53 protein-coding genes and 1 pseudogene are annotated in these 44,743 nt (G+C 61.8%); 47 read left to right on the top strand and 7 right to left on the bottom strand.

What is annotated here, in order from left to right:
- The 3 genes from rpoC to NKH90_RS28160 form a co-directional block, all read left to right on the top strand.
- Positions 1 to 3,553: DNA-directed RNA polymerase subunit beta' (gene rpoC / locus NKH90_RS28170; RefSeq protein WP_352822271.1), on the top strand; the 3,553-nt coding region annotated here is incomplete at its 5' end.
- A gap of 84 nt (positions 3,554 to 3,637) precedes the next feature.
- Positions 3,638 to 4,303 carry an O-methyltransferase gene (locus NKH90_RS28165; RefSeq protein WP_352474774.1) on the top strand — a complete coding sequence of 222 codons (666 nt, stop codon included), beginning with the start codon at positions 3,638 to 3,640 and terminating at the stop codon, positions 4,301 to 4,303.
- Between the two features lie 40 nt (positions 4,304 to 4,343).
- Complete coding sequence (locus NKH90_RS28160) at positions 4,344 to 4,715, top strand: hypothetical protein (protein WP_352822268.1); 372 nt, start codon at positions 4,344 to 4,346, stop codon at positions 4,713 to 4,715.
- Between the two features lie 36 nt (positions 4,716 to 4,751).
- Here the strand turns inward: NKH90_RS28160 and NKH90_RS28155 are convergent, their stop codons facing one another.
- Both NKH90_RS28155 and NKH90_RS28150 read right to left on the bottom strand, forming a co-directional pair.
- Positions 4,752 to 5,681 carry a Gfo/Idh/MocA family protein gene (locus tag NKH90_RS28155; RefSeq protein ID WP_352682668.1) on the bottom strand — a complete coding sequence of 310 codons (930 nt, stop codon included), beginning with the start codon at positions 5,679 to 5,681 and terminating at the stop codon, positions 4,752 to 4,754.
- 123 nt (positions 5,682 to 5,804) lie between these two features.
- Entirely contained in the window at positions 5,805 to 6,086 is a 282-nt protein-coding gene (locus NKH90_RS28150) for a transcriptional regulator (protein WP_023680447.1), read from the bottom strand.
- Between the two features lie 462 nt (positions 6,087 to 6,548).
- Between NKH90_RS28150 and rpsL the strand changes: the two genes are divergently transcribed.
- The 41 genes from rpsL (at position 6,549) to NKH90_RS27945 (ending at position 35,634) form a co-directional block, all read left to right on the top strand.
- The gene (gene rpsL / locus NKH90_RS28145) at positions 6,549 to 6,920 is read left to right on the top strand and encodes a 30S ribosomal protein S12 (protein ID WP_006333356.1); all 372 of its coding nucleotides are present in this window, start codon (positions 6,549 to 6,551) and stop codon (positions 6,918 to 6,920) included.
- 85 nt (positions 6,921 to 7,005) lie between these two features.
- The gene (gene rpsG / locus NKH90_RS28140) at positions 7,006 to 7,476 is read left to right on the top strand and encodes a 30S ribosomal protein S7 (RefSeq protein ID WP_008875664.1); all 471 of its coding nucleotides are present in this window, start codon (positions 7,006 to 7,008) and stop codon (positions 7,474 to 7,476) included.
- 30 nt (positions 7,477 to 7,506) lie between these two features.
- Positions 7,507 to 9,597, top strand: a complete 2,091-nt coding sequence (fusA, locus tag NKH90_RS28135) for an elongation factor G (RefSeq protein WP_023680448.1) — start codon at positions 7,507 to 7,509, stop codon at positions 9,595 to 9,597.
- Positions 9,598 to 9,664: 67 nt separating this feature from the next.
- Complete coding sequence (gene tuf / locus NKH90_RS28130) at positions 9,665 to 10,840, top strand: elongation factor Tu (RefSeq protein ID WP_352822265.1); 1,176 nt, start codon at positions 9,665 to 9,667, stop codon at positions 10,838 to 10,840.
- 63 nt (positions 10,841 to 10,903) lie between these two features.
- Positions 10,904 to 11,212: a 30S ribosomal protein S10 gene (gene rpsJ / locus NKH90_RS28125; protein ID WP_006205468.1), complete on the top strand. Its 309-nt coding sequence runs from the start codon at positions 10,904 to 10,906 to the stop codon at positions 11,210 to 11,212.
- Positions 11,213 to 11,308: 96 nt separating this feature from the next.
- Positions 11,309 to 12,037, top strand: a complete 729-nt coding sequence (rplC, locus tag NKH90_RS28120; RefSeq protein ID WP_352451050.1) for a 50S ribosomal protein L3 — start codon at positions 11,309 to 11,311, stop codon at positions 12,035 to 12,037.
- Positions 12,037 to 12,657, top strand: a complete 621-nt coding sequence (rplD, locus tag NKH90_RS28115; RefSeq protein ID WP_008875667.1) for a 50S ribosomal protein L4 — start codon at positions 12,037 to 12,039, stop codon at positions 12,655 to 12,657. Before rplC ends, rplD begins: the two co-directional genes overlap by 1 nt.
- Complete coding sequence (locus tag NKH90_RS28110) at positions 12,654 to 12,947, top strand: 50S ribosomal protein L23 (protein ID WP_023675139.1); 294 nt, start codon at positions 12,654 to 12,656, stop codon at positions 12,945 to 12,947. Before rplD ends, NKH90_RS28110 begins: the two co-directional genes overlap by 4 nt.
- A 22-nt stretch (positions 12,948 to 12,969) precedes the next feature.
- Positions 12,970 to 13,803 carry a 50S ribosomal protein L2 gene (rplB, locus tag NKH90_RS28105; protein WP_023675138.1) on the top strand — a complete coding sequence of 278 codons (834 nt, stop codon included), beginning with the start codon at positions 12,970 to 12,972 and terminating at the stop codon, positions 13,801 to 13,803.
- A gap of 16 nt (positions 13,804 to 13,819) precedes the next feature.
- Positions 13,820 to 14,098 carry a 30S ribosomal protein S19 gene (gene rpsS / locus NKH90_RS28100; protein ID WP_006205463.1) on the top strand — a complete coding sequence of 93 codons (279 nt, stop codon included), beginning with the start codon at positions 13,820 to 13,822 and terminating at the stop codon, positions 14,096 to 14,098.
- A 2-nt stretch (positions 14,099 to 14,100) separates the two neighbouring features.
- Positions 14,101 to 14,490 (top strand): 50S ribosomal protein L22, encoded by a 390-nt coding sequence (gene rplV / locus NKH90_RS28095; protein WP_006205462.1) that lies wholly within the window; start codon positions 14,101 to 14,103, stop codon positions 14,488 to 14,490.
- Positions 14,490 to 15,215 (top strand): 30S ribosomal protein S3, encoded by a 726-nt coding sequence (rpsC, locus tag NKH90_RS28090; RefSeq protein WP_023675137.1) that lies wholly within the window; start codon positions 14,490 to 14,492, stop codon positions 15,213 to 15,215. The genes rplV and rpsC overlap by 1 nt, the downstream gene beginning before the upstream one ends.
- 27 nt (positions 15,216 to 15,242) lie before the next feature.
- Complete coding sequence (rplP, locus tag NKH90_RS28085) at positions 15,243 to 15,656, top strand: 50S ribosomal protein L16 (protein WP_006205460.1); 414 nt, start codon at positions 15,243 to 15,245, stop codon at positions 15,654 to 15,656.
- Positions 15,657 to 15,669: 13 nt separating this feature from the next.
- The gene (rpmC, locus tag NKH90_RS28080) at positions 15,670 to 15,870 is read left to right on the top strand and encodes a 50S ribosomal protein L29 (RefSeq protein WP_352822260.1); all 201 of its coding nucleotides are present in this window, start codon (positions 15,670 to 15,672) and stop codon (positions 15,868 to 15,870) included.
- Positions 15,871 to 15,881: 11 nt separating this feature from the next.
- Entirely contained in the window at positions 15,882 to 16,121 is a 240-nt protein-coding gene (gene rpsQ / locus NKH90_RS28075) for a 30S ribosomal protein S17 (protein WP_023675136.1), read from the top strand.
- A gap of 82 nt (positions 16,122 to 16,203) precedes the next feature.
- Positions 16,204 to 16,572 (top strand): 50S ribosomal protein L14, encoded by a 369-nt coding sequence (gene rplN / locus NKH90_RS28070; protein WP_006205457.1) that lies wholly within the window; start codon positions 16,204 to 16,206, stop codon positions 16,570 to 16,572.
- A 12-nt stretch (positions 16,573 to 16,584) separates the two neighbouring features.
- Complete coding sequence (gene rplX, locus NKH90_RS28065; protein WP_352822257.1) at positions 16,585 to 16,899, top strand: 50S ribosomal protein L24; 315 nt, start codon at positions 16,585 to 16,587, stop codon at positions 16,897 to 16,899.
- Entirely contained in the window at positions 16,892 to 17,470 is a 579-nt protein-coding gene (gene rplE, locus NKH90_RS28060; protein WP_008875670.1) for a 50S ribosomal protein L5, read from the top strand. Before rplX ends, rplE begins: the two co-directional genes overlap by 8 nt.
- A gap of 27 nt (positions 17,471 to 17,497) precedes the next feature.
- On the top strand, positions 17,498 to 17,803 hold the full coding sequence (gene rpsN, locus NKH90_RS28055; protein WP_352451046.1) for a 30S ribosomal protein S14: 306 nt from the start codon (positions 17,498 to 17,500) through the stop codon (positions 17,801 to 17,803).
- 12 nt (positions 17,804 to 17,815) lie between these two features.
- The gene (rpsH, locus tag NKH90_RS28050; RefSeq protein ID WP_006205453.1) at positions 17,816 to 18,214 is read left to right on the top strand and encodes a 30S ribosomal protein S8; all 399 of its coding nucleotides are present in this window, start codon (positions 17,816 to 17,818) and stop codon (positions 18,212 to 18,214) included.
- Between the two features lie 89 nt (positions 18,215 to 18,303).
- On the top strand, positions 18,304 to 18,837 hold the full coding sequence (gene rplF, locus NKH90_RS28045) for a 50S ribosomal protein L6 (protein WP_023675133.1): 534 nt from the start codon (positions 18,304 to 18,306) through the stop codon (positions 18,835 to 18,837).
- An 86-nt stretch (positions 18,838 to 18,923) separates the two neighbouring features.
- Entirely contained in the window at positions 18,924 to 19,283 is a 360-nt protein-coding gene (rplR, locus tag NKH90_RS28040; RefSeq protein ID WP_352682670.1) for a 50S ribosomal protein L18, read from the top strand.
- Positions 19,284 to 19,366: 83 nt separating this feature from the next.
- Positions 19,367 to 19,930, top strand: coding sequence for a 30S ribosomal protein S5 (gene rpsE, locus NKH90_RS28035; RefSeq protein WP_006333394.1), 564 nt, complete (start codon positions 19,367 to 19,369; stop codon positions 19,928 to 19,930).
- Between the two features lie 24 nt (positions 19,931 to 19,954).
- Positions 19,955 to 20,152 (top strand): 50S ribosomal protein L30, encoded by a 198-nt coding sequence (rpmD, locus tag NKH90_RS28030; RefSeq protein ID WP_006205449.1) that lies wholly within the window; start codon positions 19,955 to 19,957, stop codon positions 20,150 to 20,152.
- A gap of 22 nt (positions 20,153 to 20,174) precedes the next feature.
- On the top strand, positions 20,175 to 20,648 hold the full coding sequence (gene rplO / locus NKH90_RS28025) for a 50S ribosomal protein L15 (protein WP_292660428.1): 474 nt from the start codon (positions 20,175 to 20,177) through the stop codon (positions 20,646 to 20,648).
- Positions 20,649 to 20,839: 191 nt separating this feature from the next.
- A complete protein-coding gene (gene secY, locus NKH90_RS28020) occupies positions 20,840 to 22,180 on the top strand; it encodes a preprotein translocase subunit SecY (RefSeq protein ID WP_352471807.1) in 1,341 nt (446 codons plus the stop codon).
- Entirely contained in the window at positions 22,177 to 22,788 is a 612-nt protein-coding gene (locus NKH90_RS28015; RefSeq protein ID WP_352471809.1) for an adenylate kinase, read from the top strand. The genes secY and NKH90_RS28015 overlap by 4 nt, the downstream gene beginning before the upstream one ends.
- A 198-nt stretch (positions 22,789 to 22,986) precedes the next feature.
- Positions 22,987 to 23,355, top strand: a complete 369-nt coding sequence (gene rpsM, locus NKH90_RS28010) for a 30S ribosomal protein S13 (RefSeq protein WP_006205445.1) — start codon at positions 22,987 to 22,989, stop codon at positions 23,353 to 23,355.
- Between the two features lie 139 nt (positions 23,356 to 23,494).
- The gene (gene rpsK, locus NKH90_RS28005) at positions 23,495 to 23,884 is read left to right on the top strand and encodes a 30S ribosomal protein S11 (protein ID WP_006205444.1); all 390 of its coding nucleotides are present in this window, start codon (positions 23,495 to 23,497) and stop codon (positions 23,882 to 23,884) included.
- A 104-nt stretch (positions 23,885 to 23,988) separates the two neighbouring features.
- Positions 23,989 to 24,999, top strand: coding sequence for a DNA-directed RNA polymerase subunit alpha (locus NKH90_RS28000; RefSeq protein WP_023675128.1), 1,011 nt, complete (start codon positions 23,989 to 23,991; stop codon positions 24,997 to 24,999).
- 116 nt (positions 25,000 to 25,115) lie between these two features.
- On the top strand, positions 25,116 to 25,547 hold the full coding sequence (gene rplQ, locus NKH90_RS27995; RefSeq protein ID WP_023675127.1) for a 50S ribosomal protein L17: 432 nt from the start codon (positions 25,116 to 25,118) through the stop codon (positions 25,545 to 25,547).
- 188 nt (positions 25,548 to 25,735) lie between these two features.
- Entirely contained in the window at positions 25,736 to 27,223 is a 1,488-nt protein-coding gene (locus NKH90_RS27990; RefSeq protein ID WP_352815506.1) for a DegQ family serine endoprotease, read from the top strand.
- Between the two features lie 43 nt (positions 27,224 to 27,266).
- A complete protein-coding gene (locus NKH90_RS27985) occupies positions 27,267 to 28,577 on the top strand; it encodes a replication-associated recombination protein A (RefSeq protein ID WP_352815508.1) in 1,311 nt (436 codons plus the stop codon).
- 136 nt (positions 28,578 to 28,713) lie between these two features.
- A complete protein-coding gene (locus NKH90_RS27980) occupies positions 28,714 to 29,544 on the top strand; it encodes an aspartyl/asparaginyl beta-hydroxylase domain-containing protein (RefSeq protein WP_352614176.1) in 831 nt (276 codons plus the stop codon).
- Between the two features lie 31 nt (positions 29,545 to 29,575).
- On the top strand, positions 29,576 to 29,962 hold the full coding sequence (gene crcB, locus NKH90_RS27975; RefSeq protein ID WP_352822252.1) for a fluoride efflux transporter CrcB: 387 nt from the start codon (positions 29,576 to 29,578) through the stop codon (positions 29,960 to 29,962).
- Between the two features lie 125 nt (positions 29,963 to 30,087).
- Positions 30,088 to 30,459: a CrcB family protein gene (locus NKH90_RS27970; RefSeq protein WP_352451039.1), complete on the top strand. Its 372-nt coding sequence runs from the start codon at positions 30,088 to 30,090 to the stop codon at positions 30,457 to 30,459.
- Entirely contained in the window at positions 30,456 to 30,794 is a 339-nt protein-coding gene (locus NKH90_RS27965; protein ID WP_352541989.1) for a DUF190 domain-containing protein, read from the top strand. The genes NKH90_RS27970 and NKH90_RS27965 overlap by 4 nt, the downstream gene beginning before the upstream one ends.
- 62 nt (positions 30,795 to 30,856) lie before the next feature.
- Positions 30,857 to 31,837 carry an RluA family pseudouridine synthase gene (locus NKH90_RS27960; protein WP_352451037.1) on the top strand — a complete coding sequence of 327 codons (981 nt, stop codon included), beginning with the start codon at positions 30,857 to 30,859 and terminating at the stop codon, positions 31,835 to 31,837.
- Between the two features lie 68 nt (positions 31,838 to 31,905).
- A complete protein-coding gene (locus tag NKH90_RS27955; RefSeq protein WP_502898883.1) occupies positions 31,906 to 32,763 on the top strand; it encodes a DMT family transporter in 858 nt (285 codons plus the stop codon).
- A 2-nt stretch (positions 32,764 to 32,765) separates the two neighbouring features.
- Complete coding sequence (locus NKH90_RS27950; RefSeq protein WP_352822247.1) at positions 32,766 to 33,557, top strand: ATP12 family chaperone protein; 792 nt, start codon at positions 32,766 to 32,768, stop codon at positions 33,555 to 33,557.
- Positions 33,558 to 33,744: 187 nt separating this feature from the next.
- Positions 33,745 to 35,634, top strand: coding sequence for an MFS transporter (locus tag NKH90_RS27945; RefSeq protein ID WP_352822244.1), 1,890 nt, complete (start codon positions 33,745 to 33,747; stop codon positions 35,632 to 35,634).
- 75 nt (positions 35,635 to 35,709) lie between these two features.
- Here NKH90_RS27945 and NKH90_RS27940 read toward each other — a convergent pair whose 3' ends face one another.
- A complete protein-coding gene (locus tag NKH90_RS27940) occupies positions 35,710 to 35,904 on the bottom strand; it encodes a DUF2735 domain-containing protein (RefSeq protein ID WP_352451032.1) in 195 nt (64 codons plus the stop codon).
- A 319-nt stretch (positions 35,905 to 36,223) separates the two neighbouring features.
- On the opposite strand from NKH90_RS27940, the gene NKH90_RS27935 reads away from it, so the two are divergent.
- Positions 36,224 to 37,264 (top strand): glutamine synthetase beta-grasp domain-containing protein, encoded by a 1,041-nt coding sequence (locus NKH90_RS27935; RefSeq protein ID WP_352822242.1) that lies wholly within the window; start codon positions 36,224 to 36,226, stop codon positions 37,262 to 37,264.
- Between the two features lie 117 nt (positions 37,265 to 37,381).
- Here NKH90_RS27935 and glnA read toward each other — a convergent pair whose 3' ends face one another.
- Together glnA and NKH90_RS27925 are read right to left on the bottom strand one after the other, a co-directional pair.
- Positions 37,382 to 38,791 (bottom strand): type I glutamate--ammonia ligase, encoded by a 1,410-nt coding sequence (gene glnA / locus NKH90_RS27930; protein ID WP_352457514.1) that lies wholly within the window; start codon positions 38,789 to 38,791, stop codon positions 37,382 to 37,384.
- Between the two features lie 54 nt (positions 38,792 to 38,845).
- Complete coding sequence (locus NKH90_RS27925) at positions 38,846 to 39,184, bottom strand: P-II family nitrogen regulator (protein ID WP_019857988.1); 339 nt, start codon at positions 39,182 to 39,184, stop codon at positions 38,846 to 38,848.
- Positions 39,185 to 39,542: 358 nt separating this feature from the next.
- On the opposite strand from NKH90_RS27925, the gene NKH90_RS27920 reads away from it, so the two are divergent.
- Together NKH90_RS27920 and NKH90_RS27915 are read left to right on the top strand one after the other, a co-directional pair.
- Positions 39,543 to 41,072: an NAD(P)H-hydrate dehydratase gene (locus tag NKH90_RS27920; RefSeq protein ID WP_352822239.1), complete on the top strand. Its 1,530-nt coding sequence runs from the start codon at positions 39,543 to 39,545 to the stop codon at positions 41,070 to 41,072.
- Positions 41,069 to 43,072: a hypothetical protein gene (locus tag NKH90_RS27915; protein WP_352822236.1), complete on the top strand. Its 2,004-nt coding sequence runs from the start codon at positions 41,069 to 41,071 to the stop codon at positions 43,070 to 43,072. The genes NKH90_RS27920 and NKH90_RS27915 overlap by 4 nt, the downstream gene beginning before the upstream one ends.
- 44 nt (positions 43,073 to 43,116) lie before the next feature.
- On the opposite strand, the gene NKH90_RS27910 is transcribed toward NKH90_RS27915, so the two are convergent.
- Both NKH90_RS27910 and NKH90_RS27905 read right to left on the bottom strand, forming a co-directional pair.
- Positions 43,117 to 44,187, bottom strand: coding sequence for a M48 family metallopeptidase (locus tag NKH90_RS27910; protein ID WP_352748814.1), 1,071 nt, complete (start codon positions 44,185 to 44,187; stop codon positions 43,117 to 43,119).
- Positions 44,188 to 44,193: 6 nt separating this feature from the next.
- Positions 44,194 to 44,668: pseudogene (locus NKH90_RS27905) on the bottom strand (carboxyl transferase domain-containing protein); the annotation flags it as partial.
- Between the last annotated feature and the right edge of the window lie 75 nt (positions 44,669 to 44,743).

Genomic DNA, 44,743 nt, shown 5'->3' with positions numbered 1-44,743 from the left:
GCAGAAGAAATACCTGAAGCGGCTCAAGGTCGTCGAGAACTTCATGGAATCCGGCAACCGTCCGGAATGGATGATCATGAAGGTGGTTCCGGTGATCCCGCCGGACCTGCGTCCGCTTGTCCCGCTGGACGGCGGCCGTTTCGCCACGTCGGATCTGAACGACCTCTATCGCCGCGTCATCAACCGCAACAACCGCTTGAAGCGGCTGATCGAGCTGCGCGCGCCCGGCATCATCGTGCGCAATGAAAAGCGCATGCTGCAGGAAGCCGTCGATGCGCTGTTCGACAACGGCCGCCGCGGCCGCGTCATCACCGGCGCCAACAAGCGTCCGCTGAAGTCGCTGTCCGACATGCTGAAGGGCAAGCAGGGCCGCTTCCGCCAGAACCTGCTCGGCAAGCGCGTCGACTATTCCGGCCGCTCGGTCATCGTTACCGGTCCGGAGCTCAAGCTCCACCAGTGCGGCCTGCCGAAGAAGATGGCGCTCGAACTGTTCAAGCCCTTCATCTACGCCCGTCTCGACGCCAAGGGCTACTCCTCGACCGTCAAGCAGGCGAAGAAGCTGGTCGAGAAGGAGCGTCCGGAGGTCTGGGATATCCTCGACGAGGTCATCCGCGAGCATCCGGTGCTGCTGAACCGCGCACCGACGCTGCACCGCCTCGGTATCCAGGCGTTCGAGCCGATCCTGATCGAAGGCAAGGCGATCCAGCTTCACCCGCTGGTCTGCACGGCCTTCAACGCCGATTTCGACGGCGACCAGATGGCGGTCCACGTGCCGCTGTCGCTGGAAGCGCAGCTCGAAGCCCGCGTGCTGATGATGTCGACCAACAACATCCTGCACCCGGCTTCCGGTGCGCCGATCATCGTGCCGTCGCAGGACATGGTTCTCGGTCTCTACTATCTCTCGATCGTCAATCAGAACGAGCCGGGCGAGGGCATGGTGTTTGCCGACATGGGCGAACTCCAGCACGCGCTCGAGACCAAGGCAGTCACGCTGCATGCCAAGATCAAGGGGCGCTTCCGCACGGTCGACGCCGACGGCAAGGTCGTGTCGAAGATCTACGACACCACGCCTGGCCGCATGATCATCGGCGAGCTGCTGCCGAAGAACCACAACGTGCCCTACGAGACCGCCAACCAGGAGATGACCAAGAAGAACATCTCCAAGATGATCGACACCGTCTATCGCCATTGCGGTCAGAAGGAGACGGTCATTTTCTGCGATCGCATCATGGCCCTCGGCTTTAGCCATGCCTGCCGCGCCGGCATTTCGTTCGGCAAGGACGACATGCTGATCCCGGACGCCAAGATCAAGCTGGTGTCCGACACCGAGGCTTTGGCCAAGGAATACGAGCAGCAGTACAATGACGGCCTGATCACCCAGGGCGAGAAGTACAACAAGGTCGTCGACGCCTGGGCCAAGTGCTCGGAAAAGGTCGCCGACGAAATGATGGCCCGCATCAAGGCGGTCGAGTTCGAGGACAACGGCCGTCAGAAGCCGATGAACTCGATCTACATGATGTCGCACTCCGGTGCGCGCGGCTCGCCCACCCAGATGCGCCAGCTCGCCGGCATGCGCGGCCTGATGGCCAAGCCTAGCGGTGAAATCATCGAGACGCCGATCATCTCGAACTTCAAGGAAGGCCTCACCGTGCTCGAGTACTTCAACTCGACCCACGGCGCCCGCAAGGGTCTGGCCGACACCGCCTTGAAGACGGCGAACTCGGGTTACCTGACGCGTCGTCTCGTCGACGTGGCGCAGGACTGCATCGTCAACTCTCTCGACTGCGGCACCGACAAGGGCCTCACCATGCAGCCGATCGTCGATGCTGGTCAGGTCGTCGCTTCGGTTGGCCAGCGCGTTCTCGGCCGCACCTCGCTCGACGACATCACCCATCCGGTCACCGGCGAGGTTCTGGTCAAGGCCGGAACGCTGATGGACGAGCGTGACGTGGAACTGATCGAAAAGGCCGGCGTGCAGTCGGTTCGCATCCGTTCGGCGCTGACCTGCGAGGTCAGGGTCGGCGTCTGCGCGGTCTGCTACGGACGCGATCTGGCCCGCGGCACTCCCGTCAACCAGGGCGAGGCTGTCGGCGTCATCGCGGCGCAGTCGATCGGCGAGCCGGGCACCCAGCTCACCATGCGTACCTTCCACATGGGCGGCACGGCGCAGGTGGTGGATTCCTCGTTCCTTGAAGCCTCCTATGAGGGCAAGGTCGAGATCCGCAACCGCAACGTGGTGCGCAACTCCGACGGCCAGCTGATGGTCATGGGCCGCAACATGGCGGTGCTGATCCTCGACGAAGCCGGCAAGGAACGCGCCACGCACCGCGTCACCTACGGTTCGCGCATCTTCGTCGACGATGGCGACAAGGTGAAACGCGGCCAGCGTATCGCCGAGTGGGATCCTTATACCCGCCCGATCCTCACCGAAATCGAGGGCAGGGTGGCATTCGAGGATCTGGTCGATGGCATTTCCGTTCAGGAAACCGCCGACGAATCGACCGGCATCACCAAGCGCGAGGTCATCGACTGGCGTTCGACGCCACGCGGCAACGACCTCAAGCCGGCGATCGTCGTCCAGGATGCCAAGGGCAAGGTCGGCAAGCTGTCGAAGGGCGGCGACGCCCGCTTCCTGCTCTCGGTCGAGGCCATTCTTTCGGTCGAGCCGGGCGCACAGGTTCGCCCCGGCGACGTGCTGGCGCGTATCCCGATGGAAAGCGCCAAGACCAAGGACATCACCGGCGGTCTGCCGCGTGTTGCCGAACTGTTCGAGGCACGCCGTCCGAAGGATCACGCCATCATCGCCGAGATCGATGGCACGATCCGCTTCGGCCGCGACTACAAGAATAAGCGCCGTATCATCATCGAGCCGCATGACTCGACGCTTGAGCCGGTCGAATACCTGATCCCGAAGGGCAAGCCGTTCCATCTCCAGGACGGCGACGTCATCGAGAAGGGCGACTACATCCTCGACGGCAATCCGGCGCCGCACGACATCCTGGCGATCAAGGGCGTGGAGGCGCTTGCCTCCTACCTCGTCAACGAAATCCAGGAGGTCTACCGACTGCAGGGCGTGTCGATCAACGACAAGCACATCGAGGTGATCGTTCGCCAGATGCTGCAGAAGGTCGAGATCACCACGCAGGGCGATTCGACCTACATTCCGGGCGACCACGTCGACGTGATCGAGCTGGAAGAGGTCAATGAGCGCCTGGTCGAGGAAGGCAAGAAGCCGGCCGAAGGTCAGCCGGTGCTGCTCGGCATCACCAAGGCCTCGCTGCAGACGCCGTCCTTCATCTCCGCCGCTTCCTTCCAGGAGACGACGAGGGTGCTGACCGAAGCTGCGGTTGCCGGCAAGACCGACATGCTGCAGGGGCTGAAGGAAAACGTCATCGTCGGCCGGCTGATCCCGGCCGGTACCGGCGGTACGATGAGCCAGATCCGGCGCATCGCCACCTCGCGCGACGAGTTGATCATCGACGAGCGCCGCAAGGCGTCCGGCGTCGAGGTCGCCGAGCCGATGCTGACCGACATGGTTAACGCCGCGCAGTAAGCGCGCAAGCAAGAGAAGATAGAAAAGGGGCCTAAGTGGCCCCTTTTCGCATTTTGGTTCCTCATTCGGATCGGAGAAGAAACGATGAGCAGGAAGATTTGGGCTTCTGTCGACGACTACATTGTCGAAGCTCTTTTCGAGGCGGATCCCGCTCTTGATGCCGTTCTGGCGGCCAACCATGATCAGGGCCTGCCGCCTATCGACGTTTCCCCGGCACAAGGCAAGCTGCTCTCACTTCTTGCGCGAATGCAGGGAGCGAGGAAGGTACTCGAAATCGGCACATTGGGCGGTTATTCGACAATCTGGATGGCGCGAGCATTGCCGATGGACGGCAAGGTCGTGACGCTCGAGCTTGATCCGCACCACGCCAGTGTCGCGCGGTCGAACTTTGAACGGGCAGGGGTGTCTGACCGTGTGGAACTGCGGGTCGGACCGGCGCTTCAATCGCTTGCGGCCTTAGGCGCCGAGAATGCCGGGCCGTTCGACTTCATCTTCATCGACGCCGACAAGCCGAACAACCCGCACTATCTGTCCTGGGCCATGCGTCTTTCGAGGCCGGGGACCGTCATCGTCTGCGACAATGTCATCCGTGACGGCGCGGTGGTGAATGAAGATGGTCGCGATGCCAATGTCGAAGGGGCACGCGCGGCGTTCTCGTTCATCGGCAGCGACAAACGTCTGGAAGGCACCGCGATCCAGACTGTTGGCGCCAAGGGCTATGACGGCTTTGCAATAGCGATCGTTAATTGAAGCTGCCACCGGCGGCTGGCTTTTTTAAAGGAATCGGCAATTGAACGAGGCAACCATCTGGGAATTGATCAACGCTGGCCGAGATCGCATGAGCTTTGGGCAGCGAAGACTTTGGAACCTGATCACGATCGATCCGGAAGAATGGCTGCATCACTCTCCTGCTGGGAGTGATCATCGCGTCTGGGTCGTAGCGTTGATCGGCCGGAGCGTGATTTCGTACAATGACATTGAAGCTGGTTTCGACCGCTCAAATTTCGTTCGATATGGAGAAATCACGGAGCTTGGCTGGGGGCAGGCCGATCTCGAGGTGGCGGTTCAACATGTCATCAGCGAACTTGAACAAGGACACCGGACGGCTCCCGTTGCTTCTGCGCCTCGTCCGGGAGAATTCGCGGACGGCAAGCCAAGATGATCCGAAACATTCAAGGTCGCTCTACCGGGGTCAGTGTCAGTCGAAAAAAGCTTCCACCACATTGCGCTTGCCGAGCATGAAGGCGTCGGCGACGTGCTGCAGGGGCGCGAGATCGACGTCGGAGGTGCCGGCGCGCACGATCTCGGCGAAGCGCTTGTAGAGCATCGGATATTCGGCTTCCGGCTCCTCGTGAACGACGCGGCCATCGATGGCAAGCTTTGAGCCGCCGCCAGAAAGCACCATCGATCCTGCCTCGGTATCGGCCAGGATGTCCCAGCTTTGCGGGCCGGTCTGACGCCAATCGAGTTCCATCGTCACCGGCAGACCGTTCGACGTGCGGAAGGCGATATGGGCGGCGATGGGGGCCGCGCGGTTTTCGGGGAAATCGAGTTCTGCCGAGCTGATGAACATCGGCGGCAGGATGTGGGTAGCGATCGACAGGGCGTTGATGCCGGGATCGAACACGCCAAAGCCGCCGGGAGCCCAGATCCATTCCTGATTCGGATGCCAGCGGCGCACGTCTTCTTTCCAATTGATGGCGGCCGACCTGATCGTTGTCGATCCAAGGAATGCGCGCGCAGCTTCGACAGCCGGCGCATAGCGTGAATGCCAGCTGGCGAACAGGCAGACGCCGTTCGCTGTCGCCAGCGCCTTCAGGTCTTCGACCTCGCTGACCGTGGCGCCGGGCGGCTTTTCCAGGAAAACATGCTTTTTCGCCGCCAGCGCCAAGCGCGCGGCGTCGTAACGAAACTGCGGCGGCATGCACAGCGACACCGCCTCGAGCTCCGGCGTTGCGTCGAGCATCGCCTCGATCGTCGGGAAATTCGGGATGTCCTCGACTTTGCCATGGCGGCTCGCTGCGGCGACCAGGCGATAATCCTGGTCCTTCGCCAGCGCCGGCAGATGCTGGTCACGGACGATCTTCCCCACGCCGACGATGCCGAGCTTGATGGGATTAGAGGACATGGGAGCTCCGCAGGTTGAGTGTGCTTGGTTTTGCCAGAGGTCGCTTCTTAGCAGAGAACTTGTGCCGGGCAAGTCGCCGGGCTTTGTCGCCGGCCCGTGAGATCGACCGCGATTCAGATCTCTTCAGATCGGCACATCGAACGTCACGATCGACACTTCGCCTTCGAGCGCGCCCTGATAGGCGGACAGATGCGGCTCCTCGTCCGGCACGCCGTCCATGTCGCCGATCTGATCGAGCTCTGCCTCGGCATAACCTTCGGCGGCAAGCGATTCGAGAGCGCGGCGCACCGCCGAATCGTCGTCCGGCGCGACCAGCATCACATGCACGCCTTCCGGCTTGCCGCCTTTGCGCTTCCACACCCGGCCGGTAATAATGGTGACCGGGCGCTCCTCATTGTCATTCACGGGTTCGTACCTCCGGGCGAGGGGGTTTGGGCTGCTCATGCCGCCTTTTCGCACGAAGCACGGCCTGGAAACAGCGGCAAGCCGGTCACTTTCTGGCTTCCTCTTGAAAAACGGCGCAAGAAAATTACATGCGCTTTTCGCATGGCTGCCAAGCCTCGGGTTCAGCGCAATATTTGCCGCTCCGGGGTTGACGGACAGTGGCCATACGAGTAGAAGCCGCCCAGTCAGAACCGATGTGAGGCTCTTGCTTTCGAAGCGACACGCTTTGGAGTTTGCCTCAAACAGGGTTCGTTTTACGAGCGAAAAGACATTTCCGGCGTGCATGAAGCGGCTTCCGCTTCCTCTGCCATTTGTTCGGGCAAGACCGCGAGGCGCGGTTTGTGGCCCGAATTTGCGTATGGAAATGACGCTTTGAGCGGCCCTGACCGGGCGAGACACGGAATTGAGAGACAAGAGGGTTTAATGCCTACCGTCAACCAGCTGATCCGCAAGCCGCGCATTGCGCCGGTGAAGCGCAACAAGGTCCCGGCCATGCAGCAGAACCCGCAGAAGCGGGGCGTCTGCACGCGCGTCTACACCACGACGCCGAAGAAGCCGAACTCGGCGCTGCGCAAGGTGGCCAAGATCCGCCTGACCAATGGTTTTGAAGTGATCGGTTACATCCCCGGCGAAGGCCACAACCTTCAGGAGCACTCGGTGGTGATGATCCGCGGCGGTCGCGTCAAGGATCTTCCGGGCGTCCGTTACCACATCATCCGCGGCGTGCTCGACACGCAAGGCGTGAAGAACCGCAAGCAGCGCCGTTCGAAATACGGCGCCAAGCGTCCGAAGTGACCGAAGCGTAGCCGAGGTCGTTCCGGACGGCGTCAAGCGACGATCCGGGATCCAGGCCACCGCGTAGAATTGAGGCAGAGAAAAAATGTCCCGTCGTCACAGTGCAGAAAAGCGTGAGATCAATCCGGACCCCAAGTTCGGCGATCTGATCGTCACCAAGTTCATGAATGCCGTCATGTATGACGGCAAGAAGTCGGTTGCCGAGACCATCGTCTACGGCGCGCTCGATCAGGTCCAGTCCAAGACCAAGCAGGAGCCGGTCACCGTCTTCCATCAGGCGCTCGACAATGTCGCGCCGCATGTGGAAGTGCGTTCGCGCCGCGTCGGCGGCGCCACCTACCAGGTTCCAGTCGACGTGCGCCCCGAGCGCCGTCAGGCATTGGCCATCCGCTGGTTGATCGCCGCCGCCCGCAACCGCAACGAGACCACTATGGTCGACCGCCTCTCCGGCGAGCTGATGGACGCGGCCAACAACCGCGGCACCGCCGTCAAGAAGCGTGAAGACACCCACAAGATGGCAGAAGCCAACCGCGCTTTCGCGCACTACCGCTGGTAAAGCGCGAACGAGACTGAAGAGGCACCTCCCATGGCCCGCGAATATAAAATCGAAGACTACCGCAATTTCGGTATCATGGCGCACATCGACGCCGGCAAGACGACGACCACCGAGCGCGTCCTCTATTACACGGGCAAGTCGCACAAGATCGGCGAAGTCCACGACGGCGCTGCCACCATGGATTGGATGGAGCAGGAGCAGGAGCGCGGCATCACCATCACGTCGGCCGCGACCACGACCTTCTGGAAGGGTCGCGACGGCAAGATGCACCGCTTCAACATCATCGACACCCCCGGCCACGTCGACTTCACCATTGAAGTCGAGCGTTCGCTGCGCGTGCTCGACGGCGCCATTGCGCTGCTCGATGCCAATGCCGGTGTCGAGCCGCAGACGGAGACCGTCTGGCGCCAGGCCGACAAGTATCGCGTGCCGCGCATGATCTTCTGCAACAAGATGGACAAGATCGGCGCCGACTTCTACCGCTCGGTCGAGATGATCGGATCGCGCCTCGGTGCGCATGCCGTCGTCATGCAGCTGCCGATCGGCGCCGAGACCGAGTTCAAGGGTGTCGTCGACCTCGTCGAGATGAACGCGCTGGTCTGGCGCGACGAGACGCTGGGCGCTGCCTGGGACATCGTCGAGATCCCTGCCGACCTCAAGGCTCGTGCCGAAGAATACCGCGAGAAGATGATCGAGGCCGCCGTCGAAATGGACGAGACGGCGCTCGAGAATTACCTCGAAGGCAAGATGCCGAGCAACGACGAGATCCGTGCGCTCATCCGCAAGGGCACGATCGCGGTGAAGTTCTATCCGATGTTCTGCGGCTCGGCCTTCAAGAACAAGGGCGTGCAGCCGCTGCTCGACGCCGTCGTCGAATATCTGCCGTCGCCGGCCGATGTCCCGGCCATCAAGGGCGTCGACGCCAAGACCGACGCCGAGATCGAGCGTCATGCCGACGACAACGAGCCGCTGTCGATGCTTGCCTTCAAGATCATGAACGACCCGTTCGTCGGTTCGCTCACCTTTGCCCGCATCTATTCGGGCAAGCTCACCAAGGGCATCTCGGTCGACAACACCGTGAAGGGCAAGAAAGAGCGCATCGGCCGCATGCTGCAGATGCATGCGAATTCGCGCGCCGACGTCGAAGAGGCGTTTGCCGGCGACATCGTCGCCCTCGCTGGCCTCAAGGACACCACCACCGGCGACACGCTCAGTGATCCGCTGCATCCGGTCATCCTCGAGCGCATGGAATTCCCCGATCCGGTCATCCAGATCGCCATCGAGCCGAAGACCAAGAACGACCAGGAAAAGATGGGTCTCGCCCTTCACCGCCTGGCCGCCGAGGATCCGTCCTTCCGCGTCAAGACTGACGAGGAATCGGGCCAGACGATCATTTCCGGCATGGGCGAGCTTCACCTCGACATCATCGTCGACCGCATGCGCCGCGAGTTCAAGGTCGAGGCCAATGTCGGCGCGCCGCAGGTGGCCTACCGCGAGACGATCACCCGCAAGCACGAGCAGGACTACACGCACAAGAAGCAGACCGGCGGTACCGGCCAGTTCGCCCGCGTCAAGATCCTGTTCGAGCCGAATCCGGAAAGCAGCGAATTCGAGTTCGAAACCAAGATCGTCGGCGGCGCTGTGCCGAAGGAATACATCCCCGGTGTCGAAAAGGGCATCAACAGCGTCATGACCTCGGGCCCGTTCGCCGGCTTCCCGATGATCGGCGTCAAGGCGACGCTGATCGATGGCGCCTACCACGACGTGGACTCGTCGGTTCTGGCCTTCGAAATCGCCGGCCGCGCCTGCTTCCGTGAAGCAGCCCCCAAGCTTGGCGTGCAGTTGCTCGAGCCGATCATGAAGGTCGAAGTGGTGACGCCGGAAGATTACGTCGGCAGCGTTATCGGCGACCTGAACGGCCGTCGCGGCCAGATCCAGGGCCAGGAAGCCCGTGGCGTGGCTGTGGTCATCAACGCGATGGTGCCGCTCGCCAACATGTTCAAATACGTGGACAACCTTCGCTCGATGAGCCAGGGCCGCGCGGCCTACACGATGCAGTTCGACCACTACGAGCCGGTCCCGACCGCGGTCGCCCAGGAAGTCCAGAAGAAATACGCGTAACTCGAAACGAGTTGCATCAGTAACTTAATTCAAGGCCCGCACGGGCTGGCAGGAATGGAGAGATCACATGGCAAAAGGTAAATTCGAGCGCACTAAGCCTCATGTGAACATTGGCACGATTGGTCACGTCGACCATGGCAAGACGTCGCTGACGGCGGCGATCACCAAGTATTTTGGCGAGTACAAGCGCTACGACCAGATCGATGCGGCGCCGGAAGAGAAGGCGCGCGGCATCACCATTTCGACGGCCCACGTCGAATACGAGACCGCCAACCGCCACTATGCCCATGTCGACTGCCCCGGCCACGCCGACTACGTCAAGAACATGATCACCGGTGCCGCGCAGATGGACGGCGCGATCCTGGTGGTGTCGGCCGCCGACGGCCCGATGCCGCAGACGCGCGAGCACATCCTGCTCGCCCGCCAGGTCGGCGTGCCCTCGATCGTGGTGTTCTTGAACAAGGTCGACCAGGTCGACGACGCCGAGCTGCTCGAGCTGGTCGAGCTCGAGGTGCGCGAGCTTTTGACCAAGAACGAGTTCCCCGGCGATGACATTCCGATCGTCAAGGGTTCGGCGCTTGCCGCCCTTGAAGACAGCGACAAGAAGATCGGCGAGGACGCCATCCGCGAACTGATGGCTGCGGTCGATGCCTACATCCCGACGCCGGTTCGTCCGCTCGACAAGCCGTTCCTGATGCCGATCGAGGACGTGTTCTCGATCTCGGGCCGTGGCACGGTGGTGACCGGCCGCGTCGAGCGCGGCGTCGTCAAGGTCGGCGAGGAGCTGGAGATCGTCGGCATCCGTCCGACCACCAAGACGACCTGCACGGGCGTCGAGATGTTCCGCAAGCTGCTCGACCAGGGCCAGGCCGGCGACAACATCGGCGCGCTGCTGCGCGGTGTCGACCGCGAGGGCGTCGAGCGCGGCCAGGTCCTGGCCAAGCCCGGCACCGTCAAGCCGCACAAGAAGTTCGTTGCCGAAGCCTACATCCTGACCAAGGACGAGGGCGGCCGCCACACGCCGTTCTTCACCAACTACCGTCCGCAGTTCTATTTCCGCACGACGGACGTGACCGGCATCGTGTCGCTGCCGGAAGGCACCGAGATGGTGATGCCGGGCGACAACATCACCGTCGATATCGAGCTGATCGTGCCGATCGCCATGGAAGAGAAGCTGCGCTTCGCCATCCGTGAAGGCGGCCGCACCGTCGGTGCCGGCATCGTCGTCACCATCACAGAGTAATTTGGACTTAAACCGATCTGTCGCGGGCGCTGCCCGCGCCGCGCCAGAACAAGGAAGTGACGCATGAACGGACAGAATATCCGCATCCGCCTGAAGGCGTTTGATCACCGGGTGCTCGACGCCTCGACACGGGAAATCGTGTCGACCGCCAAGCGCACCGGCGCCAACGTCCGCGGCCCCATTCCGCTGCCGACGCGGATCGAAAAGTTCACGGTCAACCGGTCGCCTCACGTCGACAAGAAGAGCCGCGAGCAGTTCGAAATGCGCACGCACAAGCGTCTGCTCGACATTGTCGACCCGACCCCGCAGACGGTCGATGCTTTGATGAAGCTCGACCTGGCCGCCGGTGTCGACGTCGAGATCAAGCTGTAAGGAACCAGAGGTCAGCGGGGCGACCCGGAACTCTGAAGGAACAAGAGGCGTGGAGGGGCGACAGCCCCGACAGGGAACTCTAAAGGAATTGAACCGATGCGTTCAGGTGTGATTGCAAAGAAGGTGGGAATGACCCGCATCTACAACGATGCCGGGGAACATGTTCCCGTCACTGTTCTCCAGATGGAGAACTGCCAGGTCGTGGCGCAGCGCACGCAGGAGAAGAACGGCTATACCGCCGTCCAGCTCGGCGTTGGCCTTGCCAAGGTGAAGAACACGTCGAAGGCGATGCGCGGCCATTTCGCGACCGCTTCCGTCGAGCCCAAGGCCAAGGTTGCCGAGTTTCGCGTCTCTGCCGACAACATGATCGATGTTGGCGCCGAGATCACCGTCGAGCACTTCGTCGTCGGCCAGAAGGTCGATGTGACGGGCACCACGATCGGCAAGGGCTTCCAGGGCGTCATCAAGCGGCACCACATGGGTGGCGGCCGCGCAACGCACGGCAACTCGGTGTCGCACCGTACACACGGCTCGACCGGCCAGCGCCAGGATCCGGGCAAGGTGTTCAAGGGCAAGCATATGGCCGGCCACATGGGCGACACCCGCGTCACCACGCAGAATGTCGAGGTCGTCTCGACCGACGCCGATCGCGGCCTGATCCTGATCCGCGGTGCGGTCCCGGGTTCGAAGGGTGCATGGATCCTGGTCCGCGACGCGGCCAAGGTGGCGCTTCCGGCCAATGCGCCGAAGCCCGCCGCGATCCGCGCCCTTGCGACTGACGGTGCCGCCACGAACGAGGCCCCGGCCACAGAGGGAGCGGAATAATGGACCTCAAGATTACAACGCTTGGCGGCAAGGACGCCGGCAAGGTGAAGCTCTCCGAAGAGATTTTCGGCCTCGATCCGCGTGAGGACATCCTGCAGCGCGTCGTGCGCTGGCAGCTTGCCAAGAAGCAGCAGGGCACGCACAAGGCCAAGGGTCGCGCGGAAATCGCCCGCACCGGCGCCAAGATGTACAAGCAGAAGGGTACGGGCCGCGCCCGTCACCATTCGGCTCGCGCTCCGCAGTTCCGCGGCGGCGGCAAGGCCCACGGCCCGGTCGTGCGCAGCCACGAGCACGATCTGCCTAAGAAGGTGCGTGCGCTCGGCCTGAAGCATGCCCTCTCGGCCAAGGCCAAGAGCGCGTCGATCATCATCATCGACGAGCTGAAGCTGACCGAGGCCAAGACCAAGGCGCTGATCGCGAATTTCGCGACGCTGGGCCTGAGCAACGCCCTGGTGATCGGCGGCGCCGAGCTTGACAAGAACTTCAAGCTGGCAGCGACCAACATCCCGAACATCGACGTGCTGCCCATCCAGGGCATCAACGTCTACGACATTCTGCGCCGCGGCACGCTGGTCCTTTCCAAGGCCGCCGTCGAGGCTCTCGAGGAGCGCTTCAAATGACCGACCTTCGTCATTACGACGTGATCGTCTCGCCGGCGATCACCGAAAAGTCGACCATGGCTTCCGAGCAGAACCAGGTCGTCTTCAACGTCGCCAAGAAGGCGTCGAAGCCGGAAATCAAGGCCGCCGTCGAAGCGCTGTTCGGCGTCAAGGTGATGGCCGTGAACACGCTTGTCCGCAAGGGCAAGATCAAGCGCTTCCGCGGCACGATCGGCCGCCAGAGCGACGTCAAGAAGGCGGTTGTGACGCTGGCCGAAGGCCAGTCGATCGACGTCGCGACGGGTCTCTGAGCAAGGTCGCGAGGACAGAACAATGGCACTGAAAAAATTCAACCCGGTAACGCCGAGCACCCGTCAGCTGGTCATCGTCGATCGGTCGGGCCTCTACAAGGGCAAGCCCGTCAAGGGCCTGACCGAAGGCCTGACCAAGTCGGGCGGCCGCAACAATTACGGCCGCATCACAGCCCGCTTCATCGGCGGCGGTCACAAGCGCACCTACCGCATCATCGACTTCAAGCGCCGCAAGTTCGACGTCGTCGGCACGGTCGAGCGCATCGAGTACGATCCGAACCGCACCGCCTTCATCGCGCTGATCAAGTATGACGATGGCGAGCTGTCCTACATCATCGCCCCGCAGCGTCTGGCTCCCGGCGACAAGATCGTGGCCGGTGAATCGGTCGACGTGAAGCCGGGCAACGCGATGCCGCTGGCCTCGATGCCGGTCGGCACGATCGTCCACAATATCGAGCTGAAGCCCGGCAAGGGCGCTCAGGTCGCCCGTTCGGCCGGCGGTTATGGCCAGCTCGTCGGCCGCGACCAGGGCATGGCGATCCTGCGCCTCAATTCGGGCGAGCAGCGTGTCGTCCACGGCTCCTGCATGGCCACTGTCGGCGCCGTGTCTAACCCGGACCACGGCAACATCAATGACGGCAAGGCAGGCCGCACCGTGTGGCGCGGCAAACGTCCGCACAATCGCGGCGTGACCATGAACCCGGTCGACCATCCACATGGCGGCGGCGAAGGCCGCACCTCGGGTGGCCGCCATCCGGTTTCGCCCTGGGGCAAGCCGACCAAGGGCAAGAAGACGCGGTCCAACAAGGCGACCGACAAGTTCATCCTGCGCTCGCGCCATCAGCGCAAGAGCTAAGAAGAGGTAACGCCAAGTGACTCGTTCGATTTGGAAAGGCCCCTTCATCGACGGCTACCTTCTGAAGAAGGTGGACAAGGTTCGTGAAGGTGGTCGCAATGAGGTGATCAAGATGTGGAGCCGCCGCTCCACCATCCTGCCGCAGTTCGTCGGCTTCACCTTCGGTGTCTACAACGGCCAGAAACACGTTCCCGTCTCGGTGAACGAGGACATGGTCGGTCACAAGTTCGGTGAATTCGCTCCGACCCGGACCTATTACGGTCACGGCGCGGATAAGAAGGCGAAGAGGAAATAATCATGGGCAAGGCCAAAGCTCCGCGCAGGCTTGCTGACAACGAAGCGCGCGCCGTGTTGCGCACGATCCGTATCAGCCCGCAGAAGCTGAACCTGGTTGCCGCGCTGATCCGCGGCAAGAAGGTCGCGACAGCGCTTTCCGACCTCGAATTCTCGGCCAAGCGGATTTCCGGCACGGTCAAGAAGACGCTGGAATCGGCGATCGCCAACGCGGAAAACAACCACGACCTCGACGTCGATGCGCTGATCGTGGCGGAAGCCTATGTCGGCAAGTCGATCGTCATGAAGCGGTTCCATGCCCGTGGCCGTGGGCGCGCCAGTCGTATCGAGAAGCCGTTCTCGCACCTCACGATCGTCGTTCGTGAAGTCGAAGAAAAAGGGGAGGCCGCATAATGGGCCAGAAAGTCAATCCGATCGGTCTGCGTCTCGGCATCAACCGCACCTGGGATTCGCGCTGGTTCGCGAACACCGGCGAGTACGGCAAGCTGCTGCACGAGGACATCAAGATCCGCAAATATCTTGAGAAGGAACTCAAGCAGGCTGCGATCTCGAAGGTCGTGATCGAGCGTCCGCACAAGAAGTGCCGCGTCACCATCCATGCGGCGCGTCCGGGCCTGATCATCGGCAAGAAGGGCGCCGACATCGAGAAGCTTCGCAAGAAGCTGATGGAGATGACCAAGTCCGAGACGCATCTGAACATCGTCGAAGTGCGCAAGCCGGAGATCGACGCGACCTTGGTCGCCCAGTCGATCGCCCAGCAGCTCGAGCGCCGCATCGCGTTCCGCCGCGCCATGAAGCGTGCCGTGCAGTCGGCGATGCGCCTCGGTGCCGAAGGCATCCGCATCAACTGCGCCGGCCGTCTCGGCGGCGCCGAGATCGCGCGCATGGAATGGTATCGTGAAGGCCGCGTGCCGCTGCATACGCTGCGTGCCGACGTCGACTACGGCACGGCCGAGGCGAATACGGCCTACGGCATCTGCGGCGTCAAGGTCTGGGTGTTCAAGGGCGAAATCCTCGAGCACGACCCGATGGCTTCGGAGCGCCGCGCCACCGAGGGCGATCATGCGCATGGCGGTGGTGGTGAGCGCGAACGCGGTCGCCGTCGCGAAAACGCGTAAGACATTTAGGAATTTGGAGTTAGAACGATGCTGCAGCCAAAGCGCACAAAGTTCCGCAAGCAGTTCAAGGGCCGCATCCACGGTACCGCCAAGGGCGGCACCAACCTGGATTTCGGCGGTTTCGGGCTGAAGGCGCTTGAGCCGAACCGCGTCACCGCGCGTGAGATCGAGGCGGCCCGCCGCGCGATCACCCGCGAGATGAAGCGTGCCGGCCGCGTGTGGATCCGTATCTTCCCGGACGTGCCGGTGACGTCGAAGCCGACCGAAGTCCGTATGGGTAAGGGCAAGGGCGCGGTCGACTACTGGGCGGCACGCGTCAAGCCGGGCCGCATCATGTTCGAGATCGACGGCGTCAACGAGGAAACCGCCCGTGAGGCGCTGCGTCTCGGCGCGGCCAAGCTCTCGGTCAGGACGCGCTTCGTACAGCGCATCGCAGAATAAGGACGGGCTGATCATGAAAGCCGAAGACATCCGGACCAAGACCCAGGACCAGCTGACCGACGACCTGGCCAGCCTGAAGAAGGAGCAGTTCAACCTGCGCTTCCATAAGGCCACCGGCCAGCTTGAGAAGACCGCGCGCGTGAGGCAGGTCCGCAAGGACATTGCGCGTATCAAGACCATCGCTGCGGAAAAGTCCGCGGCCAAGAAGGCTTAAGGACGAAAACCATGCCAAAGCGCATTCTGCAGGGCACCGTCGTCAGCGACAAGAACGAGAAGACGGTTGTCGTCAAGGTCGAACGGCGCTTCACGCATCCCGTGATGAAGAAGACCGTGCGCATGACCAAGAAGTACAAGGCGCACGACGAGAACAACGCCCACAAGGTCGGCGATCAGGTGTTCATCCAGGAATCGAAGCCGATTTCCAAGGACAAGCGCTGGGTCGTGGTGTCTTCGGACCAGGCCTGATCAGGGCCAACGAAACGAATTTTGGACAGACCGGGGAGGGGTGAGAAACCCGTCCCGTTAGAAAAGAAGAAGGCGGCCAGTCATGATTCAGATGCAAACAAACCTCGACGTCGCGGATAATTCCGGCGCCCGTCGTGTCATGTGCATCAAGGTGCTGGGCGGCTCGAAGCGGAAATACGCTTCCGTGGGCGACATCATCGTGGTGTCGATCAAGGAAGCCATCCCGCGCGGCCGCGTCAAGAAGGGCGATGTGATGAAGGCGGTCGTGGTTCGCACGGCCAAGGACATCCGCCGCCCGGACGGCAGCGTGATCCGTTTCGACAAGAACGCAGCCGTTCTCGTCGACAACAAGAAAGAGCCGATCGGCACGCGTATCTTCGGACCGGTTCCGCGCGAACTCCGCGCCAAGAACCACATGAAGATCATCTCGCTCGCGCCTGAAGTGCTGTAAGGAGCCGGACCAATGCAGAAGATTAGAAAAGGCGACAAGGTCGTCGTGCTGGCCGGCAAGGACAAGGGCCGTTCGGGCGAAGTCCTCTCGGTACAGCCGAAGGACGACACCGTGCTGGTGCGCGGCGTCAACCTGATCCGTCGTCACCAGAAGCAGTCCCAGTCCCAAGAGGGCGGGATCATCACCAAGGAAGCGCCGATCCAGCTGTCGAACATCGCGCTGGCCGACCCCAAGGATGGCAAGCCGACCCGCGTCGGCTTCATCTTCCAGAAGGACGGCAAGAAGGTGCGCGTCGCCAAGCGCTCGGGAGAAGTCATCAATGGCTAAGGCTCAAACCAAGCAGGCAACTGCCCAGAACACGCCGCGCCTCAAGCAGGTCTACAACGAGACCATCCGCAAGGCGCTGCAGGAGCAGTTCGGCTACGAGAACGAGATGCAGGTTCCGCGCATCGACAAGATCGTGCTGAACATGGGCGTCGGCGAGGCGACCGGCGATTCGAAGAAGCCTTCGATCGCGGCGGAAGACCTTGCGATGATCGCCGGCCAGAAGGCCGTCGTCACCCGCGCCCGCAACTCGATCGCCGGCTTCAAGGTCCGCGAGAAGATGCCGATCGGCGCCAAGGTCACGCTGCGCAAGGAACGCATGTACGAATTCCTCGACCGCCTCGTGAACATCGCACTGCCGCGCGTCCGCGACTTCCGCGGACTTAATCCGAAGAGCTTCGATGGCCGTGGCAACTATGCCATGGGCATCAAGGAACACATCGTGTTTCCGGAGATCAACTACGACAAGGTTGATCAGATCTGGGGCATGGACGTCATCGTTTGTACGACTGCGAAGACGGACGACGAAGCCAGGGCATTGCTCAAGGCCTTCAACTTCCCCTTCCGCCAGTAACGGCAGCGAGAAAAGGAAAAATCTGAAATGGCAAAGACCAGCTCAGTCGAGAAGAACAACAGGCGCCGCAAGCTTGCGGACCAGTTCGCTGCCAAGCGCGAGGTGCTCAAGGCGATCATCATGGATCAGTCCAAGCCGATGGAAGAGCGCTTCCGCGCCCAGCTGAAGCTTTCGGCGCTGCCGCGCAACTCGGCCAAGACCCGCATCCGCAACCGCTGCGAAGTCACCGGACGTCCGCGTGCCTATTATCGCAAGCTCAAAGTATCGCGTATCGCGCTTCGTGATCTCGGCAATAACGGCCAGATCCCGGGCCTGGTCAAGTCGAGCTGGTAAGGAGGACATAACATGTCATTGAGCGATCCTCTCGGCGATATGCTGACCCGCATCCGCAACGCATATGGCCGCAAGAAGTCGAGCGTTTCGACGCCGGCCTCGCGCCTGCGTACCCGCGTCCTCGACGTGCTGAAGGCGGAAGGCTATATCCGCGACTACAGCCAGACCGACTTCGACAACGGCAAGTCCGAAATCGAGATCGAGCTGAAGTATTTCGATGGTGCGCCGGTGGTGCGCGAAATCGCTCGGGTCTCGAAGCCCGGCCGCCGCGTCTACGTTTCGGCCAAGTCGATACCGCACGTCGCCAACGGCCTCGGCATCGCCATCCTTTCGACGCCGAAGGGCGTGATGGCCGACCACGAAGCGCGTGAACAGAATGTCGGCGGGGAAATCCTCTGCCAGATCTTCTGATCTGGTATGTGACCCGGTTGGAAACAGGTTTTCGGGATCTAGTCCCGAAAGCCGAGACCTGAAACAAGAGAAGTGACGAGGACAACAAAATGTCTCGTATTGGAAAGAAACCCGTTTCGCTGCCGCAGGGCGTGACCGCGACCGTCAACGGCCAGACCGTGACGGCGAAGGGTCCGAAGGGCGAGCTGAAGTTCGTGGTGAACGACGAAGTGCTGGTCAAGATGGAAGGCAGCGAGATCGCTGTCCAGCCGCGCGACCAGACCAAGACTGCCCGTTCCAAGTGGGGCATGTCACGCACGCAGATCGTCAACATCCTGCAGGGCGTCAAGGACGGCTTCGAAAAGAAGCTCGAGATCACCGGCGTCGGCTATCGTGCCGCCATGCAGGGCAAGAACCTGCAGCTGGCGCTCGGCTTCAGCCATGACGTCGTCTACGAGACGCCGCAGGGCGTGACGATTTCGGTGCCGAAGCCGACGGAAATCACGGTGACCGGCATCGATAAGCAGCAGGTCGGCCAGGTTGCCGCCGAGATCCGCGAGTATCGCAGCCCCGAGCCCTACAAGGGCAAGGGTGTCCGCTATGCCGGCGAGAAGATCGTCCGCAAGGAAGGCAAGAAGAAGTAATTTTAACGCCGCGGGGAGCGGTCGCGGGAGGCTCGTCCTACCGCATATGGTTGCCCCCGTTTTTTTGAAGGCAAGGAACTGATATCATGGGCTCGAAAGAATCCACCCAACGCCGCGCCCAGCGCGTCCGCCGCCAGATCAAGAAGGTTGCCGGCGAACGTCCGCGCTTGTCGGTCCATCGCACGTCGAAGAACATCTATGTCCAGGTGATCGACGACGCCAAGGGCCACACCATCGCGGCTGCTTCGACGCTCGAGAAGGAGCTCAAGGGCTCGCTCAAGACCGGCGCCGACACGGCGGCCGCCGCTGCCATCGGCAAGCTGATCGCCGAGCGTGCCTCGAAGGCCGGCGTCAAGGAAGTCGTCTTCGACCGCGGCGCCTACATCTACCACGGCCGTGTCAAGGCGCTTGCCGAGGCTGCCCGTGAAGGTGGTCTGAGCTTCTAAAAACGAAATTCGCCCCCGGCGACCCACAGAGGCGCCGGATATCATCATCAACCGTGCTTCCGGAAAAAAACAAGGAACAGGATATGGCACAGGAACGTAGGGATGGCGGCCGCGGCCGTGATCGCGAAGAGCGCGACGACGGCATGGTCGACAAGCTCGTCCACATCAACCGTGTCGCCAAAGTCGTCAAGGGCGGCCGGCGCTTCGGCTTTGCGGCACTTGTTGTCGTCGGCGACCAGAAGGGCCGCGTCGGCTTCGGCCACGGCAAGGCGCGCGAAGTGCCGGAGGCGATCCGCAAGGCGACCGAATCGGCCAAGCGCGACATGATCTTCGTGCCGCTGCGCTCAGGCCGCACGCTGCACCACGACGTCGAGGGACGCTGGGGTGCGGGACGCGTTCTGCTGCGCGCCGCCAAGCAAGGTACCGGCATCATCGCCGGCGGCCCGATGCGCGCCGTTTTCGAAACGCTCGGCATGCATGACGTGGTCGCCAAGTCGATGGGTTCTTCGAACCCCTACAACATGGTTCGTGCCACGTTCGACGCGCTGAAGAGCCAGATGCATCCGAAGGATGTGGCTGCCGCGCGCGGCATCAAGTATTCGACCCTTCAGGCCCGCCGCGGCACCGCCGTTGCGGCTGAAGAATAGTCGACGCTGACCAGGGATTTGACCATGGCCAAGAAAGCAACCAAGACCATCACCGTCGAGCAGATCGGTTCGCCGATCCGCCGGCCGAAGGAGCAGCGCGCAACGCTGGTCGGCCTCGGCCTCAACAAGATGCACAAGCAGCGCACGCTGGAGGATACGCCCTCGGTGCGCGGCATGATCGCTGCCGTCCAGCATCTCGTCCGCGTCGTGGACGAGGGCTGAACCAGAGCGCAGGAGAACCCAGATGAAACTCAATGATCTGCGTGACAAGGACGGCGCGACGCACTCCAAGAAGCGTCTCGGCCGTGGCATCGGCTCCGGTTCGGGCAAGACCGCCGGTCGCGGCGTCAAGGGCCAGAAGGCGCGCTCCGGCGTCGCCGTCAACGGCTTCGAGGGTGGCCAGATGCCGCTCTACCGCCGCCTGCCGAAGCGCGGCTTCAACAATATCTTCGCCAAGAGCTTCACCGTCGTGTCGCTGGCCCGCATCCAGGCGGCGCTCGATGCCAAGAAGCTCGACGCCAAGACAGTTGTAACGGCCGAGGCGCTGGTTGCGGCTGGCGTCATCCGTCGCGTCAAGGACGGCGTGCGCATCCTTTCAGACGGCGACATCAAGGCCAAGCTTGCCTTCGACGTGGCCGGAGCCTCCAAGGCCGCGATCGAGAAGATCGAAAAGGCCGGCGGCTCGGTGAAGCTGCCTGAGAAGGCAGCCGCCGAGTAACGGCAATTTGAAGCACGGCCGGCAAAGGTGGAATTCGGTTTTGCCTGCGGTTGTGCTTTGATCCGACAGATGTGACGGCCGCATCAACGCGGCCGCTTGCATGTTTGCAGTCCGGAGCTTATCTCGTGAGTTTCGGTGACACGCGCCGCCTGAGCTGCGGGCATCGAGCGTGACCAAGCGGAGAATCAGGCATGGCTTCGGCTGCTGAACAACTAGCCTCGAATCTGAATTTCTCGGCCTTCGCCAAGGCCGAGGATCTGAAGAAGCGCATCTGGTTCACCATCGGCGCGCTGCTCGTCTACCGTCTTGGCACCTATATCCCGCTGCCCGGCATCAATCCGGACGCCTTTGCCCACGCCTTCTCGTCGCAGAGCAAGGGCGTGCTTGGCATGTTCAATATGTTTGCAGGCGGTGCCGTGCAGCGCATGGCGATCTTTGCCCTCGGCATCATGCCCTATATCTCCGCCTCCATCATCATGCAGCTGATGACCTCGGTCATTCCGTCGCTGGAAGCGCTGAAGAAGGAAGGCGAGCAGGGCCGCAAGATTATCAACCAGTATACGCGCTACGGGACCGTGCTTCTGGCGCTGGTCCAGGCCTACGGCATTTCGGTCGGGCTCGAGGGCGGAAACGGCATCGTCAACGATCCCGGCATCTTTTTCCGCATCTCGACCGTCGTCACGCTGGTCGGCGGCACCATGTTCCTGATGTGGCTCGGCGAGCAGATCACCGCCCGCGGCATCGGCAACGGCATTTCGCTGATCATCTTCTCCGGCATTGTCGCCGGCCTGCCGCGCGCCATCTCCGGTACCTTGGAGCTAGGCCGCACCGGAGCGCTGTCGACCGGCCTGATCCTGGCGATCATCGTGCTCGCCATTATCGTTATCGGCCTGATCGTCTTTTTCGAGCGCGCCCAGCGCCGCCTGCTGATTCAGTACCCCAAGCGCCAGGTCGGCAATCGCATGTTCCAGGGCGATACCTCGCATCTGCCGCTGAAGCTCAACACATCCGGCGTCATTCCGCCGATCTTCGCTTCGTCGCTATTGCTGCTGCCGGCGACCGTCGCCGGTTTCTCGCAGACGACGAACATGCCCGCTTGGGCCAGCACCATCCTGGCGTCGCTCGGTCATGGCCAGCCGCTCTACATGGCCTTCTACGCGGCGATGATCGTGTTCTTCGCCTTCTTCTACACGGCGATCGTCTTCAACCCGAAGGACACCGCCGACCAATTGAAGAAGCATTCGGGCTTCATCCCGGGCTATCGCCCGGGCGAGCGCACCGCGGACTATATTGACTATGTGCTCACCCGCATCACCGTCGTCGGCGCCATCTATCTGGTGCTGGTGTGTCTGCTGCCCGAGTTCCTGATTTCAGCGACTGGCGTACCGTTCTACCTTGGTGGCACTTCGCTCCTGATCGTGGTCAGTGTAACGCTCGATACGGTGGCGCAGATTCAGGGTCACCTGATCGCGCACCAGTATGAGGGCCTGATCAAGAAGTCGAAGCTGCGCGGGGGGAAAAAGGCCAGATGAGGTTGATATTGCTTGGACCGCCGGGGGCGGGCAAGGGGACACAAGCACTGAGACTGGTAGAACGACACGGCATCCCACAGCTTTCCACGGGGGACATGCTGCGTGCTGCTGTTCAGGCCGGCACGGAAGTCGGCAAGCGCGCCAAAGCGGTGATGGACGCTGGCGAACTGGTGTCCGACGCTATCGTCAACGCCATTGTGGCCGAGCGCATCGATCAAGCTGATTGCGCAAACGGCTTCATCCTTGACGGGTATCCCCGAACTCTGGTGCAAGCGGACGCCGTTGAGGAAATGCTGTCGGATCGCGGACTGGAGCTAGACGCGGTCATCGAATTTGTCGTCGACGACAAGGCGCTGGTTGGCCGAATCGTCAAGCGAGCCGAAGAAGCCAAGGCCGCAGGCCTGCCGGTGCGCAAGGACGACAGTCCAGCGGTGTTCGAAGAACGCTTGAGGGAATATTACAAGAAAACCTCGCCGCTGATCGGCTACTACTACGCCAAGGGTAAACTCAGGGGCGTCGATGGCATGGCCGACATCGATGCGGTGACGCAGCAGATCGAGGCAGTGCTCAGGGCGACGACCCGGCGGGTTGGCCAGGCGGCCGGCTAGAGAATCGAACGATTGCGCTTGACTGGAGCGGTCCGCTGGGGTATGGCGGCCCGTCTTCCTATCAGGCATGAGGCTTGCTTGTCCGCAAGGGCAAGGCAGGCCGCTTTGAACTGGAAACTCCCGCAAGGGCCGGCCTCCACCGGACGCGGGGCAACTTGAAGCGCCGGCTCGCCCGGCCTATATGGAGAAGAGAAGAACATGGCTCGTATAGCCGGCGTCAACATTCCGACCAACAAGCGCGTTGTCATTGCGCTTCAATACATTCATGGCATTGGCAAGAAGTTCGCCCAGGAGATCGTCGACAAGGTCGGCATCCCGGCCGAGCGCCGCGTCAACCAACTGACCGACGCGGAAGTGCTGCAGATCCGCGAGACCATCGACCGCGACTACCAGGTCGAGGGCGACCTGCGCCGCGAAGTGTCGATGAACATCAAGCGGCTCATGGACCTCGGCTGCTACCGCGGCCTGCGTCACCGTCGCTCGCTGCCGGTTCGTGGCCAGCGCACGCACACCAATGCGCGCACCCGTAAGGGCCCGGCCAAGTCGATTGCCGGAAAGAAGAAGTAATTTAGGGCAGTAAGGGGGTAGGGCAGTAAGGCAATAGGGACGGCAGACATACTGCCCTACTGCCATATTCCCCCACTGCCTTCTCCCTGGTGGAGCCGCTGGCATTACGGCGGTGTAGAGATCAACTGAAAGGACTATCATGGCCAAGGAAGCCGCTCGTGTTCGCCGTCGCGAACGCAAGAATATCTCGTCGGGCGTTGCCCACGTCAATTCGACCTTCAACAACACGATGATCACCATCACCGACGCACAGGGCAATTCGATTGCCTGGTCGTCGGCCGGAGCCCAGGGCTTCAAGGGATCGCGCAAGTCGACCCCTTTCGCTGCCCAGATGGCTGCCGAAGATGTTGCCAAGAAGGCTCAGGAACACGGCATGCGCATGCTCGAGGTCGAGGTCTGTGGACCCGGCTCCGGTCGTGAATCGGCGTTGCGCGCACTGCAGGCAGCAGGGTTCACCATCACCTCGATCCGTGATGTGACGCCGATCCCGCACAACGGCTGCCGTCCGCGCAAGAAGCGCCGCGTCTAAAGAATTTACCGAACGCCGCGCGAGCGCCTCAAGGGCGCTCCTCCACGGCATTCCAGGTCGCCCGCCACGATTGGATGGTGGCGGGACAACGGAAGGAAAGCACTATGATCCAGAAAAATTGGCAAGAACTGATCAAGCCGAACAAGATCGAGTTCTCGTCGAAGAAGAAGACGCTGACCACGCTGGTCGCCGAGCCGCTCGAGCGCGGCTTCGGCCTCACCCTAGGCAACGCGCTGCGCCGCGTGCTTCTGTCTTCGCTGCGTGGCGCGGCTGTAACCGCCGTGCAGATCGATGGCGTTCTGCATGAATTCTCGTCCATCGCCGGCGTCCGCGAGGACGTGACCGACATCGTTTTGAACATCAAGGAAATCGCCATCCGCATGGAAGGCGACGGCCCCAAGCGCATGGTCGTCCGCAAGCAGGGACCGGGCGCGGTTCTCGCCGGCGATATCCAGACGGTCGGCGACGTCGAGATCCTCAATCCCGACCACGTCATCTGCACGTTGGACGAAGGCGCTGAAATCCGCATGGAATTCACCGTCGATACCGGCAAGGGCTATGTGCCGGCCGACCGTAACCGCGCCGAGGACGCGCCGATCGGGCTGATCCCCGTCGACAGCCTGTATTCGCCGGTCAAGAAGGTCTCGTACAAGGTCGAGAACACCCGCGAGGGCCAGGTTCTCGACTATGACAAGCTGACCATGACCATCGAGACCGACGGTTCGATTTCGGGCGAGGACGCGGTGGCCTTCGCCGCTCGCATCCTGCAGGACCAGCTCGGCCTGTTCGTCAATTTCGACGAGCCGCAGAAGGAAGTCGCCGCCGAACAGGTTACCGAGCTTGCCTTCAACCCGGCGCTGCTCAAGAAGGTCGACGAACTCGAGCTTTCGGTGCGTTCGGCCAACTGCCTGAAGAACGACAACATCGTCTATATCGGCGATCTGATCCAGAAGACCGAAGCCGAGATGCTGCGCACCCCGAACTTCGGCCGCAAATCGCTGAACGAGATCAAGGAAGTCCTGGCGGCGATGGGCCTTCATCTCGGCATGGAAGTGCCGGACTGGCCGCCGGAAAACATCGAAGACCTCGCCAAGCGTTACGAAGATCAATATTAAGCATGATCCCGAACCGAAGGTCAGCGCAGCAAAAAGTTGCAGACTTTTCGGACAAGATCATGCGGCTAACCAACTGAGGCTCAGGCCTCTTGAAACCGCAATGAAGGAGAAGAGCCATGCGCCACGGATTTAAAGGCCGCCGGTTCGCCCGCAGCATAAGCCATCGCAAGTCGATGTTTGCCAACCTTGCCGTGTCGCTTATCGAGCACGAGCAGATCCTCACCACGCTGCCGAAGGCGAAGGATTTGCGTCCGATCGTCGAAAAGCTGGTGACGCTCGGCAAGCGCGGCGACCTGCACGCCCGCCGCCAGGTTATTGCCCAGATCGGCAATGAAGGCGTCGTCAAGCGCCTGTTCGATACCATCGCGCCGCGCTACGCCACCCGCAATGGCGGCTATCTGCGCATCATGAAGGCGGGCTTCCGCCACGGTGACAATGCCGCAATGGCCGTCATCGAATTCGTCGACCGCGACACCTCTGCCAAGGGCGCCGGCGATCGCGCCCGCATCGAGGCCGAAGGCACCGAAGAGGAAGCCGCAGCCGCATAAGGCTTGGCTTTTCTGAGTGAGTTTAAGGGGCCCGAGGGCCCCTTTTTCGTTGCAGAAGCTGCCGGGCAGGTCTGTAGGGTTTTGTCACCGGTTTTTGGGGCGACTACTCAAAATATCGGATTTCAGCGGCTTAGCCTTTCATTTTGCACAATCGTCAGGACAATGGCGCCCGACTTGGAGGATTCGGAATGCGCGTTAAACGGCTGTCCCTTGTTCTGATCTGCGCCTTGATGGCGCTGGCCATCGTGCCGGCGGCCAGGCACGCGCTGGCGGAGGAGGCCAAGCCAGATCCCGGGTTGTCCGACGTGCTGACGGATCTATTGCATGGCGTCGAAGGCGAAAACGCCACTTCCGGCCCCGACAAGCGCGTGCCGTTCGGCCGCGAGGAGGTGCAACTGTCCTTCGCGCCGCTGGTCAAGCAGACAGCGCCGGCCGTGGTCAATGTCTACGCCTCGCAAACCGCCAAGATGACGTCGCCCTTCGACGGCGATCCGTTCTTCGAGGAGTTCTTCGGCCGCTCGCAGCCGCGCGCGCAGTCTTCGCTCGGTTCGGGGGTGCTGGTCGATCCGACCGGCGTCGTGGTCACCAATTTCCACGTCGTCAAGGACGCCGACAAGGTCAAGGTAGCGACCGCCGACGGGCGCGAATTCGACAGCAAGGTGCTGCTCAAGGATGAGACGCTCGACCTCGCCGTGCTCAAGATTTCTTCTGACAAGCCGTTCCCGGTGATCGCTATCGGCGATTCCGACGCGCTCGAGGTCGGCGATCTGGTGCTGGCGATCGGCAATCCGTTCGGTGTCGGCCAGACCACCACCAGCGGCATCATTTCGGCGGTGGCGCGCAGCCATATCGGCGTCTCCGATTCCAGCTTCTTCATCCAGACCGACGCCGCCATCAACCCCGGCAATTCCGGTGGCGCGCTGGTCAACATGGGAGGGCAGCTGATCGGCATCAACACGGCGATCTATAGCCGTAGCGGCGGCTCGATCGGCATCGGCTTTGCCATCCCTTCGAACATGGTTCGCGCCTTCGCCGACGCGGCCAAGGCCGGGCTCGACTTCTTCGAGCGGCCGTATGCCGGTGCCGAGTTCGAGGCGGTGACGCCGCAGATTGCCGAATCGCTCGGCATGGACAAACCGACCGGTGCGCTGGTTTCTTCGGTCGAAGAGGCGGGACCCGCCGCCAAGGCAGGGCTCAAGCCGGGCGACGTAGTGCTGTCGCTCAACGGTAAGCCGGTCGAGAGCGTCGGGGCGCTGGACTACCGGATGGCGACGCTGTCGATTGGTACGAATGCCAGCTTCGGCGTTCTGAGCAAGGGTCAGCAGGCGACGATGGACATCGCGCTGGAACGGCCGCCTGAGGGCGCCAAAGCTGCGGAACTCACATTGCGCGGCCGCAGCCCGTTCTCCGGTGCCAAGGTTGCTGAACTGTCGCCACGGCTTGCCCAACGGCTCGGTCTGCGCACCGATGTCAAAGGCGTCACCGTGGTCGACATCAACCGCGATTCGCCTGCTGCCGATTTTGGCTTCCAGCCAGGCGACATCGTGCGTGAGGTCAATGGCCTGACGATCGACAAGGCGGCGACCCTGGAACAGGTAGCCCAGCAGGATACGCGCTGGTGGCGCTTTACCGTCGAGCGCGGCGGGCAGATACTGCGCCAGGTGTTGCGTTACTGAGCCCGACCGTCAGCATGATCGGACTCCAGGCAGAAGAAGTTGCATGGCCGATCTGTTCAGTGTCGACGAACCGGAAAAGACGCCGCCCGGCAGGCCGCTGGCGGACCGTCTGCGCCCGAAGAACCTTGGCGAGGTCGTCGGCCAGGAGCATCTGACCGGACCCGACGGCGCGCTGACGCGGCTGATCGGTTCCGGCTCGCTCGGCTCGATGATTTTCTGGGGCCCGCCCGGCACTGGCAAGACCACGGTCGCACGGCTGCTTGCCGGCGAGACAAGCCTCGCCTTCGAACAGATATCGGCGGTGTTTTCCGGCGTTGCCGACCTGAAGAAAGTGTTCGAGGCAGCGAAGCTGCGCCGCTCGAACGGCCGCCAGACGCTGCTGTTCGTCGACGAGATCCATCGATTCAACCGCGCCCAGCAGGACAGTTTTCTGCCCGTGATGGAAGACGGCACCGTCGTGCTGGTCGGCGCCACCACGGAGAATCCGTCCTTCGAGCTTAACGCCGCGCTTTTGTCGCGCGCGCGTGTGCTGGTCTTTCACTCACTCGGCGAGGACAGTATTGCCAAGCTGCTGGCGCGGGCCGAACAGGCAGAGGGCAGGCCGCTGCCGCTCGATGAAGACGCGCAGGCGATGCTCATCCGCATGAGCGACGGCGACGGCCGCGCGGCATTGACGCTCGCCGAAGAGGTCTGGCGCGCAGCGAAATCAAAGGAGGTGTTCGGCGCCGAAGCCCTGCAGCGCATCGTCCAGCGCCGCGCGCCGATCTACGACAAGGGACAGGACGGCCACTACAATTTGATCTCCGCCTTGCACAAATCGGTGCGCGGCTCCGACCCCGACGCGGCACTCTACTATCTGGCCCGCATGTTCGACGCCGGCGAAGATCCGCTTTATCTCGGGCGCCGGTTGGTGCGCATGGCGATGGAGGATATCGGGCTGGCCGACCCGCAGGCGCTCGTCGTCGCTAACGCCGCCAAGGACGCCTATGACTATCTGGGCTCGCCCGAGGGCGAACTGGCCTTCGCCGAGGCGACCGTCTATCTCGCCACCGCGCCGAAATCCAATGCAGTCTATACCGCGTTCAAGGCCGCCACACAGGCGGCGAAGGAATTCGGTTCGCTGCTGCCGCCCAAGCACATTCTCAATGCTCCGACCAAGCTGATGAAACAGGAAGATTACGGCGCCGGCTATCGCTACGACCACGACGAGCCCGACGCTTTTTCCGGCCAGGACTATTTTCCGGAGAAGATGGGAAGGCAGACATTCTACGACCCGCCCGAGCGCGGCTTCGAGCGCGATATCAGGAAGCGGCTGGATTATTGGGCGAAGCTGCGCAGCGAGCGGGAAAAGTAGCTGCCAGTCGCACACTGGTGTGATCGCCGTTGTCTGGCGGGATAAAAAACCCTATCAAGGTGCGCCTTCGGCCGGCGGACAGGCCAGAAACGTACCGACGATCTTCAGAACGGAATCGCGCCTGGCGCGTGGAAAAATGACAAAAAGAACTCGCAAGACCCTCCGGAAGTTCGCCATAGCGATCCCGCTGCTGGCGCTCGGCTTCTATTTCATTCCCATCCTGACGACAATTTTCATTGTCCTCGGCCTGATCGACGTGTTGCGCAACGACAACAAGAACTGGGCCCTGTTCAGTGGTTATTTCCTCGGCAACGGCATCTTCACCTGGCTGCTTTCGCCCTTCAATCTGCTGGTCGATCTGCTGTGCTACAGAAACCGCGGTGTCTGGAAACTGGACCAGTTTCCTCCGGACTATCAGCGTGAGGTCAACGAGGTTCTCGACGTCTTCAAAGCGCGCAAGGACGAGATCATCGCCGATATCGACGCCAATTTCGGCAGCGGCCGGCGCGGCATGTATGTCTACCAGTGGTATGGCAAGCACAAAATCGACAACGTTGCCGAATTCAACAAGGATTTCAAATACATCAAGACCATCGCCGTGTCGGTGTTCAGGGGCAGGGAATCGACCTCCTGGCATTTCGGACCGCTGCGGCTCAGCCTGCGCATTCTCTACAATCTTCTCCCGGTGAAGGCCGAGGTTTTCGTCGAGTGCAACAACGCCAGGAACTACTGGCACGACAATCCGCTCTATATTTTCGACGACACGCTGCTGCACCGATCGGTCAACGAATATGATGGGCGCCGCTACTGCGTGTTCATGGACATCATCCGGCCATCGCCATTTCCCGGCCTGATCGCCGCTCTTCTCGCCATCGTTTCGGTCAGCGTCGAGCGCATCAATGCCATGTTCTACAAGAACTGGAAGATGATCGGCTCCAGCAAGCCGAAGAAGGCCGGAGCCGCCTGACACCGTGGTGTGACCGGCGCGAGGGAGCACGATGTATTATCTGTTGCTTGTCTGCCTTGGTGGCGCGATCGGTGCAATGGCGCGCTTCTTCCTGTCCGGCTTCGTCGCCCGCCGGGTCGGCGAGACCTTTCCCTGGGGCACTATGGCCGTCAATGTCTCGGGAGCGTTTGCAATCGGTGTCGTTGCGCATGCGGTGGCGCGCGACGGCATGCCCGCCATCTGGGCCTTTACCGTTACCGGCGGCCTCGGCTGCTATACCACGGTTTCTTCCTTCAGCCTGCAGACGCTGGCGCTGGCGCGCGAGGGCGAATGGCGGCGCGCCGGCGGAAATGTGCTGCTTTCGGTTTTTCTGAGCCTCGGCGGCGTGACGCTGGGCTTTGCCGCCGGAAGTCTTCTGATTGGCAGCGGGGCGCGGTGAGCGGCCCGCGGAAGCTCCGCCACGACGGGACGGACACTACCGCGGCAGGGCATGCGGCGCGCCTCATTGGCCGTCGCAGAACCAACGAAACGGTTCGGCTCTATGCGACCGTGGCCGCAGGCAGCATGATCGGCGGTGTGTTGCGGGCGCTTGCCTCATCGACGAGCACTGCCCTGTGGGGCGCTGGATTTCCCTTCGGCACGCTCCTCGTCAATATTGTTGGCTCGTTCCTCATCGGCTTCTACGCGACATTGACGGGACCGGATGGTCGCGTCTTCGCCGGTCCGCTGCAACGTCAATTCTTCATGGCCGGCTTCTGCGGCGGCCTGACGACCTTCTCCGCTTTCAGCCTTGAAACACTCATCCTCGCGCAAGGCGGGAGGTTTGTGGCGGCGGGACTCAATATCGCGATCTCCGTGGTGGCCTGGCTTGCCGCCGTCTGGCTTGGCCACATCTTTGCAGTTCGGCTCAACCGGCTGAGAGGGTCCAGGCAATGAAGATACCAACACAGGCACAATTGCTGCGCATCTTTATCGGCGAAAACGACAGGGCAGATGGCCGTCCGCTGTATGAGGCTATTGTGCTGAGGGCCCGCGAAATGCAGATAGCCGGCGCGACCGTCCTGCGCGGCGCGATGGGGTTCGGCCATTCCAGCCGGCTTCACACCACGAAGATCCTCCGCCTATCGGAGGATCTGCCACTCGTCATTGAGATCGTCGATGACGAGGAAAAATTGGCCGCTTTCCTGCCCGTGCTTGAAACAATCATGACAAGTGGTTTGATTACGCTGGAGAAAGTTCAGGTTCTGCAATATGGAACCGACAACGAATAAGCGAGTGAGATTGCGGGTACCGGCGAATGCCGTTGCATGCCTGCAAAACGGCGATTGGAATCATGGCAGGCGTTGAACAGATCACAGTGGACGCCGGCGAGGCGGGCATGCGGCTCGATCGCTGGTTCAAGAGCCATTTCCCCGGTCTCGGTTTCGGTCATCTGCAGAAGCTGCTGCGTTCCGGCCAGATCCGCGTCGACGGCGGCAGGGTGAAGGCCGATACCCGCGTCGAAGCCGGCCAGACGGTGCGTGTGCCGCCGCTCGAAGTCGACAAGAAAGGTGAAAGCCCGCTCACCGGTCATTCGATCCGCAACCAGGGCGACGCCGACGTTTTGGCAAAGATGCTGATCCATGAGGACCCGAAGGTCTTCGTCTTCAACAAGCCGGCCGGCCTGGCAGTGCAGGGCGGCTCGGGCGTCACCCGCAATGTCGACGACATGCTGGAAGCCTGGCGCAACCAGAAGGGCGAGAAGCCGCGCCTGGTGCACCGGCTCGACCGCGACACGTCGGGTGTGCTGGTTGTCGCCCGTACAAGGCTCGCCGCCATGAAGCTCGCCGAAGCGTTCCGGGCGCGTGAGACGAAGAAAACCTACTGGGCGCTGGTCAAGGGCGTGCCGCCGAAGCGCGAGGACAAGATCTCGACCTGGCTGATCAAGGAACCGACGCCCGACGGCGATCGTGTGCGTATCGCCAAGCATGGCGAAAAGGGCGCCGATCACGCCGTCTCCTATTACCGCATAGTCGAGCAGGCGGCGCAGACCCTGTCCTGGCTGGAAATGGAACCCTATACCGGGCGCACCCACCAGCTTCGCGTCCATGCCGCCCATATCGGTTGCCCGATCATCGGCGACCCCAAATATTTCGAGGCCGACACCAATTGGGATTTTCCAGGCGGCATGCAGAACCGGCTGCATCTGCACGCGCGCCGCATCGTTATCCCGCATCCCGACAAGGGCTTTGTCGACGTCACCGCACCGATGCCGCCGCATATGCGCCAGAGCTGGAACCTGCTCGGTTTCGACGAGCAGAGTGCCGAGGATTAGCGCTGGTGGGCGTCGCCACAGAAACCCTCGACCGCCGTGACGCGGTCGATCTGGCGGCAGCCGCCATCATGGTTGGGCTGACTTTTTCCTGGGGGCTGAACTACGTCGCCGCCAAGATCTCCTATGCCGGCTACGATCCCGTTTTCCTGTCGATCGCCCGCTCGGTGATCGGCGGCTTGTGTGTTTTCGGCTGGTGCCGCTGGCGCGGCATTGCGCTGTTCACGCCCGACAAGACCCTCGTCGCCGGCATTCTGGCCGGCGCGCTTTTCGGTTTCGAGTTCCTGTTTCTCTATGTCGGGCTCGAGCACACCACTGTCGTGCGCAACACTTTGCTGGTCAACACCATGCCGTTCTGGATGCTGGTCGGCGGTCATTTCCTGCTGGGCGAAAGCATCACGGTACGCAAGCTCGTTGGTCTTCTGCTCGCTTTCGCCGGACTGATCGCGGTGTTTTCAGATAAACTGAGCGCCAATGGCGGCGCAACATTGGGCGGCGATTTGCTCAGTCTCGGTGCCGGCATTCTGTGGGCCGTGACCAATATCGTCATCAAGCGGTCGAAGCTGGTGACGGCCAGCGCCGAAAAGCTGCTGCTCTATCAGCTGGCCGGGGCCGCCGTCATCGGCATTTTGGTGATGCCTTTTGCCGGGCCGCCGGTCCGCAGCTTTGCCGTTCTGCCGACCTTGGCGCTGTTGTTCCAGGCCGTCTACGTCGTCGCCTTCACCTATGTGCTGTGGTTCTGGCTGCTGCGGCGCTACCCTGCATCTGGACTGTCGAGCTTCACTTTCCTGTCGCCGGTGTTTGGTGTGCTGTGCGGCGCCGTGTTCTTGAATGAGCCGCTGACCGTTCGTATCTTCCTGGCACTCGCCCTGATCGCGGCTGGTCTCATCATCGTCAACCGGCCGGTCCGAAAACAAAGTCCCGGATGAGCATGCGCGATATATTGAACGACCTCGAAGCTGGAAAGCAGCTCTCCGATCCGGACCCGGTGCGTCGCGCCCAGATCCAGATGAAGACGCCGCTGCCGAAGCGCTTCTACAAGACCGTCGCGGTAGCACCGGTCGAAGACGGTTTTGCCGTCCATCTCGATGGCAAGCCCGTCCGCACGCCGGCCAAGGCGCTGCTGGCGCTGCCGACCGAAAAGGCGGCTGCTCTGGTCGCCGAGGAATTCGCCGCACAGGAGGAGATCATCAACCCGGTGACGATGCCGGTGATGCGTCTGGTCAATACGGCAATCGATGGCGTCGCCAGTGATCCCCAGGCCGTGCTGGAGGACATCCTGCGCTTTGCCTCGTCCGATCTGCTCTGCTACCGCGCCGATGCGCCCCAAGGACTCGTCGACCGGCAGAACGAGCTTTGGGATCCGGTCATCGACTGGGTGCGCAGCGCTCTCGGCGCCCGGTTCCATCTTGCCGAAGGCGTGATCCATGTCGAACAGCCGCGCGAGAGTATCGCGCTGCTTGGCCAGCATCTTGCCCAACGTGCCGATCCGCTGCGCCTTGCCGCCATCCACGTCATGACGTCGCTGACCGGATCGGCGCTGCTGGCGCTGGCCGTCGACTTCGGCGAGCTCGACGGCGAGGCGGCCTGGGCTGCCGGTCATGTCGACGAGGACTGGCAGGCCGAGCAATGGGGCCATGATGCCGAGGCCGTCGCGCACCGCGCGGCCCGCAAGCGCGACATGATGGCGGCAGTCACGCTGCTCGAAGCTCTCAAAGGCTGACCGCACCGTCGTTTCTATTTCGCACTGCACATTAGACCAAAGTCATAATCCCAAAGACGGTCTGCCTCTGGACGGCGCTTTCTGTCATTTTTTGTACTGGTGGCTGCACTGAGTCTGCGTTCCGAGGAAACGCGGACGATGACGCGCAGCATCGAGGACTGATGGAATCACACGGGAGGATACGCTCATGGCAATGGCATCGACCGCCGGCAAAACAAGCCGCGGCATGACGCGCGAGGAGAAGAAGGTCATCTTCGCTTCCTCGCTCGGCACCGTTTTCGAATGGTACGATTTTTATCTCTACGGCTCGCTGGCAGTGTTCATTGGCTCGACTTTTTTCAGTCCAACCATTCCGGAAGCGACGCGCAATATTTTCGCGCTGCTGGCGTTTGCCGCTGGCTTCCTCGTGCGCCCGTTCGGCGCACTGCTGTTCGGCCGCATCGGCGACCTTGTCGGCCGTAAATACACTTTCCTTGTCACCATGACGATCATGGGCCTGTCGACCTTCCTGGTCGGCTTGCTGCCTGGCTATGCGACTTTGGGCATCGCCGCTCCCGTGATCCTGATCATCTTGCGCATGTTGCAAGGCCTGGCGCTCGGTGGCGAGTATGGCGGTGCCGCCACCTATGTCGCCGAGCATGCACCCGACGATCGCCGCGGCTACTACACGTCGTGGATACAGACGACGGCAACGCTCGGCCTGTTCCTGTCGCTGATCGTCATCCTGATCGTCCAGGGGTCGATGACCAAGGAAACCTACGCCGCCTGGGGCTGGCGCATTCCGTTCATCGTTTCCTTCCTCCTCCTCGGCATTTCGATCTGGATCCGGCTGTCGCTTTCTGAATCGCCGACCTTCCAGCGCATGAAGGACGAAGGCAAAGGCTCCAAGGCGCCGCTGTCAGAAGCCTTCGGTCAGTGGAAGAACGCCAAGATCGCGCTGCTGGCGCTGCTCGGCCTCACGGCCGGTCAGGCCGTAGTTTGGTACAATGGCCAGTTCTACGCGCTGTTCTTCTTGCAGAACGTGCTCAAGGTCGATCCGCAATCGGTCAACATCATGATCGCGATTGCTCTGGCTGTTGGCTCGATCTTCTTCGTCGTGTTCGGCTGGCTCTCCGACAAGATCGGCCGCAAGCCGATTATCATGGCCGGCCTTGCACTGGCGATCGTCTGCACCTTCCCGTTGTTCAAGGCGCTGACCTGGGCAGCCAACCCGGCGCTCGCCACAGCGCAGCAGAACACCCGTGCGACGGTGACCGCGGCACCGGGAGACTGCAAGTTCCAGTTCAACCCGGTGGGCACGGCGAAGTTCACCACGTCCTGCGATATCGCCACCTCGTTTCTGACCAAGAACTCGGTGCCTTATGACGTAGTGGCCACGGCAGCGCCCGGCACTGCTGCGTCGGTCAAAATCGGCAACGAGACGGTTGAGTCGTATGACGCCACCGCAGCCGGCGATCAAGCCAAGGCCAAGGACGCTGTTTTCGCCAAGGCGGTAAACACGGCGCTTCAGGACGGCGGCTATCCGCTGAAACGGGCAGCGGCGAAGGTGCCGGATCAGAAGCTCGAAGCCTTCATCGCGGCCAATCCCGAACTGAAGCTCGATGCGGCCGCGATCCGCGCCGGCGAGAAGGCGATGGTTCCGACCGACCAGGCGATCAAGGACAAGCTGCTGACTGCCGATGAGGCTGCGGGAGCTCCCGAGGTCACCGTCTACACCGTACCGGGCGGCGGTCCCTTCGCCATGTTCGCCGACCCGGCGGCGGTCAACTGGCCGATGACGATCGGTATCCTGCTCATCCTCGTGATCTTCGTCACGATGGTCTACGGGCCGATCGCCGCGATCCTGGTCGAGATGTTCCCGACCCGCATCCGCTACACCGGCATGTCGCTGCCCTACCATATCGGCAATGGCTGGTTCGGCGGGCTGCTGCCGGCGACGGTGTTCGCGCTCAGCGCCTACAAGGGCGATATCTACTACGGACTCTGGTACCCGGTGGTGATCGCGGCGATGTCGCTGATCATCGGCATGGTCTTTGTCAGGGATACGCTCGGAACGGACCTGCACACCAAACAGTAGCCGGCCTGTCCGGTTCAAAGCAAAGCCCGGCGCGAGCGCTCGCGCCGGGCTTTTTCAATTTATCGAGCGCAGGGCTTAGCTCTTCCGATCCTGGTTCGCTTCCTCGATCGCTGCCTCATGATACCAGGCACTTCCGAAATCCGTGCGGTTGCGCAACGAAGCAAGTTCTGCCGCGAACTTAGCCTTTCCGCTTAAATTTGAGGCAGAAGCGCGCGCTGCCACGGGGAACATCAGGATTTTGGCCGACTGACGAGTGGAAGTGATTTCCATTGTCGGTTTCCTTTCTTCGACAGAACCTTGCCGATTCAACCTTTCCCCAACATAGGTTCAGCAATCGAAATAGGCAATATGATTACGAAAAGATCAGTACTTGCATATTATTTGTGCAAAATGTGCTTGTGGATGATCGGAACGCAGCATGACGGCGGACCAGCGATTTTGGGCGGATACAACCTCACTTTTGCCGCATCCATCGCCGGCGAGAATGGCACACGAATTGCATTTTAGTAATCCGGCAGGTCGGCTGCTGGATACGCCGGCTCGCCCCGGCGCCATCCAGGGTTCGGTGATCAAGCAACGAGAGGCTAGAATGACGAAATACAAGCTCGAGTACATTTGGCTCGATGGATACACCCCGGTTCCCAATCTTCGCGGAAAGACGCAGGTCAAGGACTACGCCGAGTTTCCGACGCTCGACCAGCTTCCGCTGTGGGGCTTCGACGGTTCTTCGACCATGCAGGCCGAGGGCCACAGCTCCGACTGCGTTTTGAAGCCGGTCGCCGTGTATCCCGATCCCGCCCGCACCAATGGCGCTCTCGTCATGTGCGAGGTCATGATGCCGGACGGCGTGACGCCGCATGCGTCCAACAAGCGCGCCACCATCCTCGACGACGAGGGCGCCTGGTTCGGCTTCGAGCAGGAATATTTCTTCTACAAGGACGGCCGCCCGCTCGGCTTCCCCGAGAGCGGCTATCCGGCGCCGCAAGGCCCGTACTATACCGGCGTCGGCTACAGCAATGTCGGCTCCGTCGCCAGGCAGATCGTCGAGGAGCATCTCGATCTTTGCCTTGCCGCCGGCATCAACCATGAAGGCATCAACGCCGAAGTGGCCAAGGGCCAGTGGGAATTCCAGATCTTCGGCAAGGGCTCCAAGAAGGCCGCCGACCAGATGTGGATGGCACGCTATTTGATGCAGCGCCTGACCGAGAAATACGGCATCGACATCGAATACCACTGCAAGCCGCTCGGCGACACCGACTGGAACGGGTCCGGCATGCATGCCAACTTCTCGACAGCCTATATGCGCGAAGTCGGCGGCAAGGCCTATTTCGAAGCGCTGATGGCGGCCTTCGACAAGAACCTGATGGATCACATCGCCGTCTACGGGCCGGACAACGACAAGCGTTTGACCGGCAAGCACGAGACTGCGCCGTGGAACAGGTTCAGCTACGGCATCGCCGATCGCGGCGCCTCGATCCGCGTGCCGCACTCCTTCATCAACAACGGCTACAAGGGCTATCTCGAGGATCGCCGGCCGAACTCGCAGGGCGACCCCTACCAGATCGCCTCGCAGATATTGAAGACGATCGCCTCCGTCCCGACCAGCGTCGAGGTTTCGGCCGCGGCTTGAGCATTCGTCACGGCGTGGACCTCAGGTCTGCGCTGTGACTTTCTCTCCAATCGCATCACAATAAAAAAACCCCGGCGTCTCTGCCGGGGGTTTTTCTATTGGCTGCAACAATCCGGATCACACCGAATAATACATATCGTATTCGACCGGATGCGGGGTCATTTCGAAGCGCATCACCTCGGCCATCTTGAGCTCGATGTAGCTGTCGATCTGGTCGTCGTCGAAGACGCCGCCGGCCTTCAGGAAGCCGCGGTCCTTGTCGAGGCTCTGCAGGGCTTCGCGCAGCGAGCCGCAGACGGTCGGGATTTTCTTCAATTCCTTCGGCGGCAGATCGTAGAGATCCTTGTCCATCGGCTGTCCCGGGTGGATCTTGTTCTTGATGCCGTCGAGGCCGGCCATCAGCATGGCGGCGAAGGCGAGATAGGGGTTCGCGCCCGGATCGGGAAAGCGGACCTCGACGCGCTTGGATTTTGGCGATGAGCCGAACGGAATGCGGCAGGAGGCCGAGCGGTTGCGTGCCGAATAGGCGAGCAGCACCGGCGCCTCATAGCCCGGCACCAGGCGCTTGTAGGAGTTGGTCAGCGGGTTGGTAAAGGCGTTGATCGCCTTGGCATGCTTGATGATACCACCGATGTAGAACAGGCAGCTCTCGGACAGGCCGGCATATTCGTTGCCGGCGAAGGTCGGCTTGCCTTCCTTCCAGATCGACTGGTGGACATGCATGCCCGAGCCATTGTCGCCGAACACCGGCTTCGGCATGAAGGTGGCCGTCTTGCCATAGGCGTTGGCAACCTGGTGCACGACATATTTGTAGATCAGCATCTTGTCGGCGTTGCGGACCAGCGTGTCGAACTTGATGCCGAGCTCGTGCTGTGCGGCGGCCACTTCGTGGTGGTGCTTTTCGACGCGCACGCCCATCTCGGCGAGCACGGTGAGCATTTCCGAGCGCATGTCCTGCGCCGAATCGACCGGCGGCACCGGGAAATAGCCGCCCTTGATGCGCGGCCGATGACCGAGGTTGCCGGTCTCGTAGTCGGTGTCGTCATTGGACGGCAGTTCGGTCGAATCCAGCCTGAAGCCGGTGTTGTAGGGATCGGCCTTGTACTTGACGTCGTCGAACACGAAGAACTCGGCTTCAGGACCGACGAAGATCTGGTCGCCGATGCCTTCGGCCTTCATGTAGGCCTCGGCTTTTTTAGCGGTGCCGCGCGGGTCGCGATTGTAGGACTCCCCGGAGATCGGATCGAGGATGTCGCACAGGATGACCATGGTCGACTGCGCGAAGAACGGGTCCATATGCACCGTATCGGAATCCGGCATCAGCACCATGTCGGACTCGTTGATCGCCTTCCAGCCGGCGATCGAGGAACCGTCGAACATGACGCCATCGGCAAACATGTCTTCCTCGACCTCGACGACATCCATCGTAACGTGCTGCAGTTTGCCCTTCGGATCGGTGAAGCGCAGATCGACGAACTTAACGTCGTTGTCCTTGATCTGCTTCATGATGTCTTTGGCTGTCGTCATGTCCCTGCTTCCCTATGTGATGACGTTTTGAACATGGCCTTTTAACGGGAAAATTCAGACGGCGTCCATGCCGGTTTCGCCGGTGCGGATGCGCACCACTTCCTCGATGTTTGAGACGAAGATCTTGCCGTCGCCGATACGGCCAGTCTGGGCCGCCTTGCGGATGGCTTCGATCGCTGCTTCGACCGCATCGTCGCCGAGCACGACTTCGATTTTCACCTTCGGCAGGAAGTCGACGACATATTCGGCGCCGCGATAAAGCTCGGTATGGCCCTTCTGGCGGCCAAACCCTTTGGCCTCGGTAACGGTGATACCTTGCAGGCCGGCCTCCTGAAGCGCTTCCTTCACTTCGTCTAGCTTGAACGGCTTGATGATCGCTTCGATCTTTTTCATGTAAAAAGTGGCCTCCACTGCCAAAAAAGACGGGTTGTGAGCCCCGCTTGCGCCTCAATCAAGCACGAACTGTGCCAATTGATGGGGTGCCGGGTGGGCTCACATGATTTGGATACCACGCTACGCGGGAATGTACATTCGCGTCATTCCCTGCGTCGGATGCGCCATGAGCGCCACGAGCCTAAACAACGCCGCTCCCGTCGTCCGCACAAAAAATGGGCAGATCGGATATTTCATGGGCAGCTGTGGACCTCCGACTCGTCGCTCCGGGCATTGCCGGTGTGTTTCATAACCTTCGTAGTTTGCGTCGGATCAAAAACTGGACAATGCTTCGGCAGATGATGTGCATGTCGCCCGCATGAGCCACGAACTTCTTTCTCCGTCCGAAATGGCCGAGGCCGACCGGCTGGCGATTGCCGCTGGTCCATTCGACGGCATTGGCCTGATGCGCAATGCCGGTGCTGCGGTTGCTGCCGTAGTACTCAAGCGCTACCCGAACGCAACGCGCGTCCATGTGCTTTGCGGCCCCGGCAACAATGGCGGCGACGGCTATGTCGTGGCGCGCATCCTTCGGGAGAGCGCCGTCGACGTCTCGGTATGGGCGTCCGGATCGCCTAAAGGCGGCAGCGATGCGGCAGTCGCTGCCTCGGAGTGCCCGGTTGAAGCTCGGCCGCTGTCGGATTTCGTTGCCGAGACGGGCTCGATCGTGGTCGATGCGCTTTACGGGGCGGGGCTGTCCAAGCCGCTATCCGGCGACCCCGCCAAGGCGATCGATAATGTGGCGGAGTTGAATTCGCCGGTCGTCGCGGTCGACCTGCCGTCGGGCGTCTCCGGTGAGAGCGGCAATGTCCTCGGTCAGGCTTTCCACGCCCGAATCACCGTGACCTTTGCGCGAAAAAAGCCAGGCCATCTTTTGTTACCGGGGCGCGAGCTGTGCGGCGAAATCGTGCTCGCTGATATCGGCATCAGCGACAGTGTTGTTGCGCAGCTTGAACCACGAACATTCGAGAACATTCCGGCGCTCTGGCTTGGCCGCTTTCCGGTTCCGGCCGTCGACGCCCATAAGTATAAACGCGGCCATGTCGGCGTCTTTTCCGGCGGGCCGTCGGCGACGGGTGCTGCGCGGCTGTCGGCGCTTGCCGCGGCCAGGAGCGGGGCAGGGGCCGTCACCTTGCTGTCGCCGGCGAACGCCATCCATGTGAACGCGGCGCATCTGACCTCGATCATGCTGCGCAAGCTAGACACTGTCGCGGATGTGGACGAATTCGTCGGCAGCCGCCGGCCATCGGCCTTCGTGCTCGGCCCGGGATTTGGCATTGGTGAGAAGACGCGCGAATTCGCCCTGGCCGTGCTGAATGGCGCCCATGGGCAGGGCGGCGGGATTGAGGCCTTGGTGCTCGACGCCGACGGCGTCACCTCGTTTCGCGACGCGCCGGATGCCCTGTTCGAAGCCGCCAGCCGGCCGAGCGCGCCGGCTCTGGTGATGACGCCGCATGACGGCGAATTCGCCAGGCTTTTTTCAGATATCGCCGAGGACAAGGACCTGTCCAAACTCGCCAAGGCACGCGCCGCAGCCGAACGGGCCAACGCCACTCTCGTCTACAAGGGTGCCGACACTGTGATTGCGGCCCCCGATGGCCGGGCAGCGATCAACGGCAATGGCGCGCCTTGGTTGGCCACCGCCGGTTCGGGCGACGTGCTGTCGGGTATCATCGCCGCGCTGCTGGCGCAGGGCATGCCGGCCTTTGAAGCGGCCTGTGCGGCAGTCTGGATCCATGCCGAGGCCGGCAGCCGTTTCGGACCGGGGCTGATCGCCGAGGACCTGCCGCTGGCGCTGGTGCCGGTCCTGCGCGAGCTTATCGAAAGTCGCGGGATAGCTGCCGAATGAACCGCATGTTCGCGCTGCTCGTTGCGATCGTCGGCGCCGTATTCATGGCGCAGGCTGCGAACGCCGAAACTCCGCTGACGATCGTCGACGACCCGGCCGTTCTCGCCGCTCTCGACAGCAACGGTTACGGGTTCGCCGGCATTTTCGGCGTCGATGGCAAGGGCGATTTGAAGACGCTTTACGACAAGGCGCCGGCCTATCACGCGATCGTCGAAACGATTGCAAGCGACGTCGCGGCATTGCGGGCCGAGATGAAGGCCGGTGGTCGGCCGCTCTACGAGGTGACCGACGGCAATGTTGGCCGTGTCATGGACATGCGCTGGCTGAGGACCGATGCCGCGCGCTTCCGCCTCGTCGGCATCGTCAACCGGCTCGACCGGCGCGACTTCGCCGCGCTGCAAGGCGATACGAGTTGCGGCGAAGTGCGCTTCGTCTATCGCTTATCCTATAGTTTCAAGAAAAACGGCAAGGTTCTGGCCTCGCGCCTGCCGTTCAATTTCAGTGCCGTCTACGATGCCGCGCCGGATGCCGACGGCGGTTGTGTCGGCGTCGCCGGACGCTGGGCACCACAACTCGACGAGAGCGTCGATGCCGGCTGGCTGACCGGTGGGCCGCTGGAAAGGACGGCGCTCACCTTCAAGCAGCTCGAGCTCAATGCGCAAGTGGTGCGCTTCCCCTCCGGCCAAGAGACCGAATTCGGCGGGCAGGCTGCCTATCTCATGCGAATTTTCGGCATCGACGGAGCGGCTGTCAGCGAAAAGCCGCTGGAAAACACGCCCGACACGGCACGTCTCGCCGAAGATGCTGCGCTGAAAGCAAGACTTGCCGACTATGTCCGCACCAATGTCGCGGCGGTCGATCTCGGCGTCTACCAAATCCCCGATGAATTCTTGGCAAGGAAGGTCATTTCGTGGTCGACCTTCGGCAGTGCAAGGCAGGCCAACCACCCGTTCACGCCACTGTTCCAGCCCGCGGATTTCGCTGGTGTCGATTTCTCCGCGCTGAAGCTGGTGCGCACGCCGGAGGCATTGGTCGAGCGGCTGGACAACGGCGCCTGCCAGGGCTGCCATCAGGCGGGCTCGACCGCCGGCTTCCATTTCATCGGACTTGACGACAAGACGACCTCGCCGCTCAACCGCATTGAGGTCGGCATTTCCCCGCATCTCCACGCCGACATCCCGCGCCGCGTCGCCTGGCTGCGCGCGACTGCCGACGGCAAGGAACCGAACCGCTTTCGCCCGTTATCGTTCGCGCCGCCGGCGACCTGGAACGATGCCGGCGAAATCGCCTATTCGCCGGCCGAAATGGCGATGCCGTGCCTGATGCCGGCGGATGCGGCCCGCTTCGGCGCAACATGGCAATGCGGCGCCGGCACCGTCTGCACGCCGCTGGCAACCGCGTCCGGCGTGCACACCAAGCTGGCGCAATGCCTGTTGCCCAAGGACAGCGAAGACATGTTTTCCGGCCACCCCTGTTTAACGGGATACATCGCCAGCAACGCGGCACAGCCTTTCAATGACCACTATACCATCACCAGTCAGTTCGCCGCGTTCGCACCAAGCATTTCGCGCGCCGCCTACACCTGCCGACCGCCGAAGATCGGTGTGCCGGCGGGTATCGCCTATCGCGGCTGCGACGACCGGGATCGCAGCTTTGCCGCCTTCAAGACGGGCAAGCCGATGCCGAACGAGATTTGCGGGCTGGTCGGCGGCAAAAAATTCGACACCTGCGTGGCGACCAATAATTTCGACCAGTGCCTGGGCGGCGCCGTCAATCGCGGCAATCGTCCTGCCTGCTCGGCCGACCATTTCTGCCGCGAGGATTACATGTGTCAGTCGCTGCCGCCCGATACACCCGGTATCGGCAAAGTGAAGGGCATCGGCTTCTGCTCGCCGACCTATTTCATCTTCCAGATGCGCATCGACAATCACGCCACGCCGTGGTCGGGCGCCGTCCGCGCGACGATGGGAGCCGGGTTCGGAGCAGCGGAAGCGGAATAGCCTGCGCCGACTGGGCATTAGCCGCTATAGTTTCAGGTGGATAGCTATCGATCGAGATAGTCGGCGATCTTCGATGTCCATTCGCCGTCGAAATGGCGGACATGTTCGGCGACGATCTCATCGCTCAGCAGGCTCGACAAGGCGGAAACCAGAACTGGTTTTATCTCTGGAGCCGAGCTAAATCCAAGAGCAGTCAAACGTTCGGACCAGGGCGGATGATCCGCGCTTTCGTTATCTGGCGCGTCCCAGGCCTTTTGCGCATATTCTTGCAGGATGGGAAGCCTCGACAGGTGACTGGCGGCCGCCAGAACTCTTTCAAGTGGTGGACGAGGCGGTACCATGGTGCCAAGCAGTTCACGTTTAAGCGGAATATACACTTGGTCATCGAAGAGCGCACTGGCAGCACCGATCAGCAGCATGGCGCGCGCCGTTTCATATGCATCGCCGGACATCGCTGCATGACGATCTGCGTCAATTTCCGCCCGCCGCGACAACCGTATTTCTTCGCGCTCCAGCGTGCGCGACAGCGGGCCAAGCATCCAGTAGAACAGGCTGCCCGAAACGGTTTTTCCCGGTGGGGCGAAGTCGAAGATTAGATCGAAGCTCATTTCGAGTTCGGCCAGGTTGAGCCCGCCATTTGTATCTTTATTTTTCAGATGGGCGTCCTCATGGGCCAAGATCGCCGCAAACCCCTTTTGGTCGGTCGCTGCGAGCAGCGGCAGGCCCACGGTGAGAATTGCCCTGCGACCAAGCAGGCCCAGAAACGGCCGCTCTTCACCGATGCTAGCGTTGAGATCGTCGCTCAGGATGATGTTCGTGCGGCTGGCGCGGTGTTTGCCGGCAATACTCTCCCAGACAGCCCACAATTTCGGGGCTGATTCCCGAGTAATCCCGTCCACCTTGCTGGGTCGAAAACCGGCGAACAATGTCCCGATCAACAGAACGATGGCCAGCATCGCGGCCGGGATCGCAACAACGCCAGTCGCGATGACAGCGAGCGGATAGCAATCGAGGAACCAGAACCACAGGAGTATTGGGCAAAACAGCGGCAGGGCGAAGAGCAGGATGGCAAACCTGCCGAAACGCGCTCCTACATAGAGGACCAGGCGCGACATCAACCCTCACAGCGGAATGTTGTCGTGCTTCTTCCAGGGGTTTTGCATATCCTTGTTGCGCAGCATCCTGAGCGCGCGGGCGATGCGGCGGCGGGTCGAATGCGGCATGATCACCTCGTCGACATAGCCACGCTCGGCGGCAACGAAGGGGGACAGGAAGCGATCCTCGTAAGCTTTTGTGTGCGCTGCAATTTTCTCCGCGTCGCCGATATCCTTGCGATAGATGATCTCGACTGCGCCCCTGGCGCCCATCACCGCAATCTGCGCCGTTGGCCAGGCATAGTTCATGTCACCGCGCAAATGCTTTGACGCCATGACGTCATAGGCGCCGCCATAGGCCTTTCTGGTGATGACGGTGATCTTTGGCACGGTCGCTTCGGCATAGGCGAACAGAAGCTTGGCGCCGTGCTTGATCAACCCACCATATTCCTGCGCGGTGGCCCGGAAGCAAAACAGCCCAGGCCACGAGGGTATGAAAAGGGGGGATAAAGAATGGGTATGAAAAAATACGCAGCCCACCACAATGGATGTTTTTATGGTTTCGGGGGGGGGATGT

The organism is Mesorhizobium sp. M0898, assembly GCF_040319695.1.
In the GTDB taxonomy this organism is placed as follows: domain Bacteria; phylum Pseudomonadota; class Alphaproteobacteria; order Rhizobiales; family Rhizobiaceae; genus Mesorhizobium.
This window is presented reverse-complemented; position numbering and strand designations above follow the sequence as displayed.

Excerpts from the sequence above, each read along its gene's own strand:
- NKH90_RS27985 (WP_352815508.1), top strand. The coding sequence starts at position 27,267 with ATGGCCGATCTGTTCAGTGTCGACGAACCGGAAAAGACGCCGCCCGGC.
- rpsM (WP_006205445.1), top strand. The coding sequence starts at position 22,987 with ATGGCTCGTATAGCCGGCGTCAACATTCCGACCAACAAGCGCGTTGTC.
- rplP (WP_006205460.1), top strand. The coding sequence starts at position 15,243 with ATGCTGCAGCCAAAGCGCACAAAGTTCCGCAAGCAGTTCAAGGGCCGC.
- rplE (WP_008875670.1), top strand. The coding sequence starts at position 16,892 with ATGGCTAAGGCTCAAACCAAGCAGGCAACTGCCCAGAACACGCCGCGC.
- rpsE (WP_006333394.1), top strand. The coding sequence starts at position 19,367 with ATGGCACAGGAACGTAGGGATGGCGGCCGCGGCCGTGATCGCGAAGAG.
- NKH90_RS27990 (WP_352815506.1), top strand. The coding sequence starts at position 25,736 with ATGCGCGTTAAACGGCTGTCCCTTGTTCTGATCTGCGCCTTGATGGCG.
- rpsG (WP_008875664.1), top strand. The coding sequence starts at position 7,006 with ATGTCCCGTCGTCACAGTGCAGAAAAGCGTGAGATCAATCCGGACCCC.
- rpsC (WP_023675137.1), top strand. The coding sequence starts at position 14,490 with ATGGGCCAGAAAGTCAATCCGATCGGTCTGCGTCTCGGCATCAACCGC.
- rplD (WP_008875667.1), top strand. The coding sequence starts at position 12,037 with ATGGACCTCAAGATTACAACGCTTGGCGGCAAGGACGCCGGCAAGGTG.
- NKH90_RS27935 (WP_352822242.1), top strand. The coding sequence starts at position 36,224 with ATGACGAAATACAAGCTCGAGTACATTTGGCTCGATGGATACACCCCG.
- NKH90_RS28000 (WP_023675128.1), top strand. The coding sequence starts at position 23,989 with ATGATCCAGAAAAATTGGCAAGAACTGATCAAGCCGAACAAGATCGAG.
- secY (WP_352471807.1), top strand. The coding sequence starts at position 20,840 with ATGGCTTCGGCTGCTGAACAACTAGCCTCGAATCTGAATTTCTCGGCC.
- rplV (WP_006205462.1), top strand. The coding sequence starts at position 14,101 with ATGGGCAAGGCCAAAGCTCCGCGCAGGCTTGCTGACAACGAAGCGCGC.
- rplQ (WP_023675127.1), top strand. The coding sequence starts at position 25,116 with ATGCGCCACGGATTTAAAGGCCGCCGGTTCGCCCGCAGCATAAGCCAT.
- NKH90_RS28165 (WP_352474774.1), top strand. The coding sequence starts at position 3,638 with ATGAGCAGGAAGATTTGGGCTTCTGTCGACGACTACATTGTCGAAGCT.
- rpmC (WP_352822260.1), top strand. The coding sequence starts at position 15,670 with ATGAAAGCCGAAGACATCCGGACCAAGACCCAGGACCAGCTGACCGAC.
- NKH90_RS27920 (WP_352822239.1), top strand. The coding sequence starts at position 39,543 with ATGAGCCACGAACTTCTTTCTCCGTCCGAAATGGCCGAGGCCGACCGG.
- crcB (WP_352822252.1), top strand. The coding sequence starts at position 29,576 with ATGTATTATCTGTTGCTTGTCTGCCTTGGTGGCGCGATCGGTGCAATG.
- rpmD (WP_006205449.1), top strand. The coding sequence starts at position 19,955 with ATGGCCAAGAAAGCAACCAAGACCATCACCGTCGAGCAGATCGGTTCG.
- NKH90_RS27965 (WP_352541989.1), top strand. The coding sequence starts at position 30,456 with ATGAAGATACCAACACAGGCACAATTGCTGCGCATCTTTATCGGCGAA.
- rplN (WP_006205457.1), top strand. The coding sequence starts at position 16,204 with ATGATTCAGATGCAAACAAACCTCGACGTCGCGGATAATTCCGGCGCC.
- fusA (WP_023680448.1), top strand. The coding sequence starts at position 7,507 with ATGGCCCGCGAATATAAAATCGAAGACTACCGCAATTTCGGTATCATG.
- rpsH (WP_006205453.1), top strand. The coding sequence starts at position 17,816 with ATGTCATTGAGCGATCCTCTCGGCGATATGCTGACCCGCATCCGCAAC.
- NKH90_RS27915 (WP_352822236.1), top strand. The coding sequence starts at position 41,069 with ATGAACCGCATGTTCGCGCTGCTCGTTGCGATCGTCGGCGCCGTATTC.
- NKH90_RS27970 (WP_352451039.1), top strand. The coding sequence starts at position 30,088 with ATGATCGGCGGTGTGTTGCGGGCGCTTGCCTCATCGACGAGCACTGCC.
- NKH90_RS27960 (WP_352451037.1), top strand. The coding sequence starts at position 30,857 with ATGGCAGGCGTTGAACAGATCACAGTGGACGCCGGCGAGGCGGGCATG.
- rplR (WP_352682670.1), top strand. The coding sequence starts at position 18,924 with ATGGGCTCGAAAGAATCCACCCAACGCCGCGCCCAGCGCGTCCGCCGC.
- rpsK (WP_006205444.1), top strand. The coding sequence starts at position 23,495 with ATGGCCAAGGAAGCCGCTCGTGTTCGCCGTCGCGAACGCAAGAATATC.
- tuf (WP_352822265.1), top strand. The coding sequence starts at position 9,665 with ATGGCAAAAGGTAAATTCGAGCGCACTAAGCCTCATGTGAACATTGGC.
- rpsN (WP_352451046.1), top strand. The coding sequence starts at position 17,498 with ATGGCAAAGACCAGCTCAGTCGAGAAGAACAACAGGCGCCGCAAGCTT.
- NKH90_RS27940 (WP_352451032.1), bottom strand. The coding sequence starts at position 35,904 with ATGGAAATCACTTCCACTCGTCAGTCGGCCAAAATCCTGATGTTCCCC.
- NKH90_RS27980 (WP_352614176.1), top strand. The coding sequence starts at position 28,714 with ATGACAAAAAGAACTCGCAAGACCCTCCGGAAGTTCGCCATAGCGATC.
- rplF (WP_023675133.1), top strand. The coding sequence starts at position 18,304 with ATGTCTCGTATTGGAAAGAAACCCGTTTCGCTGCCGCAGGGCGTGACC.
- NKH90_RS27950 (WP_352822247.1), top strand. The coding sequence starts at position 32,766 with ATGCGCGATATATTGAACGACCTCGAAGCTGGAAAGCAGCTCTCCGAT.
- rplO (WP_292660428.1), top strand. The coding sequence starts at position 20,175 with ATGAAACTCAATGATCTGCGTGACAAGGACGGCGCGACGCACTCCAAG.
- NKH90_RS27910 (WP_352748814.1), bottom strand. The coding sequence starts at position 44,187 with ATGTCGCGCCTGGTCCTCTATGTAGGAGCGCGTTTCGGCAGGTTTGCC.
- NKH90_RS27955 (WP_502898883.1), top strand. The coding sequence starts at position 31,906 with ATGGTTGGGCTGACTTTTTCCTGGGGGCTGAACTACGTCGCCGCCAAG.
- NKH90_RS28155 (WP_352682668.1), bottom strand. The coding sequence starts at position 5,681 with ATGTCCTCTAATCCCATCAAGCTCGGCATCGTCGGCGTGGGGAAGATC.
- NKH90_RS28110 (WP_023675139.1), top strand. The coding sequence starts at position 12,654 with ATGACCGACCTTCGTCATTACGACGTGATCGTCTCGCCGGCGATCACC.
- NKH90_RS27925 (WP_019857988.1), bottom strand. The coding sequence starts at position 39,184 with ATGAAAAAGATCGAAGCGATCATCAAGCCGTTCAAGCTAGACGAAGTG.
- rplC (WP_352451050.1), top strand. The coding sequence starts at position 11,309 with ATGCGTTCAGGTGTGATTGCAAAGAAGGTGGGAATGACCCGCATCTAC.
- NKH90_RS27945 (WP_352822244.1), top strand. The coding sequence starts at position 33,745 with ATGGCAATGGCATCGACCGCCGGCAAAACAAGCCGCGGCATGACGCGC.
- glnA (WP_352457514.1), bottom strand. The coding sequence starts at position 38,791 with ATGACGACAGCCAAAGACATCATGAAGCAGATCAAGGACAACGACGTT.
- NKH90_RS28015 (WP_352471809.1), top strand. The coding sequence starts at position 22,177 with ATGAGGTTGATATTGCTTGGACCGCCGGGGGCGGGCAAGGGGACACAA.
- rplX (WP_352822257.1), top strand. The coding sequence starts at position 16,585 with ATGCAGAAGATTAGAAAAGGCGACAAGGTCGTCGTGCTGGCCGGCAAG.
- rpsL (WP_006333356.1), top strand. The coding sequence starts at position 6,549 with ATGCCTACCGTCAACCAGCTGATCCGCAAGCCGCGCATTGCGCCGGTG.
- rpsQ (WP_023675136.1), top strand. The coding sequence starts at position 15,882 with ATGCCAAAGCGCATTCTGCAGGGCACCGTCGTCAGCGACAAGAACGAG.
- rplB (WP_023675138.1), top strand. The coding sequence starts at position 12,970 with ATGGCACTGAAAAAATTCAACCCGGTAACGCCGAGCACCCGTCAGCTG.
- rpsJ (WP_006205468.1), top strand. The coding sequence starts at position 10,904 with ATGAACGGACAGAATATCCGCATCCGCCTGAAGGCGTTTGATCACCGG.